At 38.0% G+C, this 57671-nt stretch carries 58 protein-coding genes and 2 rRNA genes (2 of these 60 only partly in view); 28 read left to right on the top strand and 32 right to left on the bottom strand.

The window, feature by feature from the left end; genetic code table 11:
• The 5 genes from cmk to R2800_00560 form a co-directional block, all read left to right on the top strand.
• A protein-coding gene (gene cmk, locus R2800_00580; GenBank protein ID MEZ5015520.1) for a (d)CMP kinase crosses the window boundary here: on the top strand, positions 1 to 675 show its 3' portion. The gene continues 21 nt to the left of window position 1, outside the view; only the last 675 of its 696 coding nucleotides appear in the window; the start codon falls outside the window, past its left edge; its stop codon occupies positions 673 to 675.
• 71 nt (positions 676 to 746) lie between these two features.
• Positions 747 to 2408 carry a PHP domain-containing protein gene (locus R2800_00575; GenBank protein MEZ5015519.1) on the top strand — a complete coding sequence of 554 codons (1662 nt, stop codon included), beginning with the start codon at positions 747 to 749 and terminating at the stop codon, positions 2406 to 2408.
• Complete coding sequence (locus R2800_00570) at positions 2405 to 2815, top strand: hypothetical protein (GenBank protein ID MEZ5015518.1); 411 nt, start codon at positions 2405 to 2407, stop codon at positions 2813 to 2815. The genes R2800_00575 and R2800_00570 overlap by 4 nt, the downstream gene beginning before the upstream one ends.
• Before the next feature lie 59 nt (positions 2816 to 2874).
• On the top strand, positions 2875 to 3471 hold the full coding sequence (locus tag R2800_00565; GenBank protein MEZ5015517.1) for a hypothetical protein: 597 nt from the start codon (positions 2875 to 2877) through the stop codon (positions 3469 to 3471).
• A 53-nt stretch (positions 3472 to 3524) separates the two neighbouring features.
• A complete protein-coding gene (locus R2800_00560; protein ID MEZ5015516.1) occupies positions 3525 to 4097 on the top strand; it encodes an ATP-dependent Clp protease proteolytic subunit in 573 nt (190 codons plus the stop codon).
• On the opposite strand, the gene R2800_00555 is transcribed toward R2800_00560, so the two are convergent.
• The 3 genes from R2800_00555 to R2800_00545 form a co-directional block, all read right to left on the bottom strand.
• Positions 4098 to 4496, bottom strand: coding sequence for a MerR family transcriptional regulator (locus R2800_00555; protein MEZ5015515.1), 399 nt, complete (start codon positions 4494 to 4496; stop codon positions 4098 to 4100). It lies immediately after the preceding gene.
• Between the two features lie 2 nt (positions 4497 to 4498).
• Positions 4499 to 5047, bottom strand: a complete 549-nt coding sequence (locus R2800_00550; GenBank protein ID MEZ5015514.1) for a DUF922 domain-containing protein — start codon at positions 5045 to 5047, stop codon at positions 4499 to 4501.
• A gap of 85 nt (positions 5048 to 5132) precedes the next feature.
• Positions 5133 to 6311 carry an acetyl-CoA C-acyltransferase gene (locus tag R2800_00545; protein MEZ5015513.1) on the bottom strand — a complete coding sequence of 393 codons (1179 nt, stop codon included), beginning with the start codon at positions 6309 to 6311 and terminating at the stop codon, positions 5133 to 5135.
• Between the two features lie 201 nt (positions 6312 to 6512).
• Between R2800_00545 and R2800_00540 the strand changes: the two genes are divergently transcribed.
• Positions 6513 to 7352 (top strand): murein L,D-transpeptidase catalytic domain family protein, encoded by an 840-nt coding sequence (locus tag R2800_00540; protein MEZ5015512.1) that lies wholly within the window; start codon positions 6513 to 6515, stop codon positions 7350 to 7352.
• On the opposite strand, the gene R2800_00535 is transcribed toward R2800_00540, so the two are convergent.
• The 6 genes from R2800_00535 to R2800_00510 form a co-directional block, all read right to left on the bottom strand.
• Positions 7344 to 8954 (bottom strand): L,D-transpeptidase family protein, encoded by a 1611-nt coding sequence (locus R2800_00535; protein MEZ5015511.1) that lies wholly within the window; start codon positions 8952 to 8954, stop codon positions 7344 to 7346. The genes R2800_00540 and R2800_00535 overlap by 9 nt on opposite strands.
• A gap of 45 nt (positions 8955 to 8999) precedes the next feature.
• A complete protein-coding gene (locus R2800_00530; GenBank protein MEZ5015510.1) occupies positions 9000 to 9350 on the bottom strand; it encodes an MGMT family protein in 351 nt (116 codons plus the stop codon).
• Positions 9328 to 9531, bottom strand: coding sequence for a DUF5522 domain-containing protein (locus R2800_00525; GenBank protein MEZ5015509.1), 204 nt, complete (start codon positions 9529 to 9531; stop codon positions 9328 to 9330). Before R2800_00525 ends, R2800_00530 begins: the two co-directional genes overlap by 23 nt.
• Positions 9506 to 10207, bottom strand: coding sequence for a tRNA (guanosine(46)-N7)-methyltransferase TrmB (gene trmB, locus R2800_00520; protein ID MEZ5015508.1), 702 nt, complete (start codon positions 10205 to 10207; stop codon positions 9506 to 9508). Before trmB ends, R2800_00525 begins: the two co-directional genes overlap by 26 nt.
• Positions 10208 to 10242: 35 nt before the next feature.
• A complete protein-coding gene (locus R2800_00515) occupies positions 10243 to 11097 on the bottom strand; it encodes a UbiA family prenyltransferase (protein MEZ5015507.1) in 855 nt (284 codons plus the stop codon).
• Between the two features lie 62 nt (positions 11098 to 11159).
• Positions 11160 to 12701, bottom strand: a complete 1542-nt coding sequence (locus tag R2800_00510) for an acyl-CoA carboxylase subunit beta (GenBank protein ID MEZ5015506.1) — start codon at positions 12699 to 12701, stop codon at positions 11160 to 11162.
• Between the two features lie 131 nt (positions 12702 to 12832).
• Here R2800_00510 and R2800_00505 point away from each other — a divergent pair, with 131 nt between their 5' ends.
• Genes R2800_00505 through R2800_00490 form a run of 4 tightly spaced genes read left to right on the top strand, consistent with a single transcriptional unit; the run spans position 12833 to position 17335 of the window.
• Positions 12833 to 13321 (top strand): TlpA family protein disulfide reductase, encoded by a 489-nt coding sequence (locus tag R2800_00505; protein ID MEZ5015505.1) that lies wholly within the window; start codon positions 12833 to 12835, stop codon positions 13319 to 13321.
• 11 nt (positions 13322 to 13332) lie between these two features.
• Positions 13333 to 15498, top strand: a complete 2166-nt coding sequence (locus R2800_00500) for an FUSC family protein (protein ID MEZ5015504.1) — start codon at positions 13333 to 13335, stop codon at positions 15496 to 15498.
• 12 nt (positions 15499 to 15510) lie between these two features.
• The gene (locus R2800_00495) at positions 15511 to 16110 is read left to right on the top strand and encodes an ACP phosphodiesterase (protein MEZ5015503.1); all 600 of its coding nucleotides are present in this window, start codon (positions 15511 to 15513) and stop codon (positions 16108 to 16110) included.
• A gap of 37 nt (positions 16111 to 16147) precedes the next feature.
• The gene (locus tag R2800_00490; protein ID MEZ5015502.1) at positions 16148 to 17335 is read left to right on the top strand and encodes a serine hydrolase domain-containing protein; all 1188 of its coding nucleotides are present in this window, start codon (positions 16148 to 16150) and stop codon (positions 17333 to 17335) included.
• 76 nt (positions 17336 to 17411) lie between these two features.
• On the opposite strand, the gene guaB is transcribed toward R2800_00490, so the two are convergent.
• Complete coding sequence (gene guaB / locus R2800_00485; protein MEZ5015501.1) at positions 17412 to 18881, bottom strand: IMP dehydrogenase; 1470 nt, start codon at positions 18879 to 18881, stop codon at positions 17412 to 17414.
• 104 nt (positions 18882 to 18985) lie between these two features.
• Between guaB and R2800_00480 the strand changes: the two genes are divergently transcribed.
• Together R2800_00480 and R2800_00475 are read left to right on the top strand one after the other, a co-directional pair.
• Positions 18986 to 20293: an AMP-binding protein gene (locus R2800_00480; protein MEZ5015500.1), complete on the top strand. Its 1308-nt coding sequence runs from the start codon at positions 18986 to 18988 to the stop codon at positions 20291 to 20293.
• Between the two features lie 2 nt (positions 20294 to 20295).
• Positions 20296 to 20835: a DUF1697 domain-containing protein gene (locus R2800_00475; protein ID MEZ5015499.1), complete on the top strand. Its 540-nt coding sequence runs from the start codon at positions 20296 to 20298 to the stop codon at positions 20833 to 20835.
• Here the strand turns inward: R2800_00475 and R2800_00470 are convergent.
• Complete coding sequence (locus R2800_00470) at positions 20832 to 22043, bottom strand: hypothetical protein (GenBank protein ID MEZ5015498.1); 1212 nt, start codon at positions 22041 to 22043, stop codon at positions 20832 to 20834. The two genes, R2800_00475 and R2800_00470, sit on opposite strands and share 4 nt — an antisense overlap.
• The gene (locus R2800_00465; protein MEZ5015497.1) at positions 22040 to 22684 is read right to left on the bottom strand and encodes an ATP-binding cassette domain-containing protein; all 645 of its coding nucleotides are present in this window, start codon (positions 22682 to 22684) and stop codon (positions 22040 to 22042) included. Before R2800_00465 ends, R2800_00470 begins: the two co-directional genes overlap by 4 nt.
• Positions 22685 to 22788: 104 nt before the next feature.
• On the opposite strand from R2800_00465, the gene R2800_00460 reads away from it, so the two are divergent.
• The gene (locus R2800_00460; GenBank protein MEZ5015496.1) at positions 22789 to 24558 is read left to right on the top strand and encodes a long-chain fatty acid--CoA ligase; all 1770 of its coding nucleotides are present in this window, start codon (positions 22789 to 22791) and stop codon (positions 24556 to 24558) included.
• Here R2800_00460 and R2800_00455 read toward each other — a convergent pair.
• Both R2800_00455 and proS read right to left on the bottom strand, forming a co-directional pair.
• Complete coding sequence (locus R2800_00455) at positions 24555 to 25013, bottom strand: hypothetical protein (GenBank protein ID MEZ5015495.1); 459 nt, start codon at positions 25011 to 25013, stop codon at positions 24555 to 24557. The two genes, R2800_00460 and R2800_00455, sit on opposite strands and share 4 nt — an antisense overlap.
• Positions 25014 to 25040: 27 nt before the next feature.
• Positions 25041 to 26519 carry a proline--tRNA ligase gene (proS, locus tag R2800_00450; GenBank protein MEZ5015494.1) on the bottom strand — a complete coding sequence of 493 codons (1479 nt, stop codon included), beginning with the start codon at positions 26517 to 26519 and terminating at the stop codon, positions 25041 to 25043.
• A 98-nt stretch (positions 26520 to 26617) separates the two neighbouring features.
• Here proS and R2800_00445 point away from each other — a divergent pair, with 98 nt between their 5' ends.
• Positions 26618 to 27766 carry a hypothetical protein gene (locus R2800_00445; GenBank protein ID MEZ5015493.1) on the top strand — a complete coding sequence of 383 codons (1149 nt, stop codon included), beginning with the start codon at positions 26618 to 26620 and terminating at the stop codon, positions 27764 to 27766.
• A 150-nt stretch (positions 27767 to 27916) separates the two neighbouring features.
• Entirely contained in the window at positions 27917 to 29437 is a 1521-nt protein-coding gene (locus R2800_00440; protein ID MEZ5015492.1) for a hypothetical protein, read from the top strand.
• Here R2800_00440 and R2800_00435 read toward each other — a convergent pair.
• Together R2800_00435 and R2800_00430 are read right to left on the bottom strand one after the other, a co-directional pair.
• Complete coding sequence (locus tag R2800_00435) at positions 29434 to 30159, bottom strand: hypothetical protein (protein ID MEZ5015491.1); 726 nt, start codon at positions 30157 to 30159, stop codon at positions 29434 to 29436. The genes R2800_00440 and R2800_00435 overlap by 4 nt on opposite strands.
• A gap of 56 nt (positions 30160 to 30215) precedes the next feature.
• On the bottom strand, positions 30216 to 31121 hold the full coding sequence (locus tag R2800_00430) for an AraC family transcriptional regulator (GenBank protein MEZ5015490.1): 906 nt from the start codon (positions 31119 to 31121) through the stop codon (positions 30216 to 30218).
• Between the two features lie 118 nt (positions 31122 to 31239).
• Here R2800_00430 and R2800_00425 point away from each other — a divergent pair, with 118 nt between their 5' ends.
• Positions 31240 to 33123, top strand: coding sequence for a DNA topoisomerase IV subunit B (locus tag R2800_00425; protein MEZ5015489.1), 1884 nt, complete (start codon positions 31240 to 31242; stop codon positions 33121 to 33123).
• Between the two features lie 12 nt (positions 33124 to 33135).
• Positions 33136 to 33870: a subclass B1 metallo-beta-lactamase gene (gene bla / locus R2800_00420; protein MEZ5015488.1), complete on the top strand. Its 735-nt coding sequence runs from the start codon at positions 33136 to 33138 to the stop codon at positions 33868 to 33870.
• Here bla and R2800_00415 read toward each other — a convergent pair whose 3' ends face one another.
• Together R2800_00415 and R2800_00410 are read right to left on the bottom strand one after the other, a co-directional pair.
• Positions 33871 to 34251 (bottom strand): hypothetical protein, encoded by a 381-nt coding sequence (locus tag R2800_00415; GenBank protein ID MEZ5015487.1) that lies wholly within the window; start codon positions 34249 to 34251, stop codon positions 33871 to 33873. It lies immediately after the preceding gene.
• A gap of 41 nt (positions 34252 to 34292) precedes the next feature.
• Entirely contained in the window at positions 34293 to 34775 is a 483-nt protein-coding gene (locus R2800_00410) for an RDD family protein (protein MEZ5015486.1), read from the bottom strand.
• A gap of 69 nt (positions 34776 to 34844) precedes the next feature.
• Here R2800_00410 and R2800_00405 point away from each other — a divergent pair, with 69 nt between their 5' ends.
• Positions 34845 to 35384 (top strand): hypothetical protein, encoded by a 540-nt coding sequence (locus R2800_00405; GenBank protein MEZ5015485.1) that lies wholly within the window; start codon positions 34845 to 34847, stop codon positions 35382 to 35384.
• Positions 35385 to 35419: 35 nt separating this feature from the next.
• On the opposite strand, the gene R2800_00400 is transcribed toward R2800_00405, so the two are convergent.
• Entirely contained in the window at positions 35420 to 35605 is a 186-nt protein-coding gene (locus tag R2800_00400) for a CsbD family protein (GenBank protein MEZ5015484.1), read from the bottom strand.
• A 62-nt stretch (positions 35606 to 35667) separates the two neighbouring features.
• Entirely contained in the window at positions 35668 to 36180 is a 513-nt protein-coding gene (locus R2800_00395) for a cupin domain-containing protein (protein MEZ5015483.1), read from the bottom strand.
• A gap of 120 nt (positions 36181 to 36300) precedes the next feature.
• Here R2800_00395 and R2800_00390 point away from each other — a divergent pair, with 120 nt between their 5' ends.
• Positions 36301 to 36990 (top strand): hypothetical protein, encoded by a 690-nt coding sequence (locus R2800_00390; GenBank protein MEZ5015482.1) that lies wholly within the window; start codon positions 36301 to 36303, stop codon positions 36988 to 36990.
• 66 nt (positions 36991 to 37056) lie between these two features.
• Positions 37057 to 37818 (top strand): TIGR00730 family Rossman fold protein, encoded by a 762-nt coding sequence (locus R2800_00385; GenBank protein MEZ5015481.1) that lies wholly within the window; start codon positions 37057 to 37059, stop codon positions 37816 to 37818.
• A gap of 7 nt (positions 37819 to 37825) precedes the next feature.
• On the opposite strand, the gene R2800_00380 is transcribed toward R2800_00385, so the two are convergent.
• Positions 37826 to 38470 (bottom strand): DUF47 family protein, encoded by a 645-nt coding sequence (locus R2800_00380; protein MEZ5015480.1) that lies wholly within the window; start codon positions 38468 to 38470, stop codon positions 37826 to 37828.
• Positions 38471 to 38609: 139 nt separating this feature from the next.
• Here R2800_00380 and R2800_00375 point away from each other — a divergent pair, with 139 nt between their 5' ends.
• Positions 38610 to 40346, top strand: coding sequence for a M28 family peptidase (locus tag R2800_00375; GenBank protein ID MEZ5015479.1), 1737 nt, complete (start codon positions 38610 to 38612; stop codon positions 40344 to 40346).
• Between the two features lie 12 nt (positions 40347 to 40358).
• Here R2800_00375 and lipA read toward each other — a convergent pair whose 3' ends face one another.
• The gene (gene lipA / locus R2800_00370) at positions 40359 to 41294 is read right to left on the bottom strand and encodes a lipoyl synthase (protein MEZ5015478.1); all 936 of its coding nucleotides are present in this window, start codon (positions 41292 to 41294) and stop codon (positions 40359 to 40361) included.
• Positions 41295 to 41313: 19 nt separating this feature from the next.
• Complete coding sequence (locus tag R2800_00365; GenBank protein MEZ5015477.1) at positions 41314 to 42165, bottom strand: hypothetical protein; 852 nt, start codon at positions 42163 to 42165, stop codon at positions 41314 to 41316.
• A gap of 79 nt (positions 42166 to 42244) precedes the next feature.
• Here R2800_00365 and R2800_00360 point away from each other — a divergent pair, with 79 nt between their 5' ends.
• Positions 42245 to 42652 carry an OsmC family protein gene (locus R2800_00360; GenBank protein MEZ5015476.1) on the top strand — a complete coding sequence of 136 codons (408 nt, stop codon included), beginning with the start codon at positions 42245 to 42247 and terminating at the stop codon, positions 42650 to 42652.
• Here R2800_00360 and R2800_00355 read toward each other — a convergent pair.
• Genes R2800_00355 through R2800_00345 form a run of 3 tightly spaced genes read right to left on the bottom strand, consistent with a single transcriptional unit; the run spans position 42647 to position 45067 of the window.
• A complete protein-coding gene (locus tag R2800_00355; GenBank protein MEZ5015475.1) occupies positions 42647 to 43912 on the bottom strand; it encodes a DUF2851 family protein in 1266 nt (421 codons plus the stop codon). The two genes, R2800_00360 and R2800_00355, sit on opposite strands and share 6 nt — an antisense overlap.
• A gap of 26 nt (positions 43913 to 43938) precedes the next feature.
• Positions 43939 to 44739, bottom strand: a complete 801-nt coding sequence (pyrF, locus tag R2800_00350; GenBank protein ID MEZ5015474.1) for an orotidine-5'-phosphate decarboxylase — start codon at positions 44737 to 44739, stop codon at positions 43939 to 43941.
• 31 nt (positions 44740 to 44770) lie between these two features.
• Positions 44771 to 45067, bottom strand: coding sequence for a thiamine-binding protein (locus R2800_00345; protein ID MEZ5015473.1), 297 nt, complete (start codon positions 45065 to 45067; stop codon positions 44771 to 44773).
• A 145-nt stretch (positions 45068 to 45212) separates the two neighbouring features.
• On the opposite strand from R2800_00345, the gene R2800_00340 reads away from it, so the two are divergent.
• The 4 genes from R2800_00340 (at position 45213) to R2800_00325 (ending at position 50904) form a co-directional block, all read left to right on the top strand.
• A complete protein-coding gene (locus R2800_00340) occupies positions 45213 to 46052 on the top strand; it encodes a DUF2911 domain-containing protein (GenBank protein MEZ5015472.1) in 840 nt (279 codons plus the stop codon).
• A gap of 69 nt (positions 46053 to 46121) precedes the next feature.
• Positions 46122 to 48584 carry a PIG-L family deacetylase gene (locus R2800_00335; GenBank protein ID MEZ5015471.1) on the top strand — a complete coding sequence of 821 codons (2463 nt, stop codon included), beginning with the start codon at positions 46122 to 46124 and terminating at the stop codon, positions 48582 to 48584.
• A 9-nt stretch (positions 48585 to 48593) separates the two neighbouring features.
• A complete protein-coding gene (locus tag R2800_00330; protein ID MEZ5015470.1) occupies positions 48594 to 49100 on the top strand; it encodes a hypothetical protein in 507 nt (168 codons plus the stop codon).
• 133 nt (positions 49101 to 49233) lie between these two features.
• On the top strand, positions 49234 to 50904 hold the full coding sequence (locus R2800_00325) for a sodium:solute symporter (GenBank protein MEZ5015469.1): 1671 nt from the start codon (positions 49234 to 49236) through the stop codon (positions 50902 to 50904).
• 25 nt (positions 50905 to 50929) lie between these two features.
• Here the strand turns inward: R2800_00325 and R2800_00320 are convergent, their stop codons facing one another.
• The gene (locus R2800_00320) at positions 50930 to 51820 is read right to left on the bottom strand and encodes a T9SS type A sorting domain-containing protein (protein MEZ5015468.1); all 891 of its coding nucleotides are present in this window, start codon (positions 51818 to 51820) and stop codon (positions 50930 to 50932) included.
• Between the two features lie 177 nt (positions 51821 to 51997).
• On the opposite strand from R2800_00320, the gene R2800_00315 reads away from it, so the two are divergent.
• A complete protein-coding gene (locus R2800_00315) occupies positions 51998 to 52690 on the top strand; it encodes a potassium channel family protein (protein MEZ5015467.1) in 693 nt (230 codons plus the stop codon).
• Here R2800_00315 and R2800_00310 read toward each other — a convergent pair.
• On the bottom strand, positions 52687 to 53112 hold the full coding sequence (locus R2800_00310; protein ID MEZ5015466.1) for a hypothetical protein: 426 nt from the start codon (positions 53110 to 53112) through the stop codon (positions 52687 to 52689). The genes R2800_00315 and R2800_00310 overlap by 4 nt on opposite strands.
• A gap of 105 nt (positions 53113 to 53217) precedes the next feature.
• Positions 53218 to 54315, bottom strand: a complete 1098-nt coding sequence (locus R2800_00305) for an Mrp/NBP35 family ATP-binding protein (protein MEZ5015465.1) — start codon at positions 54313 to 54315, stop codon at positions 53218 to 53220.
• A 152-nt stretch (positions 54316 to 54467) separates the two neighbouring features.
• Between R2800_00305 and R2800_00300 the strand changes: the two genes are divergently transcribed.
• Positions 54468 to 55103 (top strand): carboxypeptidase-like regulatory domain-containing protein, encoded by a 636-nt coding sequence (locus R2800_00300; GenBank protein MEZ5015464.1) that lies wholly within the window; start codon positions 54468 to 54470, stop codon positions 55101 to 55103.
• A 3-nt stretch (positions 55104 to 55106) separates the two neighbouring features.
• On the opposite strand, the gene R2800_00295 is transcribed toward R2800_00300, so the two are convergent.
• From R2800_00295 to R2800_00285, 3 genes are all read right to left on the bottom strand, one after another.
• Complete coding sequence (locus R2800_00295; protein ID MEZ5015463.1) at positions 55107 to 55544, bottom strand: GNAT family N-acetyltransferase; 438 nt, start codon at positions 55542 to 55544, stop codon at positions 55107 to 55109.
• Positions 55545 to 55632: 88 nt separating this feature from the next.
• Positions 55633 to 55740, bottom strand: a 5S ribosomal RNA gene (rrf, locus tag R2800_00290).
• Positions 55741 to 55846: 106 nt separating this feature from the next.
• A 23S ribosomal RNA gene (locus R2800_00285) occupies positions 55847 to 57671 on the bottom strand (it continues 1047 nt past the right edge of the window).

Below are 57671 nucleotides of genomic sequence, written 5' to 3'. Positions count from 1 at the left end.
GCCATCGACGGATATTCTTCTTGCGGCAAAAGTACCTTAGCCAAAGAACTAGCCAAAGAACTTGGTTACAAGCATATAGATAGTGGTGCAATGTATCGTGCTATCACACTCCACTTTATCAGAAACAATGTAAACATATCTGATATTTCAGAAGTAAAACAAGCCTTAGAAGACATACAGTTATCTTTTGTATACAATGAGCGTAAAAAAACTTTTGATATCTGCCTGAACGGAGAAGATGTAGCCCACCAAATACACGAGATGATAGTAGCCGAAAGAGTAAGTGATGTGGCTGCACTAAAAGAGGTTCGAGAACTTGCTGTAGCTCAACAACAAGAAATGGGCAAAGAGAGAGGTATAGTTATGGATGGCCGAGATATAGGCACAGTTGTTTTCCCTGATGCAGAGTTAAAACTTTTTATGACGGCAGGAATGGGTGTTAGGGCTAAGCGCCGCTTTCAGGAAATGTATGAAAAGAACCCCAACATTACCTATGAGGAAGTAATGGCTAACATCCAAATGCGCGACTATATAGACACCAACAGAAAGGAGAGCCCACTAACACAAGCAAAGGATGCCGTGGTATTAGACAACTCTACCATGACCAGAGAAGAACAGCTAAAAACAGCTCTGGGCTGGGTAAGAGAAAGAACTGCTAGACTTGCTGTGAAATAACTGATAAAATATTCTTTTGAATTCTGCTATTGACTTGCCAACTTTGAGCAAGTCAATTTTATTTATAGCCAATGACAAACCATCAAATTTCCGACCATTTCTCTCTACTCTCTAAGCTAATGGACATTCACGGGGAGGACTCCTTCCGTGCAAAGTCGTATGGTGTAGCCGCTTATAATATTGACAAATTACCTAAAGAAGCTACTGATATGGATGATGCTGAGCTCTTTAGCCAAAGAGGTATAGGTAACGGTACTGGGCAAAAGATACGAGAGCTGATAGAAACAGGAAAGATGGAAGCATTGGAAGACATCCTTGCTAAAACACCTCCGGGCATATTAGAGATGATGCAAATAAAAGGGCTTGGTCCTAAAAAGATAGCACTGGTTTGGAAGGAGATGGGCATAGAAACAGTTGGAGAACTAGAGTATGCCTGCAATGAGAATAGACTAATGACCTACAAAGGCTTTGGCGCAAAAACTCAGGCTAGCATACTAGAAAACATAGCCTTTATAAGAGCTAACCAAAACTTCCACTTATGGGCAGAGGTAGAAAGCACTGCCAACACCTTAATAAATGGCTTAAGTAAAATAAATGCAGGAGACAGATTTGTACTAGCAGGTGATATGCGCAGACAAATGCCTACTCTAGAGTGCATTGACATAGTAACCGATGGTGACGGAGCATTAATAAAACAACAATTTGGCGTAACACAAGGTGTGAGTATTGAAGATGAGGATAACAATAAAATACTGGTACATGCACCCAACCAACCCGCCATACGCCTGCACATTGCCAATAAAGAAAACTTTTACACTACGCTCTTCAATAATTCTTGTAGTGAAGCATTTCTTACAGAATTCAATAAACAATATACCTTACCAGAAAACCCAACTTCGGAAGAGGCAATATTTGAACACAATCAACTACAATACATACCGCCTGCTCAAAGAGAAAACCCCAATATTTTGACGCAGGCTGCTCAACAAAACCTAGCTCAACTCATAGAAGCTAAAGATATTAAAGCCATCATTCACTCCCACTCCAAATGGAGTGACGGAATGAATACTATAGAGCAGATGGCTAAAGCAGCAATAGAAAAAGGATATGAATATTTAGTATTGAGCGACCACTCACAATCTGCCTTCTATGCCAATGGGTTAACGCCTGAACGCATAGCAGAACAACACGCTGAAATAGACGCACTTAACGAGAAGCTAGCACCATTTAGAATATTCAAAAGTATTGAAGCCGATATATTGAACGATGGCAACCTAGACTATAATGATAAAGTACTGAGCACTTTTGATCTGGTCATAGCATCAGTACACAGCAACCTAAAGATGAGTGAAGAGAAAGCCATGCAAAGAGTACTAACTGCCATACGCAACCCTTACACGACCATACTGGGGCACCCTACGGGCAGACTATTACTTTCGCGCGAAGGCTACCCACTAAACCATAAGATAATCATTGACGAATGTGTAAAGCATAATGTAGTAATTGAAATAAACGCTCACCCTCGCAGGCTAGACTTGGACTGGACACATATTGCTTATGCCATAGAAAAAGGAGCATTGCTTTCTATCAATCCAGACGCCCACTCAGTAGAAGGCTATCATGATGTATACTATGGTACACTTGCTGCACAAAAAGGAGGGCTAACTGCCAAGCAGAACTTGAGTAGTTTTTCGTTAAAGGAATTTGAAGCTTTTTTAAATAAACGCTCTTGAAATTAATTAGAATATTAATCTATACAGTATTATTTTTTGCAGGGTTTATCGCTTGGGACTATTATAAAGTTCCAGCAGATATAGAACCCACAAACAAACACATACCCTTAAGAAATGACAACTTAAAGGGACTACTCTATCTACCTTCCCCAGACAATAAAAAAAACTTGACTTTAACTAGCAGTTATGACAGCGGTAAATACATAAATACAGGAGCCTTAGTTATGTGGGCTCAGGGTGGCGGCTCTATTTTTTACTACGAAAAAGAAGATGCTAAAATAGTTGCCGAATGGGTAAATAAAGACACGTTAAAGATTCAGCACGATACATCATTAATATTTACAAAAAAAGACTACTGGCTTAAGTTCTATAGAGATACCGTTATTGTTATTTACAACACCTTTTAACCTTCAAAAACATGACGAAAGTCTTTTTATAGCATGCTTTTACCAAGTAATTTCATGTTATGAAAAAGCTGTTTCGTACCATGTTAATAATTGCAATCGTCATTCTAGCTATATGGATAGGCTTAACCATATGGGTAGAGATACCTAAAGGAAACACCATAACACATCTAGGAGAACAAAATGCACCACAAAAAGCTTTGATTGTATATAACCCAGACCCATTATACAACCTTGACGAACAAGTATGTAATGCCTTTGCTCAAGAGTTAGCACAGCATAACATCTACACCACAGTAGCCACCATAAAAGCTTCAAGAGAAGCTCATTTTAACGAGAAAGATTTTGACCTGTACGTATTTTGTGCCAACACCTATAATTGGCGACCAGATTGGCCAACCAATTATTTTGTAAAAGAAATAACCGAACTTAAAAACAAAAAAGCAGTTGCGATCACTTTAGGTTCTGGCTCTACAGCGGCATCAAAAGCTGCATTTGAAAAGACCATCAACAAACACTGTAACAACCTTCTATTTTCTGAGACCTATTGGCTGATGCGTCCTAATGATGAGGAACGCATGAAAGAGAAGAATGTATTAGTAGCTATTGACCAAGCAAAGTCATTAGCAAAAAAAACTGCTGCAATTATTACACCATAACCCACACCATGGAGTATACTCCACCCCTTATACTTGCATAAACTTTGCAAGTAATGAATACTGATATAACAACCAACGAAAACCAAACGTCCATCAACTTTCAACTACAAAAAAGCTTGATGGAGCAGCGTAAAATATTCCTGTGGGGAGCAGTTGAAGACAACAGCGCTAAAATAATAGTAGAACAACTTTGCTACCTATCATCCATTGATGAAAAAACTCCTATACATTTTTACATTAACAGCCCAGGAGGTGTAGTAACAGCAGGACATGCCATGCTGGACATGATGCAAACAATACTAACACCTGTATACACTTACTGTATAGGATTTGCAGCATCGGCAGCATCTGTTTTATTGTCGGCTGGAGAGAAGGGCAACCGCTATATATACCCTACAGCAGAAGTAATGATACACCAGCCAAGCGCAGGTGGTTTTCGCGCGCCATATAAAGACATTGAAATACATGCCAAGCATATACAAAAGACAAAAGAGCTAACCGCAAAAATACTTGCAGATAACTGTGGACAATCCGTGAGCCAAATAATGAAAGACTTTGACAGAGACTATTGGATGGATGCTAGAGAAGCTGTTGCATATGGCATAGTAGATAATATAGTAAAGTAATTATACTGCTTGTTTCATTTCGGGTAGTTGGATGACATGTCCTGTCTTCTTTCTACCCAACAACTCTCTTTCTCTATTAAGACGCATTTTTAGAGCATGTAACTTTTCTAACTCTTCATTTACGCTAGAAATCTTTATATCAATTACGTCCAATACTTTTGCTACATCCAGTACTTGTATCGATTGGCGAACTAACAACTCCCTGATCTCTTCAAGCGTAAAGCCTAATTCTTTGTACTTTTTAATTGCTTTTAGCTGTTCTAAAACCTCCTCCGAATAATCCTTGTAATTATGCTCTCTCCTAGCTGATTTAGACACAACAATCAATTCAATCTTCTCATAATACCTTATAGTATCGCGAGAGAAACCTGAACGTTTTGACAACTCACCTATTAGCATATTTACAAGTTTATAGTTTTGTTCTTTAATGCTTCTTCTATAAATCTATTCCATTTCTCCTGCTCTTCTTCTACCCTACTATGGCTAGTTTCCTCATCATACTTGGCTTGAATTTCTCTCTGCTTGGTGAGCAACACTCTATATATGCTATCTATTTGATACTGCACCTTATTTTTATCGAACGAGAAAGCATTTAGCGCAGCTTCCAATTCCCATGCTATTACTTGTGAGATATCGTAATGACCTTGCTCATGCTTTAATAAACTAGCCGAAGTAGCTTCATCTGCAGTTTTTAAAAACTGCTTAGACACCCAAGATTTTTTAGGATCGAACTTGAATACCACCTCAAAGGAAGGTTGGCTTCTTGTACCAGCCACCTTATATCCTGTAATAGTAGCTGTACTTGCCTTGTAGGAAACATTCTTGGGGGCATTGCCTTTAAAATCTTTCCAAACCAATGGTCTGTCTAGTACAATTCCTTGAGGCTCTTTCTTCCCATTAAAGAACAACAGAATCGACATATAGCCTAATAATACTATACTTAGTTTCATACTCATTAATTAGTAGATACAAATAAAAATAAAAAAGGTGTTAGCTATTGCCAACACCTTCTTAATATTTAGTTATATCAAAAAACTATGCTTTCTCTATCACTACAGCACTAGCACCGCCACCGCCGTTACAAATACCGGCAGCACCATACTGTGCATTATTCTGGTGCAATACGTTGATCAACGTTACTAAGATACGAGCACCGCTACAACCTAGTGGGTGACCTAAAGAAACCGCACCACCATTTACATTCACTTGGTCAGCTTTAAGGTTCATTTTCTCCATATTCGCTACACCTACTACACTGAATGCCTCGTTCAACTCGAAATAAGCAACATCTTCCATTTTAAGACCTGCTTTTTCTACTGCTCTAGGCACAGCAAGTGACGGAGAAGTCGTGAACCACTCAGGAGCTTGAGCTGCATCAGCATAAGACTTGATCTTTGCAATCGGCTTAAGGCCCATTGCTTCTGCTTTTTCTTTACTCATCAACACTAATGCTGCAGCACCATCGTTCATAGTACTTGCATTAGCCGCTGTTACAGAACCATCTTTTAGGAAGGCAGAGCGCAATGCAGGTATTTTATCAAATTTTACATTGTAAGGCTCCTCATCTTTATCAAAAACGATTGGATCACCTTTACGTTGCGGTATGGTTACTGGGATAATTTCGTTAGCAAATTTGCCACCTTCTATTGAAGCTTGACTACGCTTATAGCTTTCGATAGCAAACTCATCCTGCGCCTCACGGCTAATATTACACTCCTTAGCACAAAGCTCAGCAGCATTACCCATCGGGTAATCATTATATACATCTACTAAACCATCTTTAGCAAGACCATCAACCAAAGTAACATTACCATATTTGCTACCCCAACGTACGTTAGGATTGTAAAAAGGAACATTACTCATACTTTCCATACCACCGGCAACAACAACATCAGCATCACCAAGCATAATAGCTTGCGCACCTTGCATTACAGCTTTCATTCCACTAGAGCATACCTTATTAACAGTAGTACAAGGGATAGAATCCGGCAAACCTGCAAAGATAGCAGCTTGACGAGCTGGCGCTTGACCAAGATTGGCTTGTAACACACAACCCATTAAGACCTCATTCACGTCTTCAGGCTTGATACCTGCTTTTTCTACCGCTCCTTTTATAGCAAAAGAGCCTAGCTGTGTTGCAGAAAAACCTTTTAGCGAACCACCCCAGCTTCCCATTGGAGTACGCACCGCTGATATTACATATACTTCTTTCATAAAAGTTATTTTCTTTAAAAGTCCTGCAAATGTACTCAAATTGCCCCGAAGTATTAAAAGCCTAGTTTCTATAGCATGTTTGTCAAAACCTATCAATCATATACGTTTTATCAAAATATTACAAGTGTTACTCTTGAGATATCCATCATTCTGCTTTAACTTTATGCAAACAGACTTAACTATAGTAGAAAAGTGCAGAAGATGAAAAAGGTATTGTTGGTATTGATGTGTTTTCTAACAACTGTAGGCTTACAAAAAGCTACAGCCATAGAAGCTGATGCTAGCATTAGTAATAAAATAAGGTATCACATTGCGCAGACCTACAATAGCATCGATTTCTCCAAGGTCGACTCTTTGAGTTATATAGTTTTTGCAAAAGCATACTATGGTTATATCAACTTGTATAATGAAGGCATGCTTAATGCCCAAAAACATATGCTTACCATATGCGACTTCACCCTTTCTGCCAACACCAAGCGTATGTGGGTGATAGACTTAGAGAAAAAGAAAGTTGTGCTCAACACTCATGTATCTCACGGGCAAGCTTCGGGTAAAGAATATGCACAGGTTTTCTCCAATAAAACAGGCTCTCATAAAAGCAGTATAGGCTTTTACATAACCGCAGAAACCTACTCAGGCAAACACGGTTATTCCTTGCGCTTATTTGGCATGGATAAAGGCTTTAACTCCGCTGCATATAATAGAGATATTGTGGTGCATGGCGCTAGCTATGTGAGTACAGAATTTATAAGAGGGAATCAATGTTTGGGTAGAAGTTGGGGCTGCCCTGCTGTTAGCAATGAGCTTTCTGAAGAGCTTATCAATACCATAAAGGACAACACCTGTCTTTATATTCACTTTCCTGAAGCACGATACTTAAAGTCCTCTTTATGGCTCAATAAACCAATTACAGAACTACCACAATTTAATCCATTAGACTTTGCATTACAGCATAGAGATACCGTCATTAAGTACAACTATGGCCGTGAAATGAAACGTATTATAAAATACGTCAACCGTTTTCATTTCCCATTATTTTAATTGTAACGCTATAGCCTCATCTTTGTTATAGACATCATCCCAATAAACTATGTGTTGCTTAGCACTATCTTCCGTAGCTGTTAGGTATAAAATATGAACAGGTATTCGTTTTTGTAACGGAACGAATACCATCTTATTCTTATTAATAAGGGAATCTACAAACCGTTTACTATTTTCTTCTTTGTTGATCTTCGTTAAAATATAACCTGCCATATCTCTCGGATGCTGTACTCTGACACAACCAGAACTTTTTGTTCTATTCTTCTTCTTGAAATCGCTTCGAGAAGGTGTATCATGTAAATAGATGCTATGTTTATTAGGCAAGTTAAACTTCACTCTTCCTAAAGCATTTTTGTAGCCAGAAGGCTGTCTAAACACATAATTCTTAAAATTAGCTCTGGTTACATTTACCGAATCAGGATTTAGAGGCTTTCCACTATGTGTATAAATAGCAAGTCCTTTCTTTTCTAAATAAGCACTACCCTTTTTATTCATACCTGGTATAATATCCTTTTTCATTATCCCTGGAGGCACTGTCCATGTAGGGTTGAAAACAATATTTACCATATCGGCATTCATGGCTGGTGTTGGTCTAGACTTCTTTCCTACCACCACCCGCATGTGCATTGTATCCTTATTGTCAATGTTCAAAAACAAGTCCATTGCTGGCACGTTCACTATCAAGTAAACATTCTCAAGCTGCTGTGGCAACCATCTCAACCGTTCGAGATTCACATCTATCTTGCTAATCAGGCTATCTTTAATAGACAGCTGATAAGACACAATACTATCATCAATTTCAGGTAATGCTACACTATAATACTTTGCTATAATCCTTTTAACTTCTCCTTCATCAGCTATTGTCTCGGGATGGAGTATTGGTTTATCTTCATCATCTTTTAACTGCAATGCACCTCCTTTTCTCACAGCTTTGTAAGCCAAGTCCTCTTCTAAAGAAGTATACTTTTTACGTTCTTTTTTCAACCTGCTATATGCAGTAAGCTTACTTTTGTATAAGGAAAGTTCAGGATAAACATTCGCTGTATATAAACTATCATAAAGGAAACCATTTGCTAACCAAAGAGTATCATTTCTATGAAACCATTCCGTATCTACACTCCTAACGTCTAAACGACCCAATAATAGATCGCGTGATGCTTGCAAATAATAATATGTACATGTAGTATCAAAAACTGCTAACTCCTCCTCACTAAGTTTGCCTATTCTCGCTTTTTCAAAAGTTCTTCTTATTTCTTTATGCTTATAGTTTTCTACATTAAGACCATCATCTGATAGTGCCTCCATATCCGATAATAGACTTACTATACTACGAAATGCGTCATCTTGTTTAACCCATAATGGCTTAAACGATGTATTAGCATATACCTCCCTTAGTGCTTTTGAAACATTAAATAAGTCTAGTGAATCGACTTGTTGACCACTGCCATTTAGCAACTTCTGTAAAGTACTGTTAGAAACTACGGGAACTGGATTACTAGTTTTAAAAGAAGATGTTCTTTCCTTGCATGCAAACAAAGCAATAGAACAAAACAGCAACGAGGCTATTGTTAACTCAAAATATCTTTTCGAATACCTACCCATTATATAAACTGTACTAAAAATAGCAATTGCAGCACAATATGCCTATTACCTTAACAATTCTATAATAGGATCCCAAAATAATTCTACGAATGACTCTATTTTATCATCAACTACTTTAACGCCTTCTTTTTCCAGCAACTGCTGCATCAATTCAGGAGGATTAAAATGATGTTTCCCAGACAGCATACCATTTCTATTCACTACTCTATGAGCAGGTACCTTGGGTTTCAATCCGTTACAGTGATTCAAGGCATACCCTACCATTCGGGCACCTGACTTCGCGCCTATTGCTGCTGCTACAGCGCCATAGGTAGTCACTCTTCCTTTAGGCACTGCTTTAACCACATCATAAATTGCGGTATACAGGTCACTTTTATCGGTCTTGTTGTTGCTCATTATGCTGTCTTTCCTTTAGCAGTCTTGCTCTTTTTACCGCAGGAACGTTTTCATAATCATAAGGACAATGCTTGCAGCCTCTACTACAACAATACCCTCTTTTCAAATGATAGTTACTTGTAAAAACGAGTCGCCCATCATCTAAAGTATAATAATCAACTCCCTCTTTTAATTGACTCATGTTTTTTAAACCTTTCTTCTATCTCTATTGGTTTTTCGGGCAACCTGAAGGAGACATAATTAATTAACCGACCGTTTGCAAGGTGCATTTGTTCGTAAAAAGTTTTGATCGCTAAAGGACCAGTCCCCTTACCCTTACCATATATATCTGTTATACAGGTCTCTATTTCGCAACCTGTCTCTTCAATTACTTCTAGCGTATAGTCAAACAACTCCTTTGAGTCTGTCTTTAGATTAATAAGCGCTCCCGGTTTTAGTATCTGTTGGTATCGATACAAGAAACGAGGATGTGTCAATCTATTTTTATCCTTAGAATCTCTTAAAAACGGGTCGGGAAAGATGATCCAAATACCTTCTACCTCTCCTGCTTCAAAGTACTCATGAATCTGCAATATATGTGTGCGTAAAAAGGCGATATTGTTAAGGCCATCTCTGAGTGCTATTTTAGCCCCCATATACATCCTATTACCTTTTATGTCTACACCAATATAATTCTTGTCCTTGTTTTCTCTTCCTAAACCAACACTATATTCACCCTTACCACAAGCCAACTCTAAAGTGATCGGATTGTCGTTACCGAAAAACTCGTTCCACTTTCCCTTCATTCCTTCAGGGTACTGCAATACGTTATCAAACTTACCAATTTCGTTAAATCGGAATAATTTCTTCTGTCCCATAAATAATTGGCAAATATACTTCGGTTTTATTTTAGCTATGCCCAAAGTATGACCAAAAAGGCATAAATCAGCATCATACCATCTACTAAGCCCAGATAAGCCCTATCCGAGGGATATTTCTTAGCATAGTCTACAACCAGCTTTGTAAATAATGCCACAGTTAATTCAGCTATAAGCAATCCTCTATCTCCATTGAGTGTATACCTTACCACAGCCATCCCTAAAAATGCAAGCATGGAAACACTCATTACCCCATAAGTCCCCTTTACCCCTATGAGGTTGGGCAACGTCGCAATGCCTTCATCCATATCTGTTTGCATATCTCTGATGTCGAAAGCCGCACAAAGCGTAAACATGAAAGTGAACCTAATGACCAATTCAAAAATATAGGCTGACGGCTCATACCCATGATATAACATAGGCAGCACTGCAGTTACAATGGTCCAAACCGTAGTTAGCACCAATATCTTTACCCAACCAAAGTCCTTTATTCTCTTTTTATTTTTGAATGGCAATAATGGAATAGAATAGGCAAAAGATAATGCTCCCAAAACCATACAGGCTAATAATATTTCTCTAGAAAGGAACAGAACACTAATACCACAGCCAATAGCCCCCACCCCTAAAAATAATAAATGCCAAATTCTATTTTCTGTAGACCAGCAAAACCTATCCGATACTTTAGGGTCTGTTTTTTTAATTATATAATGTGTATTGTAGACTAAAAGGGTACTGCAAAAAACAAGCGTGTGTAATGGTGTAAAGAAAGACCACCCTCCACCTATGAGTACCTGCTCTGTAGCAATGCTTAACCCTGTAGCACAAAAAGCAGCAAAAACACTAGTGTATAATAACCAGTTAGAAAATCTGTTGAATAGACTTTTGAACATGATACAAAAACAAAAGTACGGCTTAATTAGCCGTACTTTAATACAATAATTGCTAAATATGATTACAAAGGTATATTACCGTGCTTACGCTTCGGTGCACTTACCACTTTATTTTCCAACATCTTATACGCCTTTATCAGCTTCTCTCTAGTTTGCTCAGGTAGTATTACTTCATCTACATAACCTCTTGCAGCTGCTCTATACGGGTTTGCAAATTTCTCTAAATACTCTTGCTCTTTTTCCAATAGTTTTTCCTCTGGCTTGTCTGCTGCTGCTATTTCTTTCTTAAATATAATTTCAGCGGCACCTTTAGCTCCCATAACTGCGATTTCTGCCGTAGGCCACGCAAAATTCATATCAGCACCTATATGCTTAGAGTTCATCACATCGTAAGCACCACCATAAGCCTTACGTGTAATTACGGTGATCTTTGGCACAGTTGCTTCACTTAGAGCATACAATAGTTTTGCACCATTTGTAATAATACCATTCCACTCTTGGTCCGTGCCTGGAAGGAAACCAGGAACATCAACAAGCACTAATAGCGGAATATTGAAGGAATCGCAGAAACGGACAAAGCGAGCAGCCTTTTTACTAGCATCAATATCTAGCACTCCCGCCAAACTAGCAGGCTGGTTAGCAACCACACCTACACTTCTACCACCTATACGCGAAAAACCTACTACTATATTTTCTGCATAGTTTTTATGTACTTCCAAAAAACTATCAGCATCTGCAACTGCTTCTATTACCTCCTTGATATCATATGGCTGATTAGGATTCTCCGGAACAATATTGTTCAACACTTCTCTTTTCTCATCACTCAACTCATAATCATACACAGGAGCATCTTCCTCACAATTTTGTGGCATGTAAGAAACGAGCTGTTTGATATTTTCAATACATGCCAACTCATTAGCACAGGCAAAATGAGTAACGCCAGACTTGCTCGCATGAGTACTCGCTCCACCTAATTCCTCACTTGTCACCTCTTCATGTGTTACAGTTTTTACTACGTTCGGGCCTGTAACAAACATATATGAGGTATTCTCTACCATTAATATAAAATCTGTAATAGCAGGAGAATAAACCGCACCACCCGCACATGGCCCCATTATTGCCGATATTTGAGGCACTACGCCTGAGGCCTTTACATTGCGATGAAAAATATCAGCATAACCACCAAGCGACACTACACCTTCTTGTATTCTGGCGCCACCACTATCGTTAAGTCCTATAAGCGGAGCACCATTATCAGTTGCTAGATCCATTATTTTACAGATCTTCTCAGCATGTGTTTCAGAAAGGCTACCACCAAACACGGTAAAATCTTGAGAGTACACATATACCAGTCTACCATTCACTGTGCCATAACCTGTTACAACACCATCACCAAGATAGACTTCTTTATCCATGCCAAAATCAACACTTCTATGTGTTACCAGCATGCCTATTTCTTCAAAAGAACCCTCATCTAATAACAGTTGAATACGTTCTCTTGCTGTTAACTTTCCTTTTTTATGTTGGCTAGCAATACGCTTCTCACCACCACCAAGCATTGCCTCTTCCTGCTTTTTCTTTAATAAGGCCAGTTTATCCATCATATTTATCTTATTTTCTGGCAACAAACCTAATGCAAAAGGGTTAAAAAGTGACCTATTTTAACCATTGTTTTACTACAGACAATGTAGTGATACCTAGAGTCTTTGCTACCTTTGCAATACAATACTGTAATATGAGAAAGTTAACCTTACTAGTTTTTATTCTTTTTTGTGGCATCGGAGCCCCAGCTCAAAATATTGCCTCTTACAAAGCTGAGGATCTTACCAAGCGTATCAAGAGCAATAACGATACATTTTATGTAGTTAACTTTTGGGCTACATGGTGTGCCCCTTGTGTAAAGGAACTTCCTGAATTTTCAGCTTTACAAAAACACTATAAGAACAAACCTGTAAAAGTTATTTTGGTCAGCCTCGATTTTCCTGATGCCTATCCTAAAAAAATTGAGAAATTCATCAACAAAAAGAAGCTTGACCTTGAAGTAGTATGGCTGAATGAAACCAATGCTAACAAGTTCATCCCTAAAATCGAGCAATCCTGGCAAGGATCAATACCTGCCACATTATTAAAATACCCGAAAAATAGATACAAAAAGTTTTTTGAGGGTGTAATAACTAAAAAGCAGCTACAAATACTTATTGACAAGCAGTTAGCCATGCAATAAATCATACAGCCTTGCGCTTTATAAAACCTTATAGGCAAATAAATAACCTCATACAGCAAGAAGCTATTGAACCGCTTTTTAGTTGGGGTATCCGTATGGCCTTAGTTACCGTACTACCTATTATATGGGGCATCTATACCGGGCATGTAGAAGCTGCAAGTTGGATAGCTTTTTCTGCTGAATGTATTTGTTGGGTAGAACTAAAAGGAGACTATTTTCAACGGCTAAAAATCTTACTGGGTGGTATCATACTCATCCCCTTCTTTACGTATGTAGGTGTTGCCAGCAGCAATAGTATTTGGCTAAGTGTTCTATTAATGCTAGGTGTAGGCTTTTTATCAGGCTTATTTAAAAACTTGGGAGAAAGAGGAAGTGGGTTAGCATTGTGTGTCTATATCATTTATATATTCAATAATGCTTACCCTCATAATGAAAGTGCTGGATTGTACGACCGACTGTATTATGCTGTAATAGGCAGTAGCTTGAACGCAGCAATAGGCATGTTAGCTTCTATACTAATACCTGCAGCCCAACCATACCGACGTACTATAGCCGTCATTTGGAAATCTGTTGCTCAACTAACCCAAGCTATTTCAAAAGGCTGGGAAGGAATAGATGTAAGAAGTAGTGACCATGATATTTATTTAAAAGAAGTAGAACTAAGAAAAGCCATAGATAGTAGTCTTGTTTTTTTTGAAAAATCTGCGCACCAAACTACATCCCAAGACGGCAAAGAACACCAGTTAGCCCAACTAAGAAAAACTGCTGCAATAACCGGCAGTCATATACAAGCTATGGGAGAAGAGCTATCAACGCTTAGCATCAAGGGTATGGACGATAGCCTTAGGATAAAAATATACACCATACTTAGAGCGCAACTACAAACCTTAGAACGACTCGTCGTTTATACAGCCTCTTTAAAACAAGAAGAAGAACTAATTATCTTATCCCGTATCAATAGGATCGATAAATTAACAGAGATCATTAAACAAACAAAGCTACCAGAAGAAGACAAAGGTGCTATTGAACGTTTTATACATCTATCTGAACGCAGCACAAGATTACTTCAGCATGCTACTAATACTATTAATGAATTATCTGACGACTCTATAGTGTTAAAAACATATCCTGTTTTAAAAACACTCCTTATACTACACCCCAAATACTGGACACAAGGAATAAGAGCATTATTCAACTTCAACACATTTACTATTCGCTATGCGCTTAGAGCAGCCATTGCTGCAACACTAGCCATGTTTATTTACAAATGGTTTGATATAGATCATGGATATTGGATCCCATTCACACTCATGATAGTTAGCCAAACATATATAGGCGCAACGGTAAAAAAGGCTAGAGACAGAATTATTGGTACAATACTAGGAGGTCTAGCAGGCGGGCTATTACTTTATTTACCCGCTAGTCTTTTCATAAAAGAAACACTGCTCTTTTTAAGCACCGTTCCTATGATCATTTACCTCCAGAAAAACTATGCCATCTCCGTTTTCTTCCTAACTTTAGGTCTGGTACTCTTATTTAATATTAGTGATACAATTGACAATCAGCTTATCATCACCAGAGCCTTAGCTACAACTGCGGGAGCTGGGCTTGCTATTATAGCTGGCTATGTGCTCCTACCACATAAAGACCAAAAGGCAATACCTTTATTATTAGTTAATGCGATAAGAAGCAATCATGATTACTTTTTATCTACTTTTTATAATATAAAGGACAAACAAAGCTGGACTCTGTATAAACGTAAAGGAGAGACAGGAAATAGTAACACTTTTGACTCGATAAGTAGATATATACAAGAGCCAAGCTTCAGAAAAAAGCCTTATAAGATATTCTACTATGTTGTGATGCATAACATAAGAATCACCCGAGAGCTTAATAACATCCAACTGGAAACAACTGATAGCAATACCGGTGAACTAACTGAAACTCAAAAAGAATTAATTACAAACTGCCTACAGCTTTTTAATAAAAACGAGGCTTTACTTTCCCAAATAGCTACGCAATACCAACCTAATACAGAACAACCTAGCAGTTTCAGTACAATATCACTCAATAATCAACAAGAAATATATTTAGACAAACTGTACGTAGAATTAAAAGCAATTAACTACGACTTAGAAATACTAGCGCAAAAAGTAAGTAGAATTATACAGTTATAGTAGTTTAGTACTATGAATTTTTTGGGGCACGCATTCTTATCCTTCGGAGACGCAGAGATACTAACAGGAAATATGATCGGTGATTTTGTTAAAGGCAAGATAGCTTTAACTAAATACCCTGAAAAAATACAACAAGGAATACTATTACACCGAGCAATAGATGAATTTGCTGATAAGCATCCTGCATCATTAAGAGCTAAAGTATGGTTTAGGTCTACGTATGGGTTATATTCAGGTGCCATTGTAGATATACTCTATGACCATTTTTTAGCCAACGATCCCAAACACTTTTTATCTGATGAAGATCTAATGACATTCTCTAAAGAGACTTATCAAAACCTGTTCAGTTTATCTGCTCATTTCCCTAAAGTTTTTGCCAATATGTTTCCACACATGCAAGAAAACAACTGGCTATATAACTACAGAAATCTTAAAGGCATGGACAAAGCATTAAGAGGCTTAAAGCACAGGGCCCAATACATGCCCAACCAACAAGAGGCCTATAATATATTCATAGCCCATTATTATCAAATTGCACAGTGCTATTATGAATTCATGGATGATGCTATTAACTTTGTTAAAATTCAGTTAAACCAAAGCCCATCTCTCTAGAAAAAATGTTTTTATAGTATTGTTGCTTTTATCAGCTATGCGTAGACTAACCTATTCATTTTTTACTTCCATTACAGTATTAATTACCACTTTACTACTGTTACAAAACACAGCTTTTGCTCATCCATACGGGGATGATAGCAAAAAGTTCGGTTCTGTACAATTATCTTATGACGACACATCGTCGGCAGAATATCAAACCTTGATCCATAAACTTGACTCTTTCTACAAAGTTCAAGTAGCGTATGGCTTTAATGGCAGTGTACTTATAGGCTACCAAGGGAAAATACTATACGAACGTTATTTTGGGTATGCAGATAAGAAGCTAAAAACAAAATTGACCCCTAACAGTGCGTCGCAACTAGCATCTACAACCAAGACATTTACAGCAACAGCTATACTTTTCTTACACCAACATAAGTACCTAGACATTAATAAAAAGGTAAACTACTATTTACCTACATTCCCTTACGACAATATAACGGTCAAAATGCTTCTTAACCACAGAGCAGGATTAAACGATTATATCAAATGGGTGCCTAGGTACAAAAAGAACTTACTAGAACCTCTTAGCAATGAAGATATCGTAACTCTTTTTGCTAAATATAAACCAAGCTTATACTTCAAACCTGGGACAAGGTTTAAATACAGCAACAGTAACTACGCCGTACTCAGTCGTATCATAGAGGAAGTTACCGAAATGACCTACAAAGACTTTATGCAACAGTACATATTCAAGCCTTTAGGTATGGAAAGTACTTTTGTATACGACCCTAAATGGGGGCTTCCAAGAAATGCTACTATGAGCTATAGAGCCAACTGGACACCATATAAAGATATGTTTGCAGATGGCGTAACAGGTGACAAAGGTATTTATAGCACAGTAAGAGATATGTATTTATGGGACCAATCGTTCTATGATAGCACATTACTTAATAATGAGACCATAGAACTGGCATATGGTCCGTGCTCATTTGAAACTCCAGGCATTAAAAACTATGGACTAGGTTGGAGAATGCTATGCTACCCCGATGGAGATAAGATCATCTTTCACAATGGCTGGTGGCATGGTAACAACACTGTCTTTCATAGAAATATAAAAGACAACTTTACTGTAATAGTACTTGGCAATAAATATAACAGTCGTATCTACCATCAGGTAGACCATATTTATAGCATTATTACCAATTCTCCGCTTTCTACAGAATTTGAAGGTGAAGAGTAAACGATAATATGACTTATTAAAAAAGGCATCACAGATAGTGATGCCTTTTCTTTTTATAGAACTTATATCAATTTTCTTATCTGCTATAGTTTGGCGCTTCTTTGGTAATTACTATATCATGCGGATGGCTTTCTGCCATACTAGCTGATGTAATACGTACAAACTGTGCCTCGTTTTGCATTGTCTTAATATCCTTAGCACCACAATATCCCATACCTGCTCTAAGACCTCCAATGAATTGCTGTACAATTTCATCAAGAGTACCTTTATAAGGCACACGACCAACGATTCCTTCCGGAACAAGTTTCTTAACGTCCGCTTCCATATCTTGGAAATAACGATCCTTAGAGCCTTCTTGCATCGCCTCTACAGACCCCATACCTCTATACGATTTAAACTTACGTCCTTCGTATATGATTGTTTCACCAGGACTCTCTTCAGTACCAGCGAATATAGAACCAGCCATAATAGTAGATGCACCGGCAGCTATCGCCTTCACCATATCACCAGTATATCTGATACCTCCATCTGCTATTACAGGTATACCTTTTCTTTTCAATGCAGCTGCCGCCTCCATAACAGCGGTCAACTGTGGCGCACCTGCTCCCGTCACTACCCTTGTGGTACAAATAGAACCTGGCCCTACACCTACTTTCACTGCATCAGCACCAGCTTCTGCTAAGGCTTTTGCCCCTGCCGCCGTAGCTATATTACCAGCAATAACCGGTAATTTTTTAAATGATTTTTTAACCGTAGCTACCATATCGATCACTCCTTTTGAATGACCGTGAGCACTATCCATGGTAATCACATCAACACCCGCTGCTACTAATGCTTCGATCCTTTCCAAAGTATCGGCGGTAATACCTACAGCTGCGCCTACTAGAAGTCTTCCCATACTATCTTTTGTAGCATTGGGGTGGCTCTTCAAATGAAGGATATCTCTAAAAGTGATCAAACCTATCAACTCTCCTTTCTTACTAACAATAGGTAGCTTTTCTATCTTATGTTTTTCTAATATGCCCTGAGCTTTGGACATGCTAGTACCTGTAGATGCGGTTATCAGGTTCTCACTGGTCATAACCTCACTTACCTTTTTGCGCATATTCTTTTCAAAACGCAGATCTCTATTGGTAAGAATACCTTGTAACACATTATTGGCATCCACTATCGGAATACCACCTATCTTATTCTCACGCATCAATTTAATCGCATCTGCAACAGTAGCATCTGGCATAAGTGTAATGGGGTCAACTATCAACCCACTCTCACTACGTTTCACCTTTCTTACCTGCTCAGCTTGACGTTCAGTAGACATATTTTTGTGCAACATGCCTATACCACCCTCTCTGGCAAGTGCAATAGCCAACGGAGCTTCTGTCACAGTATCCATAGCGGCGGACACCATAGGCAGGTTCAATTGAATATCTTTTGTAAGTTGCGTAACAAGGCTTACCTCTCTTGGGAGAACTTCTGAATAAGCCGGAACTAATAGTACATCGTCGAAGGTTAGCCCTTCTCCGTAGAATTTGGATTTTGCAGCCATGTGCAAAGATATGTCAGCAATTCCAAAAATTAAAAATAAGATTTGAATATATTGCCATAGTCTTTTAATAAGCCTCTATTTTTGAGGCATTAAATAATAGAAATTTGGAATACAACCCACAATTAGCCTACAAAAGCCTACAAGAGCAAGAAGCGTTTCAATTTACAGAGCTGAAAAAGCTGCTGGAATATGTGCAAAAGAACTCTGCTTTTTATCAAAGGAAGTTTAAAGAGGATAACATTGACATTAAGAATATTCATTCTATAAAGGATATATCCTTCTTACCAACAACAACTAAGGAAGATATGCAGCTGCACAACTGGGAATTTCTTTGTGTGCAGAGCAACCAGATAAAAGAATATACTGCTACCTCAGGCACCTTAGGCAAACCTGTGACTATAGCGCTAACCGATAACGACCTCAAACGCCTTGCATATAATGAAGAGCAATCGTTCATGTGTGCCGATGGTAAGCCGGAAGACACCTATCAGCTAATGCTAACACTGGATAGGCAATTTATGGCAGGCATCGCTTATTATCAAGGCATAAGGAAACTTGGTGCTGCGATAGTAAGAACAGGACCAGGACTTCCAAACCTACAGTGGAATACTATTGACAGACTACAATCCAATAGTATTGTATCGGTACCATCATTTCTACTAAAACTCATAGAATATGCTCATGAGCACCAAATAGACTTATCTAATACACCTGTAAAAAAAGCAGTGTGTATTGGCGAAAGCTTGCGCCAAGCAGACTTTGAACTAAATCCATTAGGACAGAAAATACAAGAGGCATGGCCTATTCAACTATACGGCACTTATGCCTCTACTGAAATGCAGACGGCATTTACAGAATGTAGTGCGGGAATGGGAGGGCATCAGATACCTGACTTGATCATTCTGGAAGTATTAGACAATCATGACCAACCTGTAAAGCCCGGTAGCTATGGAGAAGTAACTATTACAACTCTTGGAGTAGAAGGCATGCCTCTAATAAGATATAGAACAGGAGACATTTGTGCTTATTATGACAGTAAATGTAGTTGTGGACGTACTACCAAAAGATTATCTCCGGTACTTGGGCGTAAACAGCAAATGATCAAATACAAGGGAACTACTCTTTATCCGCCTGCGGTTTTCGATATATTGAATAATATACCTTTCATTGATGATTATATTGTTGAGGTGTTTACCAATGAGCTAGGAACTGATGAGCTAAAACTGCATTTACATACCAAACTCCCTATCGATGATTGTGAAATAAAATTACGCCCCATATTACAATCGAAACTGCGTGTTGTTCCCCTACTTCATTTTCATTCTGGTAAAGACCTGCATCGTATGCAATTTCCTGAAGGAAGTAGAAAACAAGTAAAGTTCTTAGATAATCGTACAGATAAGCTGATATAACTATGGCTAAGTATATTGCATTTTTTAGAGCTATCAATGTAAGCGGCAGCCGCATCATAAAAATGGAACTCTTAAGGGAGACCATTAGCAGTATGGGATTTAAAAATATTGCTACCTACATCCAAAGTGGGAATCTCTATTTCGAGACCCGAACTAGCAAAAATGAGACACTAGCAAAAAAGATAGAAAAACATCTTTTAGAGCAACTCAATTTTGAAGTGGAAGTAATTGTACGATCTATGGAAGAGTTGAAAAAGACTGACCAACAAGACCCTTACCAACATATAGAAGTAGACAAAACAGTTGCAGTCTATACCAATTTCTTATCAGCTATGCCTGAAAAGGAACAAATAGAATTGCTCTACTCATACAACAACGATATAGAGGAGTGTAAAATAATTGGACAAGAGTTATACTACCTATGTTATAAAAATAAGGGGAAGACCAAAATGACCAACAAGCTAATAGAGAGCAAGCTAAAAGTATTTGCTACATCAAGAAACAGGAATACTGTTCGTAAGCTTATTTCTCTTTATGATTAAACATGCTTCTGCTTTATAGCCTTAGCCGTTGCTCTTAATACAAGCAATACAATAGTTACATAACTCAAAAACAACACCACCCAAACTGGCCAACTAGGGAATGTCGGTATCTCTAGTTTAAATCCTTTAAGCCAGTTAGCAACATGTTGTTGTGCTAATATGGCGAAAGCACCTGATGCTGCAAATACGGGCACTAAAATGAACACTATACGTTTTAAAACAAACAATTGTAAAAAACGCGGACTATACCCTAGTACAATAAGCAAGTTTAGCGAGTCTGATATACCCTTCATCCTCAACGTTACGAATAGGCGATAAACAAATATTGCTACTACTAATAATAACAATGCTATTACACCAGTAGTATACCCTACTACTTCTATTATCCCTCTTAGTTTATTCCATCTTAGCAATTCAGAATTGGTCACATAATTTCTATTCTTCAGAAAATCTACAAACTGTTGATCAGAGGGGTCTTTTACTTTTAATATCAAACGAGAAGGACGAGTTACAACATCTGGAGCAAAAGCATCATTACCATAATCTAAAAAGGTCTTGGGTACTAATATAGAATTCACCCTATCTGAAAAACCTACAATATTCATTGTAAATAACTCTGTACGAGCACTATCCCCTATTTTCAAATCGAAGGCTAAAGACATTGCTGTCTTTTTAGATATTTGTGGCACACCATCACTTAGTGCAAAACCATAGTTATATAACTCTAAAAAGCTAGAAGGCACAATAACAGGCACATTAATATTACGATATTGCCATACCCAATCAATAGGTTTTTCATCTATAAACTCATCTGGTATCGACTCTAAAAAAGCCGATCGAGAAAAACCATAAGATGGGCTATTTAGCGTTATAGAAACAGGAAATTTACTAGCAGTTAACATCCCCAAATGCAACACCTGAGGCAAGCTGTTTATAGCATCAATTTCAGTATAAGTAAATGTAGTTGCACGAGGTTGATTTTTGCTTTGAGGCGTTACTTCTTTACTTAAGGTTATAAAAGTACTCCCTAAGCTATCTTCACTATACTTATCTGCAAGTATTTGTTGATACCCCCACCAAACCATTACAGTAAAAAGCAACAATGTTGTACTTAGCCACAAAGCACCTAGTGCTAACCACAGCTTCCCTCCTGCTCTTTTTTCAAGCAACAGTCGCTTTAATAATCGTAACTGTTTCTTGCTGCTCAAAGTAAAAGTTTTCTTGTGTACTTAAAATCATCATTATCATCATGGCTTGCCATCAGCAACCCTGCACCTGAAAAATCGACTACCTGCTTGATCAAAGCAATTGCTTTTCTCCTATTAAACGCATCTAAAAAAGTAAAAGGTTCATCTAATATCAACCAGTCGAAAGGTTGAGATAATGCTCTTACAATAGCAACTCTTTGTTGTTCTCCAAAAGACAGGTGAGCTACTGGCGTATTTAACCTATCTTCAAGACCTAGACGACCTAGCCATTGTTCCGTATCAAACTCTGTAACCGTATCAGTCAAGCGTCTTTTTATATCTACATTCTCCCAGACTGTTAAAGAAGGAAATAATTTTAGATCTTGAAATACAATGCTTACAGTAGAGGCACGTAGCTGAGAAAGTTGTTCAGCATTAACTATATCCATTCTGAATACACCCCAGTTTATTTTACCTATATAGTCGTTCCTTAGACCATAAAGCATATGCACAAGCATAGTTTTACCCGCACCAGAAGGTGCTTGTATCAATACCTTTTCTCCTTTATTTATGGCCAGTTTCTGATTCCATACCCAAGAATCATAAGCACCAACTTTATCTTTTATAGGAGAGGGGATAATACGTTCTAAACTTAAGCGCATTTCTCTTTATATGATTTTCCTCTATTGTAACGGACATAAAAGTAAGCAATGACGTCCTCAAAAAATACAAGAAAATGACATTTAAAAACGTTATATTTAAACATATGGAACGCCTTTTTGACATAGTATCAGCTAGAGCTAAAAACAACCCAGAAGAAACCCTTCTGGCAGCTAAAGAAAACGGAACATGGCGCAAGTATTCATGCAAGGAAGTAATGGATACTGCTAATGCTTTGACTGGTGGTATTATATCACTAGGCATTGCTAATAGCGACCTCACGCCTGAACATCAGGAAAAGATAGCTATTATTGCTCCTAACAGACCCGAATGGATCATTACTGATATTGCTGTACAACAAACAGGAGCCGTACTTACACCTCTATATCCTACCATCAGTACGGCAGATATGGAATACATACTTACAGAAGCAGATGTACATATTGTTTTTATAGCTAACGAAGAGCTATATGAGCGTTTTAAACCAGCGTTTGATAATACAGCTTCAGTAAAGCATGTTTATTCTTTTGATAAAGTAGCAGGAGTACCCAATTGGCAAGAATTAATAGACAAAGGTGCTTCTCCAGACGATACTGTCATTAACAAAATCAAGAAAGACACATTAGCCACCATTATATACACCTCGGGTACAACTGGTAACCCTAAAGGTGTAATGCTTACTCATGATAACATTGTAAGCAATGTAAGAGACTGTGTGCCTATTTTCACCTTTGTAGAACGAGGCAAACCTGCACTCAGCTTTCTGCCACTCAATCATATTTTTGAGCGTATGGTCTCTTATATATTTATGCGTGTGGGTGTACCTATCTACTACGCAGAAAGTATGGATACCATTGGAGACAACCTAAAAGAGGTTAAACCATTTGTATTTACAACAGTACCTCGCCTACTAGAAAAAGTATATGAGAAAATAGTAGCCAAGGGTATGGAATTAAAAGGCATTAAACGAGCTCTTTTCTTTTGGGCATTATCACTAGGCGACAAATACGACAATGTAAATACAGGCTCTTGGTGGTACCGTTTTCAATTAAAAATTGCCAACAAACTTATTTTCAGTAAATGGCGAGAGGCATTAGGCAACAATGTAAAAGCTATTGTATCGGGCTCAGCAGCTTGTCAGCCAAGACTTATACGTGTATTTACAGCAGCAGGCATTATTATAAAGGAAGGGTATGGACTAACAGAAACTTCTCCTGTTATCTCCGTTAATACATATGAATCAGAAGGCAGACGAATAGGCACAGTAGGGAGGGTGATCAACAATGTATCAGTTAAACTGGCGGAAGACGGTGAAATATTGTGTAAAGGTCCTAATGTTATGTTAGGCTATTACAAACAACCGGAATTAACTAAAGACGTGTTTACAGCCGATGGCTATTTAAAAACAGGAGACATAGGCGAATGGGTGGAAGGTAGTTTTTTAAAGATCACCGATAGGAAGAAGGAAATTTTTAAAACCTCAGGAGGAAAATATGTAGCACCACAAGTAGTGGAAAATAAAATGAAAGAAAGTCCTTTCATTGAGCAAATGATTGTAATAGGAGCTAACAGAAAATTTGTTACTGCGCTAATCGTTCCTTCATTTATCAATATCAATAAATGGTTAACGGATCATGGTCAAAAAGCTGCTTCCAATAACAACGACCTTGTAAATAACGCTACTGTTATAGAACTCATTCAAAAACAAATAGATAAATACAACGCTACGTTAGGTCATGTAGAACAAGTGAAGAAGTTCACCCTACTACCAAACGAATGGACGGTAGACGGTGGTGAACTTACCCCAACTATTAAAATCAAACGTAAGCAAATACAAGAAAAGTATGCAGCACAGATAGAAGCACTATACAATTAGCCCATAGCAGCTCCAATACCTATTGCAGCTCCAAATAATGCAAATGCGCCATAGATACACAATACCACTATTGTGATAATACCCATATAGCGTAGCATACCTTTTAAGTATCTGAAAGACTCTGTAAGAGCTACCCCATCATTAAAGTTAACTGCAGTTTTCATTTTTGTAGAAAACTTCAACAACGCATATATAGGGTAAAAATAGATGCCAGCAAAAATAATATACATAACCCCTATACCAGAACTAGGAAAAGGAGATGCTCCCAAACCATCCATTGCAGCCGATAGTACAAGTGCCATTACAAAACCAGCCAATATCATAAAACCTAAACCTATAAAGCCAACCACTGAAAGAAACTTGCCCCATTTTGCAGCTTCTCTTAGGTCTAGTTTTATAAACTCGGTAATTTCAAGCTTCGGTTCTTCTTGCTGATTGAATTCTGTTGATTCCATTTAGTAATAGTTTTTATAGATTAAGAATTAATAGGCTAAAGCAAACAAGACTCGTTGTGTAGAAGGCTTTCCTGTTAAGATACATTTACCTTCTTCCTTTTCATTATCAAGAGGAATACAACGTATTGTTGCCTTAGTTTTTGCTTTTATTTCGTCTTCTGTTTCTGAAGTACCATCCCAATGTGCTGACACAAAACCTCCTTTATTTTCTAGGGTGTTTACAAACTCATCCCAAGTGTCCACTTTCGTAGTTTTCTCTTCACGGAATGCTAAAGCACGATTATATAAATTAGCTTGAATTTCATCAAGAAGGGCAACTATGTTATCTGTTAAACCTTCTAAAGCTACGCTATTCTTCTCTTTAGTATCTCTTCTTGCTACTTCAACAATATCATTCTCCAGGTCTCTGGCACCAATAGCAATTCTTACAGGCACACCTTTTAGCTCATGCTCTGCAAACTTCCACCCTGGCCTACGGGTTTCATCATCATCATACTTCACACGTATGCCTTTTGCTAAAAGTTCTTTCTTTATCTCGTTGGCCTTATCATTTACTTTTTGTTGCGCTTCTGGGTCTTTACCCATTATTGGCACGATAACAACGTGTATAGGCGCAATTTTTGGAGGTATTACCAAACCTTGGTCATCGCTATGTGCCATTACCAAAGCACCTATCAATCTTGTAGATACCCCCCATGAAGTAGCCCATACATACTCCATGTTATTATCCTTATCGGCAAACTTTACATCAAATGCTTTAGCAAAGTTTTGTCCTAGAAAGTGTGACGTACCTGCTTGTAGCGCCTTACCATCTTGCATCATAGCCTCTATGCAATATGTATCTTCCGCACCTGCAAAACGTTCATTAGCCGTTTTTACGCCTTTTACTACAGGCAATGCCATATATTCTTCTACAAACGTTGCATAGACATCAAGCATTCTCTCTGTCTCTTCTATAGCCTCCTGCTTGGTAGCATGTGCCGTATGTCCTTCTTGCCATAGAAACTCCGCCGTACGTAAGAATAAGCGAGTACGCATCTCCCAACGCACCACGTTGGCCCATTGGTTCACAAGTATTGGCAAGTCTCTATAGGACTGTACCCAGTTTTTATAGGTATTCCAAATAATAGTTTCTGAAGTAGGACGAACGATCAGTTCTTCTTCCAACTTAGCATCTGGATCTACTATGACACCATTTCCATTAGGATCATTCTTTAATCTATAGTGTGTCACTACAGCACACTCCTTTGCAAAGCCCTCTACATGGTCTGCCTCTTTGCTTAAGAAGCTCTTAGGTATGAATAAAGGGAAGTAAGCATTCTGGTGACCCGTCTCTTTAAACATTTTGTCTAACTGGTCACGCATATTCTCCCATAGCGCAAAACCGTATGGTCTTATTACCATACAGCCTCTTACTGCTGAATATTCTGCTAATCCTCCTTTTAGTATAAGGTCATTATACCACTGTGAGTAATCCTGTTTACGAGATGTTAAATTATCGCTCATAACTTATCTGGCATGCTTTTGGTTGTCCTATATTATTGGCTGATTGTGGCAAATGTAGTAATTTACACTAAGTACTTAAACAGTAAAATTGAGTTAATATGATACGTACACTTACATTAGGATTGATGATGATGGCATTGGCGCATGTAGATACGTTTGCTCAGAAGGGCTCTAAAACATATGACGACATCTATTATACTGCTGAAGATGCAGAGAAAGATGCTGTAGAGCAACAAAAAGAACAAGAGAAACAAGAGGCCATAAGAAGAGAAAGAGCTGAAAGAAGAGCCAGAGAGACCAATACCTACAATAGTTCTGGTCAAGACATGGACTATTCGGGCAATTATAACGACGACGAATATATCGACTATGACGACGATGATTACTACTACTCTAGTCGCATACGTCGTTTTAACAACTCTTTCTATGGTGCAGGATACTGGAATAGCTGGTATGCTCCTTACTGGAACAATCCTTACTACAACAACTGGGGTTGGGGTATGAGCTGGGGCAACGGTTTTGGCGTAGGTTTTGGAACAGGACCTTATTGGTCACCTGCATGGGGTTACTCTTGCTGGGGTGGATACCCGGGCTTCTATAATACATGGGCTAACCCATATTGGGGCGGCGGATATTGGGGTGGTGGCTACGGAGGCTACTATAATGGTTTCTGGGATGGCTATTATGCCAATGGGTTCAATAACAACGTAGCAAGAAGAGCTTATACTTATGGACCAAGAACCAGCATTAATAGAGGCAATACAGGACTAAGACGTAGTAATACTAATGGGGGACTTAAAAGAACTGCACCTAGCAGTAACAACCCTAGAAATGGTACATTAAGAAATTCTTACCCTAGTAACGGCGGTAGACGCTCCTCAACAATTAATGAAGGGAATAACGGTGTAAGGTATAATAGTGGCGCTGGTAATAATAACGGCACAAGAACTAGAAGTAGCTACCCAAGCAGAACAAGAGGTAGTGCTACACAACCTAGCGGTGGCACAAGAATGAACCAAGGAGGTTCTGGAAATTCTTCACCAGCTAGACGTAGCAATACTTATAATAGACAACCTGTACAACAACGCAGCTCTACACCTACATACCAACAGCGTTCTAATGCTCCGTCCAGGTCTTATCAACAATCGTCTCCTTCAAGAAGTTCTTCTCCTAGCAGAAGCTACTCTTCTCCTAGTGGTGGCGGAAGCAGAAGCTATGGTGGTGGAGGCGGAGGAAGACGCAGATAGTATATCAAGCAAGCGCTTTAGCATATTTGAGGGTTACTATTTGTTAAATAGTAACCCTTTTTTTTAACAGCGAAAACAGCATCATTTTTAGGATATTTGAGGTATCGCCAACCTGACTTTTTCTTATAATTATTTAATTAAATCAAGGTTATGAATAATCGCATTTATGTATTTTTTGCAGCACTAGTTCTTATTAGCAGTATTGGCTATTACGCAGCAGCACAAGACGAGACAGATGCATTACGTTTTTCAAGCCTTACCCCTCAGGGTACTGCACGTTCTATTGGTTTTGGTGGTGCAGTTGGCGCTATAGGTGGCGACTTTTCTTCACTTAGTGTCAACCCCGCAGGAATTGGAGTGTACAGAACTTCTGAAATAACTCTTACTCCTTCATTAAAGTTTAATAGCGCTTCTAGCGACTATCTTTCCAGAACTACTAAAGACGATAACTCTAGATTTACTATAAATAACCTTGGAGCAATATTTACCAATGCAGCAAAAGGTAGAAGATATAAAAATAGTGACTGGAAAAGTGTCTCTTTTGGTATAGGGTTTAATAGAGTCGCTGACTTTAATAGAAACTATTCTTATGAGGGAGTGAACCGAACTAGCTCTGGTACTTTTTCATTTGAGTCGGATGCCAATCTTTATAAAGATGATATCAATAACTTAAATACGCTAGCAGGATTAGGTTATAATGCTTTTTTACTGGACACATCTAGTATCCCAGGCATGCTTTATGAGTCTGTCGTTCCTTTTGGTTCAGGTGTTAATCAAAGAAGAAGTGTAAGAGAAAGAGGAGGTATAACAGAAATTGCTATTAGCCTTGGTGGCAACTATAAGGAAAAGCTCTTAGTGGGTGCTACATTAGGAATCCCTTCTTTAACTTATAAGAGAGACATTACATTTACAGAAACTGACATTTCGGGTAATAACAATAACAACTTTGATAATTTCACTTATAACGAAAACCTTACCACTTCAGGTACGGGTATTAATTTAAAGTTGGGTGTTATCTATAAGATCACAGAATATCTACGTGCTGGTGCGGCTTTCCACACCCCTACTTATTACAATAGGCTTACTGATGTACAAAATAGATACGTAACGTCTAACACAGAAAACTACAAACAATCTCAAGGTTATTTTGATGGACCAAATGAGCGTGTAGATGCTCCTACCTATGAATATGAATATGGTATGATCACTCCTTGGCGTGGTGTCATCAGTGCGGCAGCATTGATTAACAAACGAGGCTTTATTACCGCAGAATATGAGTATGTCAACTATCGTTCTGCAAGAGTATTATTTGACAATGCTAATAAGTCGTTACAAAATGATGTAAGAGATAGCATACGTGCTAAATATACAGGAGCTTCTAATTTCCGTATAGGTGCTGAAGGTCGTTTCGATATGCTATTTGTAAGACTTGGCTTGGGTTACTATGGCAGTCCATTCCAAAAGTCGTATGCTAATGCTGAACGTATCGATGTATCAGGTGGTATTGGATTCCGTTTTGATAATTGGTTTGCCGACCTTGGCTATGTACGTAGTATGTATAGCAGACAAGAAATGCCATACTCTACAGGATATACCAACATAACCGCACCAATTGCTGAAGTAGGTAGCACATTAAACAACGTTGCACTTACCATCGGCTTGAAATTCTAGTTCGTCGCAGCTTTTTCTTTTAACGCCTGCATTGATTTTCTAATGGAAAAGATGTGCATAAATACAGCTGTTGGCATAAATGCGCCAGCTATGAATACATAAGGCAATCTAGGAAAATCTAGAGACAAAGGAATTGTATCAAAACCCCACATTTCCGGCTTAACAATTAAGCTAATGAAGATGAGTACTATGTTGGCTAATATTAGCAAGCCTATCACATTCCACAAAATTACAATTTTATGGGATAGCCATTTTCTTTGATACGCTAAGTACCCAACTATTGGCGCACTAAGCCCCACAAGCACATCCATATTCCTACCTTCAAAGGTTACTATCTCAGGCACTAAGCCTTCCTTGTATATCCACCATATGAGTAGCTCAACTATTATCCGAAAAGACTGATAGTAAACAGTTAATGCTATAGGAAATGAAATAATAATTTTCGCAAACTTCTTAATAGAGAAAAAAGTGCCAATAATTATAAACGCAGGCAATATAATGAACAGTACAAATTTGGGAGGCAAACTGAAATCAGCTAGAAAATCTGACCCTGCCATCAGAGAAACATAACCTACCCACAAGGCTATAAAAAGCCAATAACCTTTTAGCAGTTTACTTTTTTCTACGTTGTTATATCCTGCTATAACAGCCGCCCTGTTAAATCCCCAACCTATAATGGCTAAAATAACTGCTAGTAATATATAATGACTTAGTTGTAACATACCATTGTTTTATACAAAACTATTAGCCTTCTATTGAGTTTTGTTGACAATTATTGCTATTTCTGAACCAACTTCCTATAGCTGCTTGGCCAGTATCCGTAATGCTCTTTAAACCCTCTGCTAAAACTGCTTATATCCTCATAACCAATTGAACTGGAAATATGAGCTACAGGCAAATTAGTCCCTTTCAATAACTGTTGTGCCTTATCCAACCTTATTGATTTTATATACTGATATGGTGTTGTTCTGTATACTTCTTTAAACAATCGTAAAAAATGATATTTAGACAAGCAGGAAACCTTAGCAAGTTTATCTAACGAGATTGGGATAGCATAATAAGTGTGTATATAATCGGTTGCTAATGTCAGCCTTAATAATACTTCCTCTTTGGTAGACCTTTTAGCAACAGATAAGTCGCTAACTCCTTTTCTCCACCCCAACTGCTGACTATAAAGATGTGTAAGTAAATCAGCTAACAACTCTTCTGTGAGCATATCATTGAGCTCACCCCTAGCTTGATAGTTTTGTAAGGCAGCGACTGTTTTTCTAAAAAACTCATCCTTCCAGTACAATCTATTATAAAAGTTGGTCTCTTTCGCATCCTTTAAAGGGTTATCTAAGAGAACCTCATCTTTTAATAAGACCGTTGGTAGAAGACTTCTCAACATATGGGTAGAGAAATGAATATTAAAAGTTTCTACATTTCTACTTTCATTGATGTCAATACCATAGCATTGTTCTTCATTACTGATGTAGAATGTATCCTCGTTTACTTTTACAGTATTATTGCCAGCGCAGTAATAACCTTCTCCTTTGATACTGCTGAAAAGAGACAAAGTACCTTTTATATCCATCCGATACTCTTGACGAGTAGTGGCATTAATGATCACATTAGGCCATTTCATATCAGAAGCAATAAGCTCTCGCAGTAAATTGATCTCGCAAAAATCTGTTCGATACATATCAACAATAAAAATACTAATCCCTTGCTGTATATGGCATTTTTATATGCAAAATGTGAATAACTGCTCCTCAGTCATCGGGAATATTTGTTTTCTTTGTAGTAAGGAAGAGATACATATGGCAACACAGAATCAGTATACAGAAGATAGTATTAAATCACTTGACTGGAGAGAACATATCCGTTTACGTCCGGGTATGTACATAGGAAAACTGGGTGATGGTACAAGTGTAGATGATGGTATATATATACTACTAAAAGAGGTAGTGGATAACTGTATTGATGAGTATACAATGGGGCATGGCAAGCGTGTCGAAATCAGTATCAACCAAGGTACGGTTACTGTAAGAGATTATGGTAGAGGTATACCTTTGGGAAAAGTTGTAGATGTAGTAAGTAAGATAAATACTGGTGCTAAATATGATAGTAAGGCCTTCCAGAAATCAGTAGGGCTTAACGGTGTAGGTACTAAGGCGGTGAATGCATTGAGTGGTCATTTCAAGGTAGCTGCTTTTCGTGATGGACAGATGAAAGAAGCTGAATTTGAGAAAGGAGTACTAGTACAAGACCCTAAGCCTAAAAAGACAGATGAACCAGATGGTACTCTGGTAATTTTCACGCCAGACGACACCGTATTTAAAAACTATCGCTTTCAAAGTGAATACATTGAAAACCAGATATGGAACTACTGTTATCTAAATGCTGGTTTACAAATCAAGTTCAACAACAGAGTATATGTTTCTAAGAATGGTCTTTTAGACCTACTGGAGAAGAAGACAAATACAGAGACCAATCGCTACCCTATTATTCACCTAAAGGGTGAAGATATAGAAGTTGCCATTACTCATACCAACGACTATGGTGAGGACATTTCTTCCTTTGTTAATGGCCAGCATACAACACAAGGTGGTACACACCAAGCTGCCTTTAGAGAAGCTTATGTAAAAGTTATACGCGACTTCTATAACAAAAGCTACGACGCGACGGATATAAGACAAAGTATTAGTGCTGCAATATCAGTAAGAGTACAAGAGCCTGTTTTTGAATCGCAAACAAAAACAAAATTAGGTTCACAATACGTTTATGAAGGCGGCCCTTCTATGAAAGTATTTGTGTTAGATTTTTTATCTAAAGAGTTGGATAACTTTTTGCACAAAAACTCAGCTACTGCCGAAGCGCTAAAGAAAAGGATAGAACAAAGTGAGCGAGAAAGGAAAGAACTTTCAGGCATAAGAAAACTGGCCAACGAAAGAGCTAAGAAAGCCAACTTACATAATAAAAAACTACGCGACTGTCGCATACATTATAATGACGACCCGCCTAGCAAGAACAAAGAAGAGTTTATACAAAAACAAAACGAAAGCACCATCTTCATTACGGAGGGGGACTCTGCAAGCGGTTCTATAACTAAAAGCAGAGATGTGCAAACGCAAGCCGTATTTAGCTTGAGAGGTAAACCACTGAATAGTTTTGGGCTTACTAAGAAAGTGGTCTATGAAAATGAAGAATTCAATCTTTTACAACACGCACTTAATATTGAAGAAGGACTAGACGGACTACGTTATAATAATATTGTTATAGCTACCGATGCCGATGTGGACGGTATGCATATTCGTCTATTGATCATGACATTCTTTTTACAGTTTTTCCCTGATCTAGTAAAAGGTGGGCATGTTTATATTTTACAAACACCTCTTTTCCGTGTCAGGAATAAGAAAGAGACCATATATTGCTACTCTGACGAAGAGCGTATAGAAGCCATTGAAAAGCTGGGCAACAAACCCGAGATAACACGATTTAAAGGTCTTGGTGAGATCAGCCCTGATGAGTTTGCTCAATTTATTGGAGAAGACATGAGGAAAGACCCAGTATTACTTGGTCAGGAAATGAAGATACAAGAGCTGCTGAAATACTACATGGGCAAAAACACGCCTGAACGTCAAAAGGACATTATTGAAAACTTAAGGGTAGAAAAAGATCTAGTAGAAGATATGGGTGTATAATAACTGTATGATATGAAACAAATACTAGCATTATTATTAGCTATTATTTCCTTTTCATCAAAGGCTCAAAACTATTCTATAAAAATAACTCCTATTGACAGCAACATACTTTTATATACTTCTTACGGAGATGTAGGTACATATAAAAATATTGATGCCAATGCGGTAATAGTTGTTTCAGGAGAAGATGCGATACTGTTTGATACTCCTTGGGATGATTATCAAACAGAGGAACTAATTACTTACATAGAAGACCGTTTGCACAAGCATATAAAGTTATGCATCATTACACATGCACATGTAGATAGAATTGGGGGTATTGAAACAATACACAAACATAATATTCCTACCTATTGCTATCAACTTACTGCAATAGAGGCGCCTAAACACAAACACCCTATACCTAAATATTCTTTCTATAATAACGACACCAGTTTTGTTTGTGGTTCTATAAAAGTAGTTGCCTACTACCCAGGGGCCGGACATACAATAGATAATATTATCCTCTACATACCATCTAAGAAGTTTTTGTATGGAGGGTGTTTTATAAAAAGTGGGCTTAGTAAATCTATTGGAAACACTGCTGATGCAGACATAAAAGCCTGGTCTAATAGTGTATTGAATGCAAAACGACACTTTAAACTACATGGTGATGAAATGATAATACCTGGTCATGGAAGTTGGGAATCTAAGACTGCAATTGAAAACACATTATCTCTAATAAAAGCATACAACTTAAATCACTAACTAATCTAGCTCATCATACACCATCTCCTCACCTAGTTGTATACGGTTGACATGTCTTACTTGTCTTTTGATATCTAGTATGCTGAACTGATCTACATAAGACACTACTAGTTCTTCCCCTATATACCTTGCCCTCATTTCGCTTACAGACAAGCCTCTTTGCTGACCTCTATTAATATAGTAATGACCTCTATCACCTTCTAATCGGATACCAATATCAAAATTACCATTATCGTAGATTCCTGTCACTTTCCCTTCAACAGTTTTTGTTGTACCAATTAGAGATCTTCCGTTAGATATAGCAGTCATGCCAATGCTAATAATTGCTAACATAAATAAGCTACCTATGGTAATAAATATTACACCAAAAGTCTTTTTCATAGTTACTTTTCTATAATAACTATAAAAGTTACATTTTAGTATTACTCTACTCTATTTTTGAAAGAATTTTGCGAGACAACTAGGGTATTAGCCAACATATCATGTAATGCTTGCTTACGTGCTGTAAACCCAGCCATTATAAAGCCGATAAGAAGTATTATGGCTGATAGTATTTTGCCAAAAAATCTTCCTGTTGCCCTACCAAAACCGATTCTTTTGCCATACTCATCAGTCACTTTTATATCTAAGAGCTGTTTACCAAATGTAGCTTGCTTACTACTTGACTCTTGTATCGCAAAATATAGCCACCTAATAACAATTGAAACTAAAGATGACGTAATTGTATTATTACCAAAAAAGTTGCCATCTATAAGATATTTAAGCACTAATACAGGAATAAACAAAATAAGACCGTCTATAAAAACAGCAAAGAAGCGTGCCCAAAAACCAGCAAATTGAACAAAGTATGCGGGGTTACCTTCTTGCTCAAAAGAATTTGTTACGGGTTCATATGGTTTTTCCATTTTTATTTTTTCATAAAAATAATTGAACTATTCAATTTGCAAAAGCTGTTTTTAATTTATATTCGACACATGGACACAACAACATTAAATATTGGATCTCGTGTAGAGCACCCAAACTTTGGCAAGGGGGTTATAGTAGATGTTTCTAGCGAGTTATATATTATTTGGTTCAAATCTCAGAACGGAACAAAAAGCATTGGCAAGGACTTTGACCTGAAGATCATTGAAGCGGCAGAAGGAAGTGTAAGCGGTGGTGGACTAACAATTACTGATATAGAACAAGCTTTAGACAATATACTAGAGCGACGCCTACATGAAATGCAAATAGTACCTATGGCCAATAAATGGAATAGCGGCACTATGATACTACAACCTAAAGACGAAAGCTTACAAGCTAAAGAAGTACCAATAGAAACCTTCTTTCATAAAATAGTAATGGTAAGGGATCGACTACGTTTAATAGAACAAAAGATCAACTCCAATAAAAACCTGACAGACGAAGAGAAAGTGGATATACAACAATATGTTACTGCAGTATATGGTTCACTTACTACTTTCAATGTTTTATTTAAAGAACAACATCACCAATTCAAAGGTAGTAGTAAATAAAAAAGAGCCTCTTAAGAGGCTCTTTTTTATTTTGGTTATAGTGCATTCAACCAATCTATTATTTCTACTCTAGTTTTTCCTAGTTTTTGTTGTAATCTACCAATTAGTTCTTCTTCTTGCCCTTCTTGGTATTGCAAATCATCATCAGTTAGTGATGCGTGTGCTTGTTTTATTTTTCCTTTCAATTCATTCCAGTTTCCTTTTAATTCAAGCTTATCCATTCTTTTATTATTTGGTTCACTGTCATTAAACGAATAAAACTCTTTCCTTCCAAATTTAAACCCTAGTCTTTTGTTAATTCATTTATTATTGATGTATACTGCGGATATTTACTGGCTAAGACATCTTTCTTCGCTAGTTCAAAATCTCCAAAATCAAAACCAGGAGCTACAGTGCAGCCACTCAATGTAAAGCTACCCTCCTCTTCTACTCTTGACCCAAACCAGCTACCTGCTTCAATGACTACTTGTAGTTGCTCTCCATTAGCTATATTCTTACCTAATAGATGTTTTACTAATTCTCCCGTTTTTTTTATTTCATAAATGCATAATGTGCCACCATCATAGTGATGCCATATCTCATCAGAGGCTATTCTATGAAATGCTGAAAACTCCCCGTACTCCAACAAAAAATAGATACTTGTTGCTGCAGCTCTATCCCCTTTATGCTCTTTGGTCAATACCTCTTGTGGTAGTTTCATAGCTGAGCGATATATTTCTTTAAAAGCCCCACCTTCCACGTGTTCCGTTAAATCTAATTGCTCTTTCCAATAACTTGCTGTATGAGTGTTTATCATAAAACAAAGCTAGCTCATTATCTCATAACTTAACAGCCTAGCCCCTTTACAAGAAAACGACCTTTTTATTTCCTTAACAGTTACCATAAGGTTTTGTTAATCCACCCAAACTTTATTGGCATGGCATACTTGTTGATTTGTATAGGATATACAACAAAGACTGAAGCTATGACTAAAAAACTAACCATATTATCCTTAGGACTGGCCACTATATTATTTTCTTCTTGTATCAAAAACGAGTATTACGAAACTACTCCCGATACACAACCGATAGCATATAACTATGTATTCGATGATAATTTTGATTTTGATGCCAATAATTGGTCTTTTAGCGACCCTCGAAATGCAGCTTATGTAGATGTATACAAAGGGCTACTCAAATATTCTTACTTGCCTAGTAATGATGGGACTAATACAGTTGCTATAAGTACAGGAGCTGCCGTAAATAGAGACTTCTTGATCCAGACAAGCATAAAAACCGATTATGCAATGGGCATTGCCTTTGGGGTATCTAATAATGATTTTGGATATTCACTATTCATTGACGACGAAGGCTACTTTGCTCTATTTAAAGAAGGTAACGCTAATACTAATGTACAAACCATTATCGATTGGCAACAAAATGCCGCTATTGTGAGAGGAGGATGGAATGACGTAGAATTTGAACAAGTGGGTAATTACTGGTTAGGATTTGTGAATGGCACAAAAATATTTGAAATACCAGCACAATACTTAAGTGGAGATAGAATAGGCTACATTGTACTAGCAGGCACCACCGGATATGCTGATTACTTAACGGTACAATGGTAATAGAACAATATTGACTTTTTGTTTACAATGAGCTGCTTATCTTAGTAGCTCATTCTTTATTTATACATGATGAGCAACGTGCCGAATAATCAGAAGAAGATATCAAAAGAAGAAGCATATTTCCTAGAAGGACCACACTCCCGCTGGAAGGAGTTTAAATTCATAATAAAGGTAGTACGAGAGTTTATTAGAGGCTATAGAAAGCTACACTTCATAGGTCCTTGTGTAACTGTATTCGGTTCAGCTCGTTTTGATGAAAATCATCCTCATTATATAAAAGCAAGAGAAATTGGAGCAGCTATAAGCAAGCTAGGGTTTACTGTTATCACCGGTGGTGGACCAGGTATTATGGAAGCAGCAAATAGAGGAGCCAAAGATGTTGGCGGTAAATCAGTAGGTTGTAATATCATTCTGCCTCATGAACAGGCACCTAACCCCCACCTTGACCATTGGGTAGACATGGACCTATTCTTTGTTAGAAAAACACTACTTACAAAATACTCTTATGCCTTTGTTGTAATGCCAGGTGGGTATGGTACATTAGATGAGCTATTTGAATCCCTAACATTAATACAAACAGGTAAAATTGAAAAATTCCCAGTGGTATTGATGGGCAAAGAGTACCACCATGTACTTTATGAGCATATACAACTCATGATCAAAGAAAAAACAATTAGCCCAAAAGATATTGACCTATTCTTATTTACAGATTCTGTAGAAGAGGCAATAGCCCATATAGAGAAGCATGCAATAGAGGGCTTTGGATTAACCAAAAGGAAGAAGTACAAACCAATATCAATGTATGGTGAAAAGTCTTATCTAGACTAAGGTAAGGCTAACCGTACTTAACAATAATACCTTCTATTACACTTATTGCCTTTCTACAATTACCAACTGTAGTCTGTAGCAATTCGTAATAGTCCATTTGCTGAATAAGTGCTTTGGGATATTCGGCGCCATGATTAACCACGTTAGCAATACTAGCTTCAAGAAGCCTGTCAGAGCTACTACTTAATGCTCTCATTTCTTCACAAGAATCAACAAGTGATTTTAAGGAAGACTGGTTTCTTAACCCCTTAATAGTAGTATCTAACAATAAAAAGAACTCAACCAAATTTTCAGCTACTTGTGTCGAAGTGTTATGTTCTCCTTTAAGATCATATCTATTATACAATCTTGATATTCCCCAAATATCATGAGCTATTTCATCTAATGTAGATGCTAGGTAGTGTATATCTTCTCTATCGAAAGGAGTAATATAGTTACCTCCTAATTCTATAAGTAGTTTATGGGCTAGCTTATCGCTACTCTCTTCAAGCTTCCCCATTGCATCTATTACAACCTTACGGTCTTCTGCTTTTGGGGCACTAGTTACCTGTACAAACAGGCGACTCATCTCTATCAAATTTGCAGTAGCACTTTCAAAAAGAATATAGAACTTAGTTCCTCCTGGCTTAAACAACTTGTTCAGTACACCCATAAGTCTTTTACCTTTCTACAAATTTACCCTAGTTTGTCAGTTTTAAATAGAAATTTTAGAAGTTAACTTAAAGGTAACCTTACACCTGCATGTGAAAAATATTTAATATTTTTAATCTTATGCCAAAAGCTTTTATAATATGAATAAGGTATTACCTCTCTTTATAGCGCTGTTCTTAGCTACTGGTGCTACTCTGGCTCAAACAAATATGCTAAGTACTAACTCTATAGCAGAACAAATACTGCTAGGCAATTATAATCCAGCCTCTTACAAGGCCTCTACAGTTATAAATCACCCCACAGCTTTAAGTACTGGCATAAACAATGATGTTTCTCCAGACTCTTTAAAGAGTTTATTATTAGAACTCAATCAACTAGGCAATAGAAACACAGGATCTGACACCCTATCTAGTAGTAAAGGAATAGGTGCTGCACGTACTTGGGTTCACAATAGATTTCAACAATACGGACAAAGAAACGAACAACGACTTATTGCTTCCTATTTACAGTTTGATGCTGGCATTTGTAATATAAACCGCCATAAAAATATATTTGCTGTACTACCGGGCATGGATACTAGTGATAAGTCTATTATCATTATAGAAGGCCATATTGATAGCAGATGTGAAGGTGTTTGCGACACTGCCTGCATAGCCTTAGGTATGGAAGATAATGCTACAGGAACAGCATTGGTTATGGAGCTGGCGCGTGTCATGAGTAAATACAGCTTCAATCATACAATAGTTTTCTTAGTGACCATTGGAGAAGAACAAGGGCTATACGGCGCCAAAGCGTTTGCTGACTACTGCACACAAAAGGGGATACCAATAAAAGCTGTACTAAACAACGATGTTGTTGGTGGTATAATTTGTGGACAAACAGCTTCTCCTCCCGGCTGTATGGGTGCAGGCACTATCGACAGTACTAATGTTCGGCTTTTCTCCAGCGGTTTGTTCAACTCACCTCATAAAGGACTTGCTCGTTATATGAAGCTGGAATACAAGGAGATGATACAACCAATAACGCCAGTTCCTATGAGCATCAATATACTAACCCCAGAAGATCGTACAGGACGTGGTGGCGACCATATACCGTTTAGACAAAATGGTTTTACTGCCATAAGACTTTGTGCAGCTAACGAGCATGGGGATGCGAATGTAACCAGTAGCTCTTATGACGACAGACAGCATACCAGTACCGATATATTAGGCCTAGATACAGACAACGACCTTGTTATAGATAGCTTTTTTGTAAACTTCAACTATTTAGCAAGAAACGCAATTATCAATGGCAATGCAGCTGCCATGTTAGCAATTTGCCCTAGAACACCTAAGTTTAACATCAGTCCTCCTTTTGGCAGCACAAATATTGGCATATATATAACCACAGAACAACAGTATGGGGTTTATCGTGTAGGAGTAAGAACCACCACACATGACTGGGACTCTGTCTATATTTTTACAGGAACCTATGCTACTATTCCTTTACCTTCTAAATCCAACTATATAGTAAGTGTTGCTTCCGTTGATGGCAATGGAGTAGAGAGTTTGTTTTCAGAAGAGCAATATGCAAGTGTCAACGTAGCATATCACAAAGAGCAACAACCTATAGTTGAATTGCTACAAAACCACCCTAACCCTTTTGATGGAGAAACGGTAATATCTGTAGCAGCAAACACAGATATTAAATACCAGTCGGCATATATATCAATACTAGACCTAAATGGCAAGGAGGTGAAAAGACTCAACATAAGTCTAAACAAAGGAGTAAACGAAGCTGTTTACAACCATGGTTACCTTACCACAGGCATGTATCTATATACTTTGGTAATAGATGGAGAAAAAATAGACACTAAGCGTATGATATTTGCTAACTAAGCAGACCTGCTATTATGAGCTCATAGCTTTTTCAGCTTCCCATGCTTGTCTTCCTTCACCACTTATCACATGCTTTTCACTGTGATAAGAAGAACGCACTAGTGGACCGCTTTCTACATAGTCTAACCCCATTTTATAACCTTCATCTCTATAAAATGCAAATTCATCTGGATGAACAAAACGTATTACTGGCAAGTGTTTCTGTGTAGGTTGTAGATACTGACCTAGTGTTACTACATCGCAGCCATTATCTTTCAAGTCTTGTAATGTTTGCAATACCTCTTCTTTCTCTTCACCTATACCTAGCATTATACCACTCTTTGTACGCATTCCACCATCCTTTAATCTACGGATAACTTCTAGACTACGACGATACTTTGCTTGTATACGCACTTTACGAGTCATGCGTTCTACTGTTTCTACATTATGAGATACCACTTCAGGAGCTACCTCTATTATTCGTTGTAGGTTTTCCCATTGCCCTTTGAAATCAGGGATCAATGTTTCTAATGTAGTATCAGGATTTAAAGCTCGTACAGCTTTAACAGTATTTTCCCATATGATAGAACCACCATCTTTTAGTTCATCTCTATCTACTGAGGTGATAACAGCATGTTTCACCTTCATAAGATGTATGGCCTCTGCTACTCTTTGAGGCTCATCCCAATCCACAGGTTCTGGTCTGCCCGTAGCTACCGCACAAAAACCACATGAACGTGTACAGATATTGCCTAATATCATAAAGGTAGCTGTACCAGCCCCCCAACACTCACCCATATTAGGGCAGTTTCCGCTCTCACAAATAGTGTGCAGTTTATGGTTATCTACCAAACCGCGCACATGTTTATAACCTTCACCCGTCGGTAGCTTAACACGTAACCAATTGGGCTTTTTAACTCTTGTATCTTGAGTAGTATCTATCTGATTAATTACTGGCAACTCTCGCATAATCTTACAAAATTACAAATCATGGCCAACGTTTCCCAAACTGTAGGGCAACGTACATATTTACAAAATATGGCACTTCTTTCTGATTTGCCATCAAAGGTATGGAACTCGTGTATATTTCCGCATTTATACCTGTTTCAATTGCTAATTTCATCTTTCTTGTACCAGCAAAATCAAAGTGCAACGCAGTTTTAGCATGCGCACCAGGTACTATTTTGGTCTCCCCTATTCCTTTTGAGAAACCTGCAGACCCTATAATATTAGGTCTACTTAAAAACACTTCTTTGGTAGACTCCTCATATTTTATCGCTTCTTGTGTAAAAACACCTGTTTGGTCTTTATCCACATAAGCTTCTATATAATAAGGCTTTAAAAAACCTACGGTTATACCACCAAGATACACCCAATGTATAGCTACAGCACCTAAAACAGGCTTGCCTGCCAACATTTTGCGTTTACCATAGCCTAATTTTAAATTGTAAAAATTATTGAGCTTCCCGAATATAAATGGCTTGGCCGCTTCTGAAGTGAATGTACCTAGGTTATTAGTCCTCTTTATTTCTTTGACATGCTTATGCTCTCCTAGTTCTACTTGAAAAACATTCACATCATAAAAAAGATCTCTTTTCCTACCTGCACCTTTTACCCACCCTTTATCTGCAAATACAGACCAACCATCTGTATTCAATCTTATACCGACGCTCAACTCTGTTCTTATCGGCTTGATCTTCTTTTTAGCAAGAAGCGAGTTTTGGGTGTTAGTATTATTGACAGTAGTAATAGTTTGTGCATTACTGTTAAACGCACCTATTGTACAGACTGTTAAAACAGCTAAAAACAACCCACCAACCTTGCCATGAAATATATTCATATAAATCCGTAACGTTTATAAAGCGCCTGTATTTCGTTTATATTGTCAATATCTAGTAAATTTAAGACAAATATTGCAGATGACATCCAAAGTTGATTATACAGGCGAATTACGTACTACAGCCATCCATTTACGCTCCAATACTACAATAGAAACAGATGCCCCAATTGATAATAATGGTAAGGGCGAGCGCTTCTCTCCTACCGACCTCGTAGCCACAGCATTGGCCTCTTGTATGTGCACCATGATGGGTATTGCTGCTCGCCATCATGACATGAATGTAGATGGCATTAGCTGCGATGTTGAAAAAATAATGGCTGCCAACCCAAGAAGGATCAGTGAAATAAAGGTAGCACTACATATGCCTAAAGATCAACAGTATACAGATAAACAGAAAAAAATATTGGAGCATACAGCTATGACCTGCCCTGTACTGGAGAGCCTGCATCCCGACTGTAAGAAAACTGTCCAGTTCAACTGGTCATGATTTAATAATACTTAAGCCTATCGCACATTCAATACATCTTTTGGGCTTACAGTAGCCATTATATAATTGGATTTGCGCTTGAGACTGTGCAGCATTTGCAGCCAGCCATTTATGTTGCTGCCATATATCCAAAATATGATTTTGTTCTACAGGCAAGCTGTCTATAAGTGTGAGTGCTTTTTCCTGATCATCAGTAGTACCCATCTCAGAAGCGTATAAGAACTTTATAGGAGCTACAGTATTAATAATGATATTCAATATTGAGCTACTCCCTAATTTTTTCTTTCGTTTAACGGCACTTTCTTCACCAAAGCGATAATGCGTATCCCAATATTCACTTGCAGTAGATTCAAACAAAGACATTATCTGTTTTACCTCTTCCTTCTCAATTACTTTTGAGAAAAGAGGAATGGATTGATGTATGAGTACTGCAAACTGAGCAATACGGACGGTAGGAAAGTTGGCTGGCCTCATTCTCATAAACACCCATGAATAAGCTCGCAAAGGAGTAAGTTTATACTTTTTCTGTAAAAAACTATATTCTTGATACAGTGCTTTGGCATAATCATCTTCTGATTCCTCATTGATCAAACCAGACTGTCCAAATAATAAAGCCTCGATTTGTTTCAGGTTATCGCCATGCTTAGCCAGTATATTTATTGGTATTGATTGTGCTAACGCCAAAAAAGGTTCCGCGTTTACCTTAAACCCAAAATTAGCAGCCAAACGCCAGTACAATAAACTTCGCCAGTCTCCTGCAGATTGTTGCAGCAACTCTTCCCAAGTCTTTAGTTTCTCTTCCCATCGCTCTGCAAGTAACCTAGTCAGCCATGCTTCTTTAGTAATATCCTTTACTTGGGGCAATTGGCTTGAGCACGGCAGCTTTGTGTTGGCCTGTATTAAGGAATGATATTGCTCTAATACTAGCTTGGGAATGAAAGGGGCAATACATAATACTGGGATATTAGGTGTAGCATCTTTAGCATCATCATGATACACTACATGAAGTATTACATTGCTATACGCCTCATCTTTATCGTGATTATGCTTTTTCCAGTCGCTACTGTTTATATGCATTTCTATATGCCCTACAAGTACAGTTTTTCCAACCTTGACCTTAGCTTCTAAAAAATCAGGGCCGGCATTAGTATTGTACAGACCATTAGATAAAACAGTAACCTGCTCTCCACCTTCTGTAACGAGTGCTGTAGGTGTATATAGAGAGTAACGCCATACGGCGTGTAAAAAAGATTCTTTCATGTAGGTGTTTATTTCCTACGGTCAAGTTACAAATATGCTGCCATTTGTTGTTGGTAATCTGCCGCCGCTATTCCTGCTTTTTCTGCAAAGTCCCTTTCTCCACTTACATAGATAACTCCACGAGATACATTTATCAATATCCCAGCATCATCATTCATGGCATTTTCGCATACATTGGCTACGGTACCCCCTTGTGCACCTACACCCGGCACCAAAAAGAAGTGATTAGGCAGTAATGACCGTACATGTTGTAACTGGTCCTCTCTGGTAGCTCCTATTACGAACATAGTATTTTCGTCGCTCCCCCAAGAAGCTACAGTTTTAAGTACTTTCTCATATAACTGTTCATCGCCAGACTGTTGCAATTGAAAATCAGCACTACCCTTGTTGGAAGTAAGTCCCAATACTATTGCCCATTTACCCTCAAACTTCATGAAAGGCTGTACACTATCTTCTCCCATATATGGAGCTACTGTAACACTATCGAACGGATATGTTTCAAAAAAGGTTTTAGCATACTGTTCAGCAGTATTACCTATATCTCCACGTTTTGCATCAGCAATAGTAAATATATTGTCAGGTATGTAGTCTAGCGTCTTAGCCATGCTCTCCCATCCTTTAATACCTTGCGCTTCGTAGAATGCAGTATTTATTTTATAGGCTACAGTATACTCCTTCGTTGCATCAATTATTGCCTTATTAAAGGCGAACACGGGATCATCTTCCTCTAATAAATGTTTAGGTATTTTATTCAAGTCTGTATCCAAACCAACACAGAGTACTGATTTTTTCTCTTTGATTGCTTTAACTAGGGATGCACGATTCATAACACTAATATTGGCTGCAAATTTAATAGCATTATTTATACTTGCCTACCTTATCCTCAATAGCCATGTCTTTTTCTACATTTCTATGCAGTTTCATATTCACCAGTAATTCTTTAGCACCGTTGTTATAGCAGGCTTCCTGCATCTCATTGGCCAATTGCATAACAGCATTATACTCTCCTTCTATTACCGTCTCAAATGGGCATACCACATATTTCATTCCTGAAGCAGCTACTTTTGCAATAGCAGCATCTATGCACCCATAGGTATCTTCTTTATTCATCTGTAAGGGTAATATCTGTATCGCTAGGTTTACTTTATTAGTCATTTTTAAGATTTGCCGCCAAACTACATATTGTACTAGTATTCAACAAGAAACAATGCATCTCTTTTACCCCTATAGATAAAGTATATTTTGTACCTACAAGAATGCCCCCTATTTTTGAGCAACTTAACTATTCAAAGAATCATATATGAAACAAGTTTCACTTATTTGTGCATTAGTACTTAGTACAATATCTATGACCTTTGCACAAGGTTTAAAACTTCCGGCACTTAGCCCGACTGCAAAGATCTCTCAATCTTTTTCTGTATCAGAAATTGAAATTGCTTATAGCCGCCCGTCATTACGTGGACGTAAGGCTTTTGGTCAGTTAGTAGCTTATGGTGAGTTATGGCGTACTGGTGCTAATGCTGCGACTAAAGTAACTTTTGGTGAAGACGTAGTGCTAGGCGGCACTGATGTAAAAGCTGGCAGTTATGCTTTATATACTGTACCGGGAGAAAAAAGCTGGGAAATCATTTTAAACAAAGGCGTAAATAACTGGGGAACTGGTGGATACAATAAAGAAGATGATGTAGTTCGTTTCAACGTAACTCCTAAAAAGATCAACAATAAGATCGAAACTTTTACCATCACTATTAGTGATATCACTTACACTACTTGTAATATAGTTTTAAAGTGGGAAAACACTAAAGTGGTCGTGCCAGTTAAAGCAAACAATGAAGAGCGTATCCAAAAGGATATCACTAAGGCTGTAGAAAACCCGTCTATACCTTACTATCAAGCGGCTAACTATTATCTGCAAACAGGGCAAAATCTTAAAGATGCGCTGAAATATGCAGATAAAGCTATTGAAGAAAACCCTAAGGCATTTTGGATACAACACCTAAAGGCTAAGATCGCTAAAGAAATGGGCGAAAAAGCTATTGCTATTGACGCAGCCAACAAAGCTATGGAGCTATCAAAAGGCAGTGCTTACGAAGCAGAACAAAAACGTAATAATGAATTGATCATTAACTCGTTCAAATAATAAAAAAACTATAATAGTTTATATTCACACCCACAGCAAAACACTGTGGGTGTATTTTTAAGAGCAATTATGAATAAGATATTTCTTCCTGTATTTATCCTTCTATCTATATCACTAACCGCAGAAGCACAGCAAGTACGTCCTGCTACCTCGTCGCAAATATATCATGAGTTACATCAGCTCAACAATTTGACTAGTGTGTTGTATGTTGCGGCACACCCCGATGATGAAAACACAAGGATGCTCACTTGGCTAGTAAATGACAGACATATACGTACTGCCTACCTCTCGCTAACTAGAGGGGATGGTGGACAAAATATACTTGGCCCACATTTAGGTCCATCATTAGGGCTTATACGTACTCATGAACTTTTAGAAGCACGTAAGCTAGATGGCGCTGAACAGTTTTTCACCAGAGCTATAGATTTTGGATATTCTAAAACAGCAGAAGAAACATTTAATCATTGGAATAAAGACTCACTTACACACGATGTAGTTTGGGTAATGCGCAAGTACCGTCCTGATGTAGTTATTTGTCGTTTTCCTCCAAATGAACAAGCGGGACATGGGCAGCATGCTGCCTCTGCTATATTAGCAGCAGAAGCATATAAAGTGGTAGCTGACCCCAAAGCATATCCACAACAATTGGAGCAAGTAGAGTTGTGGAAACCAAAACGGATCTTATTCAACTCTTATCGTTTTGGCAGTAGAAATACAACTAGCGAAGAACATAATAAAATAGATGTTGGTCAATACAATCCTCTATTAGGCATGGGTTATGGAGAGCTTGCAGGTATAAGCCGTAGCATACACCGCAGCCAAGGGGCAGGCACAAGGAGTGTGCCTGGTGTACAAACTGAATATTTTGCATTGGTTGATGGGCAGCCTTTTACATCATCTCTATTTGAAGGCATAGACACAACTTGGGGAAGGGTAAATAGAAAAGATATTGGCAATAAGATAGCAACTATTATCAAAGACTATAATTTCAATAAACCTGATGCCATTCTTCCTCAACTATTACAATTAAGAAAAGAGATAAAGGGCTTGAAAGACATTTTTTGGAGAGCACGTAAGCTACAAGAAGTTGACGATATAATACTTCACTGTGCTGGCTTTATGGCCGAGCTTTATACGAACACTCCTGAAACAATTCAAGGAGCAACACTACCTTTCACACTAAATATAATTGCAAGAAGCAGTACAACTGTTAATTTAATAAGCGCATCATTCCCCAATGGAGATAGCACTATAAATAGTAAATTGAGTAACGATGAACTAATTAGCTACACAAGAAATATCACCATTCCTCAAGATGCTCCTTATACAGAACCTTACTGGCTAAGTTCAACAGGCAGGATGACAGATCATTACCCCGCACCTGTCTATAAGCAAATGGGATTACCTAAAACGATCAACCCGCTTACTGCAACGCTGAAAATAAAAATAGATAAAGAGGAATTTGAGGTTCTTGTTCCATTATCTTATAAAACATTAGACGCTACTCATGGAGATGTTGTAGAACAACTAAGAGTAGTACCTTATATCACTTTAGATTTTGTTTCAGACCTATTAGCAACTAATACTGACGGCACACTGGATGCTAAAATACATATACACGCCGCTAAGGAGATAAAAAATGGCGACCTTGTTATTTATAATAGGGCAGTACAAAAAATATCAGGCCCTTTCAATTTGGCTGCAGGTAAAGACACTACCATAAATGTAAAACTATCAGCTGAGGAAGTAGCCCAAATGCCGGAAGGCGACTTTTATCTCAATGCTGGAGTTACAGCAGCCACGCTGCATTACAATAAAACACAACACACCATAAAGTACGAACACCTACCTACCTTACAGTTTTATAGCCAACCACAGGTAAAAGTACTTCGTAAGAACTGGGCATGTAAAGCTAAGCGAATAGGCTATATAGAAGGTGCTGGTGATAATGTTAGCGAAATACTACGATTTGCAGGGCTAGAAGTTGACATTCTAAAGCCGAGTGACATCACAGTGAACAATTTAAAAAACTATGATGCCGTAATGGTAGGTATACGAGCTATCAATGTAAAAGAAGAAGCTCCTCTATGGATGCCAGAACTATTAAGATACGCTAACGAAGGCGGCACTGTAGTAATGCAATACAATACTGCTCATCGCCTGAACACAAAAGAGATAGGACCATACCCGATCACTTTATCTTACAATCGTGTTACAGAGGAAGATGCAAAAGTGACCATCTTAGATAAGAACCATAAATTATTGAACTACCCCAATAAAATAACAGAAGTAGACTTTGATAACTGGGTGCAAGAGCGTGGTCTATACTTTGCTAGCGAATGGGATAATCATTACACACCACTTTTTAGCATGAACGATACTGGTGAAGAGCCCCAAAAAGGAAGCACTCTATATACTAGCTATGGTAAAGGACATTATATCTATACCCCAATATCTTTCTTTAGACAATTACCCGCGGGCAATAAAGGAGCTATGCGCTTATTGCTAAACTTTTTATCCATAGGAAACTAAATCTACGTTATGAAACACATACCTCCTTTATTTATTACAACAATAATACTATTAGCAATAGGAGCTTGCAAGCATCAAACAAATATAACACCAGTTACAACTCAAAATATAACTACTGCTAACGCAATACCACCTATTGAGTATGCCAAAAAACATACTTCAAGAATGAAAGGAATGAGAAGTTGGACCTGCTATTATTCGGGTTATGGTAATTGGGAACCGAATCAAGGTGGAACTAGAACCGACACCAGTCAACAGAATATGGAAGTAATAGTACTTAACGATTCCACTGTTTTTTTGAGTAGAGATACACTTACCTTTATCCCTGAACAAACAAGCGGATTCGGAGGCACCATATACAAAACTGATACTAGTTATAGACTTTTATATTCTATTCATATAGGATTTAGACATGAAAGAATGCTTTACTACTATTACAAAAATGATAGTGTAACATATTATAGCTCATATACAGCTAATGGTGGCGGCTATAAAATCCTTTGTCATACTAATTAAGTTAATTTATTCAACGTTAAGGGCAGAAAATGAACACCGAACCAAAACAAAAATGGAGTAGCTGGTATATAGCAGTAATTAGCATACTGCTACTGCAAATTGCATTGTACTATTGGTTCACACAACACTGGGCATGAGTACACTAGACTGGGTCATTTTATTAGTAACACTAGCAGGCATCATTTTTTATGGTGTATGGAAGAGTCGTAATCTTCATGGTTCGGCCTCTTACTTGTTGGCTGATAAAAACATGCCTTGGTATATTGTACTACTGGGTATAATGGCTACACAGGCCAGTGCTATCACCTTTATTTCCGCGCCAGGTCAAGCTTATACAGATGGTATGCGTTTTGTGCAGTACTATTTTGGTTTGCCAATAGCCATGATTGTGATTAGTGTCACCTTCATTCCCATTTTCAGAAAACTGAATGTATACACCGCTTATGAATATCTGGAAGGTCGTTTTGATAGAAAGACAAGAGTGCTCACTTCCATACTCTTTCTGGTTTCCAGAGGTTTATCTACCGGTATCAGTATTTATGCACCATCCATTATACTCTCTTCTATAATGGGTTGGAACATCTATATGACCAATGCCATAATGGGTGGTCTTTTATTAGTATATACCTATAGTGGTGGTGCTAAAGCAGTAGCTCATACACAAAAGCTACAATTCCTCATCATCCTATCCTCTATGGCTATTGCAGGCTTTCTTGTGGTTTATCAGTTGCCTGAGGGATTAAGTATGAGTGATGCACTTTATGTAGCAGGAAAATCAGGCAAATTGAATGTAATTACTACCGACTTTAGCTGGGATGACAAATACAATATTTGGAGTGGTATTATAGGTGGCTTCTTTTTAGCCTTATCCTATTTTGGTACCGACCAAAGTCAAGTAGGCCGATATATAACAGGTAAAAACTTAAAACAAAGCCGCATGGGTTTACTCATGAACGGCATGGTAAAAATACCGATGCAATTTTCCATACTGTTAATAGGAGCGCTACTTTTTGCTTTTTATACTTTTCAGCCTGCACCTGTATATTTCAATCAACAAGCTTATAACTCGCTTAAAGAAAAAGAGCCAAATACGGTAACTCAAATTGAATCCCGATACGGTCAACTACATACTAAATATCAAGATCAGGCAATAGCTATTGCACACAATAGAAATAACAATGCTGCTTTGGTATCTGAATTTAAACACACTCAAAAAGAGATTGCAGTTCTTAGAGATTCGGTACGTCAACACATCAACCGTGCTGCCCCAACAGCAGACAACGGAGATACCAATTATATCTTTCTATACTTTGTCAAAAACAATCTACCTAAAGGATTAGTTGGCCTATTGTTTGCTATTATCTTCTTAGCTTCTTGGGGTAGTATATCTGCAGCACTCAACTCCTTAGCCTCTTCTTCTTTAATAGATATTCATTTGCTCAACAACAAAGAAGAACTAAGCGAGAAAAAGCAAGTACAACTAGGTCGTCTTCACACTTTATTTTGGGGACTGTTTAGTATTGCTGTTGCCATGTTTGCTACACAAATGGGTTCGCTAATAGAAGCAGTTAATGTATTAGGGTCCTTATTTTATGGTACTATATTAGGTATATTTCTTGTGGCTTTTTATATAAAACGTGTTGCTGGACGAGCAATATTTTATGCCGCAATACTAGCAGAGCTACTTGTTATTATTATATACGCTATGGATCTAGTATCTTTCCTATGGCTCAACCTAATAGGTGCGGCACTTGTAATATTAATTGCATTGATGATACCATCAAAAAAGCCCCAGACAAGCTGAGGCCATAACGAATAAAAATAATATCCTACTGTTTATAAAACCGTGCTTGATAAAATTGTTGTTTATCTCCGTATGCTTTCAAATAGTACATACCACTCTCTATATGAGCTATATTTACTTTATTTTGTTCAACAAAAGCACTTGTAACTAACCTACCTGCTACATCATAAATATCTACTCTTGATATTTTTTCATTCGTTGTCAGTATTATCTTATCGCTAGCAGGGTTAGGCACTATTTGTACTTGGCGCTGTACAACACTTTTTATCCCTAACGTTGTTGTATCAATCGCCCTAAACTTTATGTCATCCATATAAAAAGTATCATGAGCTGTACGTCTGTCTTCACTATAACCTATTGTAGTTCTTGCACTCAAACTAAGTGTTGCCGTTATTACTGTATCTTTTACCATTACGCTATTTCTATACAATCGTAAAGTATCATTCAAAAATTCTAATTTTAAATCAACCCATACATTCTGAGGTAATAACGTAGAATCTGCGATCAATGCACCTTTTTCACCATTGATAGCACGATCGCTAAAATGCAGCCCTTGTCCATAACGGTTATAGTTAAAATACATATTTCCTGTAGTGCTTGTACTTCTAAAATCAATGATTGCCACCTCATCCGTACTATCGGTAACCTTAAGCTTGCATTCAAATATCCAGTTTTGATTCATATCTATTTTATTTCCTATAGAGTCAATATATAAATACTTATCACTACTGGTAGGAAATACAATAGTTCCATTGTCAGCGTAAACACCATTATTATTTTTTACATTATGAACCCCTGTTTTATCACTAAGGAGATTGGGTGCATTACCATCTATATCTAACAACAGTGTCGGCATCTGTGCAAAGACTGTTGTAGTCATAGTAAGTAACATGATTGTGTAAACTAACTTTTTCATAAGTGTATATTTTTTATGTAAAAGTATTGCGGGTAGATAACAGACGCCATACACTAATTAAGGTATTTTTCTATACGTATAAATACGTATAGAATGATGTAGCTATATGCAAGTGGTATATTGGATTTATACCTTGCCTCTTTAACTAGACTACACTATTTTTATATTCATAACTATATGGACATCAAACATCCGCCACATATTGCCGATATTACAAAGAACAGGTATAACAAAAGATTCATCCATCTTTTGGTCAGCTTGTTGACATTACTCTTTGGGTCTTTATTCATACCTAAAGCTTTTGCCGTATACCTTCAACCTATATTCTTATTGCAATTCACCTTTACAGGTCTGATATTATTTAGAAACCATAATAGGATAATGTACCGTGTGATTATTGCGGTTGTTTTCTTATTACTTCTATTTGAGGCGCTAAAACTAGCTTCTGCAAGTTCCAGAACAGCCACTTTAATTTCAGATATTACCTATTTTGCCTATTTCGTCATCATGACGGGTGAAGTATTTAGACAAATTCTTTTAGCAAGAAGAATTGACTTCAATATGGTAGCTGGCTCCTTTGGGGGGTTTATTATGCTGGCTATGCTTGGCAGCTTCCTACTTACTATTATTGAAGTTACGGCGCCAGGGTCTTTCTCAGGAATAAGTAATGCCAACTTTGAGCAAACCTTCCAAGATCTCATCTACTATAGTTTTGTATCCATTCTTACCATTGGCTATGGCGATATACTTCCTATTACAGATACTGCAAGGAGAGCAAGTATGTTGTTAGGTATAGTAGGTTACTTCTACAACATCTTTGTGATAGGTATTACCATCTCTAAATTCATGATTCAAAACAAGAGAGATTAATTATCATCTAATTTTTTCAAGGTTAAATACCTATTTCTATTAAGGGTAAGCATATATGCTATAGATAATAAAGAAGTTGCAAATAATCCTACTGCAACATTCATCAAGAGTACATTACGAACAAACACATGCGTAACCAGTAATGCTGCACCCAATACAAATAAGAGCATAATAAAGCGCTGTATTTTCTGAAAACTACTTAACTGAAAAAGTTGAGCCTCTCCATCTGCTAACTTAATGCTTAACTCTGGGCTACCACACCAATCTATCTTTGCTTTTAGCCTATGTTCTCCAGATGGCACTTCAAAAGTTTGCTCCTCTCCATCTGTGATATTTCCTAGCTTTTTACCGTCCATATAGATATCAATAGCTCTTAGCTTATTAACATATTCACTGGAACGTTTTATAACGATTGTAGGCATTTTTAGTTTTTTCTTATTAGTGCTGCAAAGGTTCTAACTCTCTTACAAAGAAAAACAAAAAGCCGAGCAATGCTCGGCTTTTATTAACTTAATTATTATACTTTACTACCCTTCCATCTGCACTACCTTAGTTGGTTCTAAGTCCGCATTTCTGATAGATATATTCTGAGCTACTTTTCTGGCTAGTTCCAAAAAGATTGGACGAACAGGGCTATCGTTCTCTAATACAACTGGCAATCCACTATCTCCTCCTTCACGTATACCTTGTACAATAGGCACTTCTCCCAAATAAGGCAACTCAAACTGTTCTGACATTTTCTTTGCCCCACCTTTACCGAAAATGTAGTATTTATTTTCAGGTAATTCTTCCGGCGTGAAGTAAGCCATATTCTCAACCATTCCTACTATTGGAATATTTATTTGAGGTTGCTTAAACATCATGATAGCCTTCTTGGCATCTGCAGCAGCTACGGGCTGTGGCGTAGATACTACTACTGAACCTGTAACTGGGACAGACTGTACCATTGTAAGGTGAACATCACCAGTTCCCGGAGGTAAGTCAATGATCAAATAATCTAGATCACCCCAGTACACGTCTGTGATAAATTGTTTTATTGCAGAGCTAGCCATAGGACCTCTCCATACTACAGCTTGCTTTTCATCTACCAAAAGACCTATCGACATTGCTTTAATACCATATTTCTCAATAGGTACTATCATGCCTTTCTCACCAATTTGCGTCATCTTAGGTCGCTCATCACGTATACCCAACATTATAGGAATTGAGGGGCCATATATATCAGCATCTAACAAACCAACCTTAGCTCCTTCCTGAGCTAATGCCAAGGCCAAGTTTACAGAAACTGTAGATTTACCAACACCACCCTTACCTGAAGCAACGGCAATGATATTTTTCACCTCTGGCAAGAACGCTTTGTTATCTTTTCTGTTACTATTTACTTGAGAAGACATGTTCACCTCTACTACAGCATCTTGACTCACTAAATGTTTGATCGCATTAATACATGCATTCTCAATCATCTCCTTCATAGGACATGCCGGCGTGGTTAGCTCTACCGTGAAAGACACATTATTCCCATCTATAGCAATATCTTTGATCATGTTAAGCGTCACTAGGTCTTTACCTAGATCGGGATCATCTACATTGCTCAATGCTTTCAATACTGCTTCTTCTGTTATCATACTAAACCTTTGTTAAACAAGATATATTTAACAGCAAAAGTAACACATAGCTGCTTTCTTTGTGAACTAATATCATAATGCTTTTTAAATAGTTTTATTATCAATATTGATAGTAGATAGAATTAAATGCAAAAGATTGTAACTTTGGTTTAATGCAAATGAAAACTTGGATTACTTGCTTACTCTCTATTCTATTAGCTAGTACAGCTATTGCTCAGAATAGAGAAGAGAATATTATACAGATCAACGGTATTACTATGACGGCAGACAGCCTAAGAGCTGTTCCTGGCGTTGTTATTCTAGTAAAAGACCACAATAGAGGAGTTGTATCAAATGAACTTGGTGTATTCTCTATTGTTGTGAACAAAGGAGACACACTTCAATTTTCAGAAATAGGTTTTCGCACGAAAGAATTTGTAGTACCTACTAATATCGAAGGCCATTACTTCTCTTTAGTTCAGTTAATGGTTCAAGACACATTCTATCTACCGGAAACTATCATTAGAGCTTTACCTACCAGAGAGCAATTTGCCTACGCGTTTAAACACTGGAATGTGCCTGACGATAAATATGAAATTGCACGTAAAAACACCAATGCTCTAATGCTAAGAGCACTAGCATACACCGTACCTAGAGATGGTGCAGAAAATCAAAGCAACTACCAGAATATTCAAGCTCAAAAAGCGGTGTACTATGGGCAACAGCCTGCTAGCAATTTATTTAGCCCGCTAGCATGGGGTGAATTCTTTGAAGCATGGAAACGTGGGGACTTTAGAAAGAAACAATAGGTATCATATATTCTTATCAAATACATTCTGGGTTTTAGTTATGCTAAAACCCATTTTTTTGTAGAAGGCAGCTGCTGATCTTCTTATATTATTACTCCTTACTCTAAGTTTTTTACACCCTTTTGCTATACTCCATAATGTAGCTTCTTCTAATAACTTCTCGCCAATACCATTACCTCTGAAATGCTCATCAACAACTAAACCTACTAACTCACAAAAGCATCCACTTTCTACCCTTACTATATACGAAACTTGAGCCCAAGCTATTACGTTGTCATCATTTGTTGCTACCAACACTGTATTTTCCTCACTACGTAAAAGCAAAGTAAGCAAGTCATTAGTTTGACGACTATCTATAGTATAACCTAGCTGTGCAGACAATTTTGCAATAGCATCAGCATCAGCATCTTCCTTCATTGCATTTCTAATTATAGGATCCATTGTTGCAATATAGGGCTAAACAGTTTGATCAAAGTTCTTGGCATAAAAAAAGCCTCTGACTAGTATTAGTCAGAGGCTTATAAAATAAATATGGCGGCTACCTACTCTCCCACAATTGTAGTACCATCGGCCATGAGGGGCTTAACTGCTCTGTTCGGAATGGGAAGAGGTGAACACCCTCGGCAAAACCACCATAAGGTCTTTAAGTCCGTGTTCTAAGACTTATAATAAGATCGACATATCAGGAAAATCAACTTCTACTATGTAGAAGTAATAACAATAAAAGTAAATGATAAATAATAAAGTTAAAGCTTACGTGCAATTAGTACTACTCGGCTTTGATGTTACCACCTTTACACCTGTAGCCTATCAACGTCATAGTCTCTGACGGCACTTAAAAGTAAATTCATCTTGTAGAAGGTTTCGCGCTTAGATGCTTTCAGCGCTTATCCTTGCCGTACATAGCTACTCAGCACTGCACCTGGCGGCACAACTGATACACCAGCGGTACATACGATCCGGTCCTCTCGTACTAAGATCATGTCTACGCAATTTACTAACGCCCACCACAGATAGAGACCGAACTGTCTTGCGACGTTCTGAACCCAGTTCACGTGCCACTTTAATGGGCGAACAGCCCAACCCTTGGGACCTTCTCCAGCCCCAGGATGTGACGAGCCGACATCGAGGTGCCAAACCTCCCCGTCGATATGAGCTCTTGGGGGAGATCAGCCTGTTATCCCCGGAGTACCTTTTATCCTTTGAGCGATGGCCCTTCCATACAGAACCACCGGATCACTTTAGCCTGCTTTCGCACCTGCTCGGCTGGTCAGCCTCACAGTCAAGCACCCTTATACTAATGCGCTCTACGTACGATTACCAACCGTACTGAGGGTACCTTTGCGAGCCTCCGTTACTCTTTAGGAGGCGACCACCCCAGTCAAACTACCCACCATGCAATGTCCCTTATGGTTAGACTCTAAATAACAGAAGGTTGGTATTTCAACGATCGACTCCACACTACCTGGCGGCAATGCTTCAAAGTCTCCCAACTATTCTACACATCTGTTATTCAAAATCAATGCAAAGTTGTAGTGAAGGTTCACGGGGTCTTTTCGTCCCGTGGCGGGTAACCGGCATCTTCACCGATACTACAATTTCACCGGGCTCGTGGAGGAGACAGTGTTCAACTCATTAGACCATTCGTGCAGGTCGGAACTTACCCGACAAGGAATTTCGCTACCTTAGGACCGTTATAGTTACGGCCGCCGTTTACTGGGGCTTCAGTCGCAAGCTTCAGATTACTCCTGACAAGCTTCCTTAACCTTCCAGCACCGGGCAGGTATCAGGCTCTATACGTCTTCTTTCGAATTTGCAGGGCCCTATGTTTTTGCTAAACAGTTGGTTGAACCATTTTACTGAGGCCCTCTATTCACATAGAGGGCATGCTTTATCCCGAAGTTACAGCATTAATTTGCCTAGTTCCTTCTCCACGGCTCACCCGAGCGCCTTAGAATACTCATCTCGACTACCTGTGTCGGTTTACGGTACGGGTTGTTATAGCCTAACCTTAGAGGTTTTTCTCGTGAGCAGGTTTAGGGCCACTATCTCGCTGTCCGAAGACTTTGAGTACTATCACGTTCAGCATCAACGGCGGATTTGCCTACCATCGATATACCTACACGCTTTAACGAGGACTTCCGTCGCCTCGCGGGCCTTTCACTTCTCCGTCACCCCATCGAAACTATAACAAGTGTTGGAATATTAACCAACTTTCCATCGACTACCCCTTTCGGGTTTGCCTTAGGACCCGACTAACCCTGATCCGATTAGCGTTGATCAGGAACCCTTAGTCTTTCGGCGAAGCAGTTTTTCACTGCTTTTATCGTTACTTATACCTACATTTTCTTTTCTAAACGCTCCAGCATACCTCACAGTACACCTTCGGCGCAGTTTAGAATGCTCCCCTACCACTCATTGCTGAGTCTATATCTTCGGTACTACGTTTATGCCCGATCATTTTCCGTGCCCGAACCCTCGACCAGTGAGCTGTTACGCACTCTTTAAATGAATGGCTGCTTCCAAGCCAACATCCTGGCTGTCATAGGGTTTGAACTTCGTTTGTTC

It is taken from the genome of Flavipsychrobacter sp. (assembly GCA_041392855.1).
In the GTDB taxonomy this organism is placed as follows: Bacteria; Bacteroidota; Bacteroidia; order Chitinophagales; family Chitinophagaceae; genus UBA5543.
The sequence above is the reverse complement of the archived record's forward strand: the minus strand, read 5'-3'. Positions and strand labels throughout refer to the sequence as shown.

Coding starts and splice junctions, on each gene's coding strand:
- R2800_00430 (MEZ5015490.1), bottom strand. CDS start 31,121: ATGTATCGAACAGATTTTTGCGAGATCAATTTACTGCGAGAGCTTATT.
- R2800_00300 (MEZ5015464.1), top strand. CDS start 54,468: ATGCAAATGAAAACTTGGATTACTTGCTTACTCTCTATTCTATTAGCT.
- R2800_00375 (MEZ5015479.1), top strand. CDS start 38,610: ATGAATAAGGTATTACCTCTCTTTATAGCGCTGTTCTTAGCTACTGGT.
- R2800_00530 (MEZ5015510.1), bottom strand. CDS start 9,350: ATGAGCAACAACAAGACCGATAAAAGTGACCTGTATACCGCAATTTAT.
- R2800_00565 (MEZ5015517.1), top strand. CDS start 2,875: ATGAAAAAGCTGTTTCGTACCATGTTAATAATTGCAATCGTCATTCTA.
- R2800_00405 (MEZ5015485.1), top strand. CDS start 34,845: ATGGACACAACAACATTAAATATTGGATCTCGTGTAGAGCACCCAAAC.
- R2800_00525 (MEZ5015509.1), bottom strand. CDS start 9,531: ATGAGTCAATTAAAAGAGGGAGTTGATTATTATACTTTAGATGATGGG.
- R2800_00365 (MEZ5015477.1), bottom strand. CDS start 42,165: ATGAATATATTTCATGGCAAGGTTGGTGGGTTGTTTTTAGCTGTTTTA.
- bla (MEZ5015488.1), top strand. CDS start 33,136: ATGAAACAAATACTAGCATTATTATTAGCTATTATTTCCTTTTCATCA.
- R2800_00380 (MEZ5015480.1), bottom strand. CDS start 38,470: ATGGGTGTACTGAACAAGTTGTTTAAGCCAGGAGGAACTAAGTTCTAT.
- R2800_00550 (MEZ5015514.1), bottom strand. CDS start 5,047: ATGAAACTAAGTATAGTATTATTAGGCTATATGTCGATTCTGTTGTTC.
- R2800_00360 (MEZ5015476.1), top strand. CDS start 42,245: ATGACATCCAAAGTTGATTATACAGGCGAATTACGTACTACAGCCATC.
- R2800_00515 (MEZ5015507.1), bottom strand. CDS start 11,097: ATGTTCAAAAGTCTATTCAACAGATTTTCTAACTGGTTATTATACACT.
- R2800_00505 (MEZ5015505.1), top strand. CDS start 12,833: ATGAGAAAGTTAACCTTACTAGTTTTTATTCTTTTTTGTGGCATCGGA.
- R2800_00445 (MEZ5015493.1), top strand. CDS start 26,618: ATGATACGTACACTTACATTAGGATTGATGATGATGGCATTGGCGCAT.
- R2800_00575 (MEZ5015519.1), top strand. CDS start 747: ATGACAAACCATCAAATTTCCGACCATTTCTCTCTACTCTCTAAGCTA.
- R2800_00395 (MEZ5015483.1), bottom strand. CDS start 36,180: ATGATAAACACTCATACAGCAAGTTATTGGAAAGAGCAATTAGATTTA.
- R2800_00475 (MEZ5015499.1), top strand. CDS start 20,296: ATGGCTAAGTATATTGCATTTTTTAGAGCTATCAATGTAAGCGGCAGC.
- R2800_00400 (MEZ5015484.1), bottom strand. CDS start 35,605: ATGGATAAGCTTGAATTAAAAGGAAACTGGAATGAATTGAAAGGAAAA.
- R2800_00440 (MEZ5015492.1), top strand. CDS start 27,917: ATGAATAATCGCATTTATGTATTTTTTGCAGCACTAGTTCTTATTAGC.
- R2800_00495 (MEZ5015503.1), top strand. CDS start 15,511: ATGAATTTTTTGGGGCACGCATTCTTATCCTTCGGAGACGCAGAGATA.
- R2800_00465 (MEZ5015497.1), bottom strand. CDS start 22,684: ATGCGCTTAAGTTTAGAACGTATTATCCCCTCTCCTATAAAAGATAAA.
- R2800_00555 (MEZ5015515.1), bottom strand. CDS start 4,496: ATGCTAATAGGTGAGTTGTCAAAACGTTCAGGTTTCTCTCGCGATACT.
- R2800_00320 (MEZ5015468.1), bottom strand. CDS start 51,820: ATGAAAAAGTTAGTTTACACAATCATGTTACTTACTATGACTACAACA.
- R2800_00410 (MEZ5015486.1), bottom strand. CDS start 34,775: ATGGAAAAACCATATGAACCCGTAACAAATTCTTTTGAGCAAGAAGGT.
- R2800_00540 (MEZ5015512.1), top strand. CDS start 6,513: ATGAAAAAGGTATTGTTGGTATTGATGTGTTTTCTAACAACTGTAGGC.
- R2800_00330 (MEZ5015470.1), top strand. CDS start 48,594: ATGAAACACATACCTCCTTTATTTATTACAACAATAATACTATTAGCA.
- R2800_00390 (MEZ5015482.1), top strand. CDS start 36,301: ATGGCATACTTGTTGATTTGTATAGGATATACAACAAAGACTGAAGCT.
- R2800_00560 (MEZ5015516.1), top strand. CDS start 3,525: ATGAATACTGATATAACAACCAACGAAAACCAAACGTCCATCAACTTT.
- R2800_00335 (MEZ5015471.1), top strand. CDS start 46,122: ATGAATAAGATATTTCTTCCTGTATTTATCCTTCTATCTATATCACTA.
- R2800_00455 (MEZ5015495.1), bottom strand. CDS start 25,013: ATGGAATCAACAGAATTCAATCAGCAAGAAGAACCGAAGCTTGAAATT.
- R2800_00545 (MEZ5015513.1), bottom strand. CDS start 6,311: ATGAAAGAAGTATATGTAATATCAGCGGTGCGTACTCCAATGGGAAGC.
- R2800_00355 (MEZ5015475.1), bottom strand. CDS start 43,912: ATGAAAGAATCTTTTTTACACGCCGTATGGCGTTACTCTCTATATACA.
- lipA (MEZ5015478.1), bottom strand. CDS start 41,294: ATGCGAGAGTTGCCAGTAATTAATCAGATAGATACTACTCAAGATACA.
- R2800_00325 (MEZ5015469.1), top strand. CDS start 49,234: ATGAGTACACTAGACTGGGTCATTTTATTAGTAACACTAGCAGGCATC.
- guaB (MEZ5015501.1), bottom strand. CDS start 18,881: ATGGCTGCAAAATCCAAATTCTACGGAGAAGGGCTAACCTTCGACGAT.
- R2800_00425 (MEZ5015489.1), top strand. CDS start 31,240: ATGGCAACACAGAATCAGTATACAGAAGATAGTATTAAATCACTTGAC.
- R2800_00490 (MEZ5015502.1), top strand. CDS start 16,148: ATGCGTAGACTAACCTATTCATTTTTTACTTCCATTACAGTATTAATT.
- R2800_00460 (MEZ5015496.1), top strand. CDS start 22,789: ATGGAACGCCTTTTTGACATAGTATCAGCTAGAGCTAAAAACAACCCA.
- R2800_00415 (MEZ5015487.1), bottom strand. CDS start 34,251: ATGAAAAAGACTTTTGGTGTAATATTTATTACCATAGGTAGCTTATTT.
- trmB (MEZ5015508.1), bottom strand. CDS start 10,207: ATGGGACAGAAGAAATTATTCCGATTTAACGAAATTGGTAAGTTTGAT.
- pyrF (MEZ5015474.1), bottom strand. CDS start 44,739: ATGAATCGTGCATCCCTAGTTAAAGCAATCAAAGAGAAAAAATCAGTA.
- R2800_00305 (MEZ5015465.1), bottom strand. CDS start 54,315: ATGATAACAGAAGAAGCAGTATTGAAAGCATTGAGCAATGTAGATGAT.
- R2800_00510 (MEZ5015506.1), bottom strand. CDS start 12,701: ATGATGGATAAACTGGCCTTATTAAAGAAAAAGCAGGAAGAGGCAATG.
- R2800_00385 (MEZ5015481.1), top strand. CDS start 37,057: ATGATGAGCAACGTGCCGAATAATCAGAAGAAGATATCAAAAGAAGAA.
- R2800_00295 (MEZ5015463.1), bottom strand. CDS start 55,544: ATGGATCCTATAATTAGAAATGCAATGAAGGAAGATGCTGATGCTGAT.
- R2800_00535 (MEZ5015511.1), bottom strand. CDS start 8,954: ATGGGTAGGTATTCGAAAAGATATTTTGAGTTAACAATAGCCTCGTTG.
- R2800_00310 (MEZ5015466.1), bottom strand. CDS start 53,112: ATGCCTACAATCGTTATAAAACGTTCCAGTGAATATGTTAATAAGCTA.
- R2800_00315 (MEZ5015467.1), top strand. CDS start 51,998: ATGGACATCAAACATCCGCCACATATTGCCGATATTACAAAGAACAGG.
- R2800_00340 (MEZ5015472.1), top strand. CDS start 45,213: ATGAAACAAGTTTCACTTATTTGTGCATTAGTACTTAGTACAATATCT.
- proS (MEZ5015494.1), bottom strand. CDS start 26,519: ATGAGCGATAATTTAACATCTCGTAAACAGGATTACTCACAGTGGTAT.
- R2800_00345 (MEZ5015473.1), bottom strand. CDS start 45,067: ATGACTAATAAAGTAAACCTAGCGATACAGATATTACCCTTACAGATG.
- R2800_00435 (MEZ5015491.1), bottom strand. CDS start 30,159: ATGTTACAACTAAGTCATTATATATTACTAGCAGTTATTTTAGCCATT.